This is a genomic window from Sphingomonas sp. dw_22, assembly GCF_018449795.1.
In the GTDB taxonomy this organism is placed as follows: Bacteria; Pseudomonadota; Alphaproteobacteria; order Sphingomonadales; family Sphingomonadaceae; genus Sphingomonas.
Genome location: NZ_JAAVVE010000029.1, coordinates 1 through 52105, shown reverse-complemented (window position 1 = coordinate 52105; position 52105 = coordinate 1). Strand labels below are relative to the sequence as shown.

At 65.9% G+C, this 52105-nt stretch carries 54 protein-coding genes and 1 riboswitch; of the genes, 18 read left to right on the top strand and 36 right to left on the bottom strand.

Annotation, left to right across the window (positions count from 1 at the left end; all coding sequences use genetic code 11):
* Positions 1-119: 119 nt before the first annotated feature.
* From HB724_RS13385 to HB724_RS13345, 9 genes are all read left to right on the top strand, one after another.
* Positions 120-3071 carry an autotransporter outer membrane beta-barrel domain-containing protein gene (locus HB724_RS13385; RefSeq protein WP_213981441.1) on the top strand — a complete coding sequence of 984 codons (2952 nt, stop codon included), beginning with the start codon at positions 120-122 and terminating at the stop codon, positions 3069-3071.
* Positions 3072-3092: 21 nt separating this feature from the next.
* Positions 3093-3455 (top strand): EF-hand domain-containing protein, encoded by a 363-nt coding sequence (locus HB724_RS13380; protein ID WP_213981440.1) that lies wholly within the window; start codon positions 3093-3095, stop codon positions 3453-3455.
* Positions 3456-3744: 289 nt separating this feature from the next.
* A complete protein-coding gene (locus HB724_RS13375) occupies positions 3745-4419 on the top strand; it encodes a sigma-70 family RNA polymerase sigma factor (protein ID WP_213981439.1) in 675 nt (224 codons plus the stop codon).
* A 9-nt stretch (positions 4420-4428) separates the two neighbouring features.
* Positions 4429-5388 carry a FecR domain-containing protein gene (locus tag HB724_RS13370; RefSeq protein WP_213981438.1) on the top strand — a complete coding sequence of 320 codons (960 nt, stop codon included), beginning with the start codon at positions 4429-4431 and terminating at the stop codon, positions 5386-5388.
* 79 nt (positions 5389-5467) lie between these two features.
* Complete coding sequence (locus HB724_RS13365; RefSeq protein WP_213981437.1) at positions 5468-8494, top strand: TonB-dependent receptor; 3027 nt, start codon at positions 5468-5470, stop codon at positions 8492-8494.
* 143 nt (positions 8495-8637) lie between these two features.
* Positions 8638-11295, top strand: a complete 2658-nt coding sequence (locus tag HB724_RS13360; protein ID WP_213981436.1) for a TonB-dependent receptor — start codon at positions 8638-8640, stop codon at positions 11293-11295.
* 185 nt (positions 11296-11480) lie between these two features.
* Positions 11481-12380, top strand: coding sequence for a glycerophosphodiester phosphodiesterase family protein (locus HB724_RS13355; RefSeq protein ID WP_213981435.1), 900 nt, complete (start codon positions 11481-11483; stop codon positions 12378-12380).
* A 29-nt stretch (positions 12381-12409) separates the two neighbouring features.
* Positions 12410-13975 carry an alkaline phosphatase D family protein gene (locus HB724_RS13350; RefSeq protein ID WP_213981434.1) on the top strand — a complete coding sequence of 522 codons (1566 nt, stop codon included), beginning with the start codon at positions 12410-12412 and terminating at the stop codon, positions 13973-13975.
* 14 nt (positions 13976-13989) lie between these two features.
* Positions 13990-15435, top strand: coding sequence for an alkaline phosphatase family protein (locus HB724_RS13345; protein WP_213981433.1), 1446 nt, complete (start codon positions 13990-13992; stop codon positions 15433-15435).
* 347 nt (positions 15436-15782) lie between these two features.
* Here HB724_RS13345 and guaA read toward each other — a convergent pair whose 3' ends face one another.
* From guaA to rpsL, 35 genes are all read right to left on the bottom strand, one after another.
* On the bottom strand, positions 15783-17342 hold the full coding sequence (gene guaA, locus HB724_RS13340) for a glutamine-hydrolyzing GMP synthase (protein WP_213981432.1): 1560 nt from the start codon (positions 17340-17342) through the stop codon (positions 15783-15785).
* Between the two features lie 36 nt (positions 17343-17378).
* Entirely contained in the window at positions 17379-17966 is a 588-nt protein-coding gene (locus tag HB724_RS13335) for a hypothetical protein (protein ID WP_213981431.1), read from the bottom strand.
* 17 nt (positions 17967-17983) lie between these two features.
* Positions 17984-20092: a prolyl oligopeptidase family serine peptidase gene (locus tag HB724_RS13330; RefSeq protein WP_213981430.1), complete on the bottom strand. Its 2109-nt coding sequence runs from the start codon at positions 20090-20092 to the stop codon at positions 17984-17986.
* 59 nt (positions 20093-20151) lie between these two features.
* The gene (locus HB724_RS20510; protein ID WP_256731507.1) at positions 20152-20277 is read right to left on the bottom strand and encodes a hypothetical protein; all 126 of its coding nucleotides are present in this window, start codon (positions 20275-20277) and stop codon (positions 20152-20154) included.
* 161 nt (positions 20278-20438) lie between these two features.
* Entirely contained in the window at positions 20439-20861 is a 423-nt protein-coding gene (gene rplQ / locus HB724_RS13325) for a 50S ribosomal protein L17 (RefSeq protein ID WP_213981429.1), read from the bottom strand.
* A gap of 217 nt (positions 20862-21078) precedes the next feature.
* Positions 21079-22146 (bottom strand): DNA-directed RNA polymerase subunit alpha, encoded by a 1068-nt coding sequence (locus HB724_RS13320; protein ID WP_213981428.1) that lies wholly within the window; start codon positions 22144-22146, stop codon positions 21079-21081.
* A 101-nt stretch (positions 22147-22247) separates the two neighbouring features.
* Entirely contained in the window at positions 22248-22637 is a 390-nt protein-coding gene (gene rpsK, locus HB724_RS13315; RefSeq protein WP_187729371.1) for a 30S ribosomal protein S11, read from the bottom strand.
* 14 nt (positions 22638-22651) lie between these two features.
* Positions 22652-23020, bottom strand: coding sequence for a 30S ribosomal protein S13 (gene rpsM, locus HB724_RS13310; protein ID WP_213981427.1), 369 nt, complete (start codon positions 23018-23020; stop codon positions 22652-22654).
* Between the two features lie 468 nt (positions 23021-23488).
* Entirely contained in the window at positions 23489-24142 is a 654-nt protein-coding gene (locus tag HB724_RS13305) for an adenylate kinase (RefSeq protein ID WP_213981426.1), read from the bottom strand.
* Between the two features lie 27 nt (positions 24143-24169).
* A complete protein-coding gene (gene secY / locus HB724_RS13300) occupies positions 24170-25531 on the bottom strand; it encodes a preprotein translocase subunit SecY (RefSeq protein ID WP_213981425.1) in 1362 nt (453 codons plus the stop codon).
* A 104-nt stretch (positions 25532-25635) separates the two neighbouring features.
* A complete protein-coding gene (gene rplO / locus HB724_RS13295) occupies positions 25636-26190 on the bottom strand; it encodes a 50S ribosomal protein L15 (protein WP_213981424.1) in 555 nt (184 codons plus the stop codon).
* A 99-nt stretch (positions 26191-26289) separates the two neighbouring features.
* Positions 26290-26466: a 50S ribosomal protein L30 gene (rpmD, locus tag HB724_RS13290; RefSeq protein ID WP_213981423.1), complete on the bottom strand. Its 177-nt coding sequence runs from the start codon at positions 26464-26466 to the stop codon at positions 26290-26292.
* Positions 26467-26471: 5 nt separating this feature from the next.
* Positions 26472-27203, bottom strand: coding sequence for a 30S ribosomal protein S5 (rpsE, locus tag HB724_RS13285; RefSeq protein ID WP_256731506.1), 732 nt, complete (start codon positions 27201-27203; stop codon positions 26472-26474).
* A 3-nt stretch (positions 27204-27206) separates the two neighbouring features.
* The gene (rplR, locus tag HB724_RS13280; RefSeq protein WP_213981443.1) at positions 27207-27566 is read right to left on the bottom strand and encodes a 50S ribosomal protein L18; all 360 of its coding nucleotides are present in this window, start codon (positions 27564-27566) and stop codon (positions 27207-27209) included.
* Entirely contained in the window at positions 27566-28099 is a 534-nt protein-coding gene (gene rplF, locus HB724_RS13275) for a 50S ribosomal protein L6 (RefSeq protein ID WP_213981422.1), read from the bottom strand. Before rplF ends, rplR begins: the two co-directional genes overlap by 1 nt.
* 1 nt (position 28100) lies before the next feature.
* Positions 28101-28496 carry a 30S ribosomal protein S8 gene (gene rpsH / locus HB724_RS13270; protein ID WP_213981421.1) on the bottom strand — a complete coding sequence of 132 codons (396 nt, stop codon included), beginning with the start codon at positions 28494-28496 and terminating at the stop codon, positions 28101-28103.
* 11 nt (positions 28497-28507) lie between these two features.
* The gene (gene rpsN / locus HB724_RS13265) at positions 28508-28813 is read right to left on the bottom strand and encodes a 30S ribosomal protein S14 (protein ID WP_213981420.1); all 306 of its coding nucleotides are present in this window, start codon (positions 28811-28813) and stop codon (positions 28508-28510) included.
* 19 nt (positions 28814-28832) lie between these two features.
* Entirely contained in the window at positions 28833-29417 is a 585-nt protein-coding gene (gene rplE, locus HB724_RS13260; RefSeq protein ID WP_213981419.1) for a 50S ribosomal protein L5, read from the bottom strand.
* Entirely contained in the window at positions 29410-29727 is a 318-nt protein-coding gene (gene rplX, locus HB724_RS13255) for a 50S ribosomal protein L24 (RefSeq protein ID WP_213981418.1), read from the bottom strand. Before rplX ends, rplE begins: the two co-directional genes overlap by 8 nt.
* Entirely contained in the window at positions 29727-30095 is a 369-nt protein-coding gene (gene rplN, locus HB724_RS13250) for a 50S ribosomal protein L14 (protein WP_213981417.1), read from the bottom strand. The genes rplX and rplN overlap by 1 nt, the downstream gene beginning before the upstream one ends.
* Positions 30096-30158: 63 nt before the next feature.
* Entirely contained in the window at positions 30159-30425 is a 267-nt protein-coding gene (gene rpsQ / locus HB724_RS13245) for a 30S ribosomal protein S17 (protein WP_213981416.1), read from the bottom strand.
* Positions 30426-30436: 11 nt separating this feature from the next.
* Positions 30437-30643, bottom strand: coding sequence for a 50S ribosomal protein L29 (rpmC, locus tag HB724_RS13240; RefSeq protein WP_213981415.1), 207 nt, complete (start codon positions 30641-30643; stop codon positions 30437-30439).
* 5 nt (positions 30644-30648) lie between these two features.
* Positions 30649-31080: a 50S ribosomal protein L16 gene (gene rplP, locus HB724_RS13235; RefSeq protein ID WP_213981414.1), complete on the bottom strand. Its 432-nt coding sequence runs from the start codon at positions 31078-31080 to the stop codon at positions 30649-30651.
* A gap of 16 nt (positions 31081-31096) precedes the next feature.
* Entirely contained in the window at positions 31097-31804 is a 708-nt protein-coding gene (gene rpsC / locus HB724_RS13230) for a 30S ribosomal protein S3 (protein ID WP_213981413.1), read from the bottom strand.
* Entirely contained in the window at positions 31804-32181 is a 378-nt protein-coding gene (gene rplV / locus HB724_RS13225; RefSeq protein ID WP_187729355.1) for a 50S ribosomal protein L22, read from the bottom strand. Before rplV ends, rpsC begins: the two co-directional genes overlap by 1 nt.
* Positions 32181-32456, bottom strand: coding sequence for a 30S ribosomal protein S19 (gene rpsS / locus HB724_RS13220; protein ID WP_029936458.1), 276 nt, complete (start codon positions 32454-32456; stop codon positions 32181-32183). The genes rplV and rpsS overlap by 1 nt, the downstream gene beginning before the upstream one ends.
* A gap of 5 nt (positions 32457-32461) precedes the next feature.
* Positions 32462-33313: a 50S ribosomal protein L2 gene (gene rplB, locus HB724_RS13215; RefSeq protein WP_213981412.1), complete on the bottom strand. Its 852-nt coding sequence runs from the start codon at positions 33311-33313 to the stop codon at positions 32462-32464.
* 4 nt (positions 33314-33317) lie between these two features.
* Entirely contained in the window at positions 33318-33632 is a 315-nt protein-coding gene (locus HB724_RS13210; RefSeq protein WP_213981411.1) for a 50S ribosomal protein L23, read from the bottom strand.
* The gene (rplD, locus tag HB724_RS13205; RefSeq protein WP_213981410.1) at positions 33625-34248 is read right to left on the bottom strand and encodes a 50S ribosomal protein L4; all 624 of its coding nucleotides are present in this window, start codon (positions 34246-34248) and stop codon (positions 33625-33627) included. The genes HB724_RS13210 and rplD overlap by 8 nt, the downstream gene beginning before the upstream one ends.
* Positions 34249-34250: 2 nt before the next feature.
* Positions 34251-35009 carry a 50S ribosomal protein L3 gene (rplC, locus tag HB724_RS13200; protein WP_213981409.1) on the bottom strand — a complete coding sequence of 253 codons (759 nt, stop codon included), beginning with the start codon at positions 35007-35009 and terminating at the stop codon, positions 34251-34253.
* 381 nt (positions 35010-35390) lie between these two features.
* Positions 35391-35702 carry a 30S ribosomal protein S10 gene (rpsJ, locus tag HB724_RS13195; protein ID WP_034161642.1) on the bottom strand — a complete coding sequence of 104 codons (312 nt, stop codon included), beginning with the start codon at positions 35700-35702 and terminating at the stop codon, positions 35391-35393.
* Positions 35703-35859: 157 nt separating this feature from the next.
* The gene (gene tuf / locus HB724_RS13190; RefSeq protein WP_213981408.1) at positions 35860-37053 is read right to left on the bottom strand and encodes an elongation factor Tu; all 1194 of its coding nucleotides are present in this window, start codon (positions 37051-37053) and stop codon (positions 35860-35862) included.
* Between the two features lie 78 nt (positions 37054-37131).
* Complete coding sequence (gene fusA, locus HB724_RS13185) at positions 37132-39207, bottom strand: elongation factor G (protein ID WP_213981407.1); 2076 nt, start codon at positions 39205-39207, stop codon at positions 37132-37134.
* Between the two features lie 96 nt (positions 39208-39303).
* Entirely contained in the window at positions 39304-39774 is a 471-nt protein-coding gene (gene rpsG / locus HB724_RS13180) for a 30S ribosomal protein S7 (RefSeq protein WP_213981406.1), read from the bottom strand.
* An 81-nt stretch (positions 39775-39855) separates the two neighbouring features.
* Positions 39856-40227 (bottom strand): 30S ribosomal protein S12, encoded by a 372-nt coding sequence (rpsL, locus tag HB724_RS13175; RefSeq protein ID WP_029936467.1) that lies wholly within the window; start codon positions 40225-40227, stop codon positions 39856-39858.
* Positions 40228-40610: 383 nt separating this feature from the next.
* On the opposite strand from rpsL, the gene HB724_RS13170 reads away from it, so the two are divergent.
* The 8 genes from HB724_RS13170 to HB724_RS13135 all read left to right on the top strand — a co-directional run bounded on the left by HB724_RS13170 (position 40611) and on the right by HB724_RS13135 (position 48665).
* The gene (locus HB724_RS13170; protein ID WP_213981405.1) at positions 40611-41042 is read left to right on the top strand and encodes a polymer-forming cytoskeletal protein; all 432 of its coding nucleotides are present in this window, start codon (positions 40611-40613) and stop codon (positions 41040-41042) included.
* Positions 41043-41098: 56 nt separating this feature from the next.
* Positions 41099-41292, top strand: a riboswitch (cobalamin riboswitch).
* 106 nt (positions 41293-41398) lie between these two features.
* On the top strand, positions 41399-43273 hold the full coding sequence (locus HB724_RS13165; RefSeq protein WP_213981404.1) for a TonB-dependent receptor: 1875 nt from the start codon (positions 41399-41401) through the stop codon (positions 43271-43273).
* Positions 43273-44094: an ABC transporter substrate-binding protein gene (locus tag HB724_RS13160; protein WP_213981403.1), complete on the top strand. Its 822-nt coding sequence runs from the start codon at positions 43273-43275 to the stop codon at positions 44092-44094. Before HB724_RS13165 ends, HB724_RS13160 begins: the two co-directional genes overlap by 1 nt.
* Positions 44091-45062 (top strand): iron chelate uptake ABC transporter family permease subunit, encoded by a 972-nt coding sequence (locus HB724_RS13155; RefSeq protein WP_213981402.1) that lies wholly within the window; start codon positions 44091-44093, stop codon positions 45060-45062. The genes HB724_RS13160 and HB724_RS13155 overlap by 4 nt, the downstream gene beginning before the upstream one ends.
* Positions 45053-45832, top strand: coding sequence for an ABC transporter ATP-binding protein (locus HB724_RS13150; RefSeq protein ID WP_213981401.1), 780 nt, complete (start codon positions 45053-45055; stop codon positions 45830-45832). Before HB724_RS13155 ends, HB724_RS13150 begins: the two co-directional genes overlap by 10 nt.
* A gap of 137 nt (positions 45833-45969) precedes the next feature.
* A complete protein-coding gene (locus tag HB724_RS13145; RefSeq protein ID WP_213981400.1) occupies positions 45970-46650 on the top strand; it encodes a hypothetical protein in 681 nt (226 codons plus the stop codon).
* A gap of 141 nt (positions 46651-46791) precedes the next feature.
* Entirely contained in the window at positions 46792-47742 is a 951-nt protein-coding gene (locus tag HB724_RS13140) for a polysaccharide deacetylase family protein (RefSeq protein WP_256731505.1), read from the top strand.
* Positions 47739-48665, top strand: a complete 927-nt coding sequence (locus HB724_RS13135) for a right-handed parallel beta-helix repeat-containing protein (RefSeq protein WP_213981399.1) — start codon at positions 47739-47741, stop codon at positions 48663-48665. The genes HB724_RS13140 and HB724_RS13135 overlap by 4 nt, the downstream gene beginning before the upstream one ends.
* A 106-nt stretch (positions 48666-48771) precedes the next feature.
* On the opposite strand, the gene HB724_RS13130 is transcribed toward HB724_RS13135, so the two are convergent.
* Positions 48772-50409: an alkaline phosphatase family protein gene (locus HB724_RS13130; RefSeq protein ID WP_213981398.1), complete on the bottom strand. Its 1638-nt coding sequence runs from the start codon at positions 50407-50409 to the stop codon at positions 48772-48774.
* Positions 50410-50507: 98 nt separating this feature from the next.
* On the opposite strand from HB724_RS13130, the gene HB724_RS13125 reads away from it, so the two are divergent.
* Positions 50508-52105: protein-disulfide reductase DsbD domain-containing protein (locus HB724_RS13125; protein WP_256731504.1), on the top strand; the 1598-nt coding region annotated here is incomplete at its 3' end.

The following is a 52105-nucleotide window of genomic DNA, read 5'->3' as shown; positions in this document are numbered from 1 at the left end:
TCCCCCTGGCCGGCGCGGGCCCCCGCGCGCCGGGGGGGGGCCCGCGCACTGTCCCCCGGGGGGGGCCTCTCGTCCCCCCGGGCCTAGCGCTGGACTTCGGCCTGGGCCGCCCGAACGTCGTGGGCGCGAGCGACCGGATCCAGGTCAATGGCGATCTCACGCTCGACGGCACGCTCAACGTGACCGATCTGGGCGGCTTCGGCGTCGGGGTCTATCGCCTGATCGACTATACCGGCACGCTGACCGACAACGGCCTGGCCATTGGCACGCTGCCGGAGAGCGCCAACGCCCAGCATATCCAGCTCCAGACCTCGGTCGGCGCGCAGGTCAATCTGGTCTATGACAATCTCGTGCCGGAAATTCAGTTCTGGGACGGCGGCAACACCATCGCCAACGGTGCGATCGAGGGCGGCTCGGGCACCTGGACCACCGGCAGCACCAACTGGACCGGCGCGGACGGCACCGTCAACGATAGCTGGGGCGGCCGCTTCGCCGTGTTCCAGGGAACCGCCGGCACCGTCACCGTCGACGGCGCGATCGACTTCACCGGCATGCAGTTCATGACCGATGGCTATGTGATCGCCGCCGGCACGGGCACGCTGAGCGCGGTCGATGCGCAGACCAACATCCGGGTCGATCCCGGCGTCACCGCGACGATCGGCGCGGCCATCGGCGGGCCGGGCGGGCTCGACAAGCTCGACACCGGCACGCTGATCCTGACCGGCGCGAACAGCTATGCCGGCACCACCACCGTCGCGGGCGGCACCTTGCGGGCCGGCGCGACGGGCGCGCTCCCGACCGGAACCGCAGTGGCGATCGCCGCGGGCGCGACACTCGACCTCGCGGCATCGCAGACCATTGCCAGCCTCGCCGGGGACGGCAGCGTCACCCTTACGGGCGGCGACCTCACCACCGGCGGCGGCAATGGCGACACACGCTTCGCCGGCGTCATCAGCGGCAGCGGCGGCCTTACCAAGACCGGCACCGGCATCTTCACGCTGGCCGGGGCGAACAGCTACACGGGCGCCACCGGCATCATCGCCGGAACGGTGCGCCTCGACGGCGGCACGATCGGCACCGGCGCGCTGACGGTCGCAAATGGCGCGACTTTCGACCTGAACGGCGGCGCCGCGACGGTGGGAACGCTGGACGGCGCGGGCAGCATCCTGCTCGGCAGCGGCACGCTGACGGCGGGCGGCACCGCCGACAGCAGCTTCGCCGGCGCCATCAGCGGCACCGGCAGCTTCGCCAAAGCGGGCACCAGCACGCTGACGCTGAGCGGCGCCAACACCCATTCGGGCGGCACGACCGTCTCGGGCGGCGTGCTGGCGGCAGGCGCGGCGAATGTGCTCGGCAGCGGCAGGCTTAGCGTCGCCGCGCCGGGCAGCGTTACGCTAAACAATTTCGCGCAGACGGTCGGCGGTCTCTCCGGCGACGGGGCGATCAATCTCGGCAGCGCGATCCTCACCGTGAACGAATCGGACGCGACCAGCTATGCCGGCGTCCTCTCCGGCACCGGCAGGCTCGTCAAGCAGGGCGGCGGCACGCTGACCCTGGGCGGGGCCAACACCTATACCGGCTCGACCACCATCACCGAGGGCATGCTGGTGGTGAACGGCTCGCTGGCGGGCTCGGTCTCGATCGGCGCCAACGGGCGGCTCGGCGGATCGGGCAGGATCGGATCGCTGAACGTCACCGGCACGGTGGCGCCCGGCAACTCCATCGGCACGCTCAACGTGGCCGGCAGCCTGACCCTGGGGAGCGGATCGACCTATCAGGTCGAGGTCTCATCCAACGGCACGTCCGACCTTATCGCCGCGACCGGCGCCGTCACCCTCCAGGGCGGCACCGTCTCGGTATTGGGCGGCGGGCAGACGAACTTCCTGCCGCTCACGACCTATACGATACTCACCGGCTCCTCGGTGACGGGCACCTTCGGCAGCGTGACCACCGATCTCGCCTTTCTTGCCCCGACTCTGGCCTACAGCGCCAGCAGCGTGCAGTTGCGCCTGCTCCGCAACGACGTCAGCCTGGATGCGGTCGCCCAGACCGGCAACCAGCGCGCCGTGGCGGCGGCGGTCGGGGCGCGGAGCTCGGGCGCGGTGTTCGACGCGGTCGTCGGCCTCAACGCCACCGACGCACGCGACGCGTTCGACCAGCTTTCGGGCGAAGTCCTTGTAGCCGGTTCGGCGGTGGCCGGGCGCGACGGCCATGATGCGGCGCGCGAGCTGATCGACCGCGTGGACGGCCCGCGGGGCCAGCGGCGAGCCGTCTGGCTGGCGGGCGATATCGGCCGGATCACGGTCGCCGCCGATGACGGCTATGCCCGGATCAAGTCCGATCGCCGGATCCTGGAGGGCGGCATCGAGTTCACCGGCGACCATCTGCGCGGCGGCGTTGCCTATCGCCATGCCAAGAACGACATCAGCCTCACGGCGCGCGCGAGCGATGCGGACCTGGTGACCAACTCGGCCTATGCCTATCTCGGCTATACCGCGGGCGGCTTCCGCCTCGCGGGCGGACTGGGCTATGCCGCGCATACCCTGTCGACCGACCGGCAGGTCGCTATCGGCAGCCTCTCCAATCGGTTGACCTCGGACGGCGACGGCCATTCCTATGTCGCGTTCGGCGAGCTCGCCTATCTCGCCCCGCTCGGCAATACGGTGCGCGTCGGGCCTTATCTCGGCGCGAGCGTCTCCTCGGTCACGTTCGACCGGGTGCAGGAATCGGGCGGCCCGGCCGCCCTTGTCGCCGGCAGGGACCAGGCGACCACCACGCTCGCCAGCTACGGCGCGCGCGGCACCGGCACCTTCGGCGGCGTCACGCTGTCGGCCGATATCGGCGCGCGCTCCTATCTCGACGATGCGGAGGGCCGGCGCACGTTCGGCTTCGTGGACGCGGACAATGTGTTCGAGGCCGGCGCGGCGCAGTTCGGCTCGACCACCCTCACCGGCCGGATCGACGCCTCGGTGATTTCCGGACGCCTGTTGTTCGGTCTGGGCCTGCGCGGCGAGACGGGCAGCGGCGCGTCGAGCTACGGCGTGCGGGCGAGCGCCGGCTTCCGTTTCTGAAAACCAAAGGAGAGTTGAGACATGAAGATCATCCAGTACAGCCTCGCTGCCGCAGCCCTGCTCGCTTCGAGCAACGCGCTCGCCCAGAAGGCGGGCCAGACGCGGGATCAGGCCCAGGCCGCCTCGGCCAAGAAGTTCAGGAATCTCGATGCCGACGGCAACGGCAAGGGAAGCCCGGCCGAACTGGCCGCGTTCATGACCAAGGCGGCGGAGAAGCGCGGCGAGACGATGGACCAGGCCAGGATCGACCGCCGCTTCAAGCGGCTCGACACCGATGGCGACGGCGCCGTCAGCGCCGCGGAATTGCTGGTCGAGGATCTCGCCAAGTTCGACAAGGCCGACGTCAACCACAACGGCGTGATCGACGCATCCGAAGCCCAATAGCCCCTGCCCTCGCACCGCTGCGGCTGGCTGCAGCGGTGCTCTTCGATGGAGACCGATAGCCTCGGCTCCGATGCAGGAGGAGACCGGTCATGATGTCGCCTTACTGGAGCGAGCCTGTCTCCGAAGCGACCTTTTTTGACGGCAACCCAGGTTGAGTACTCCTGAAGAGTGGAATCTGAACGGTTGAGGTCGTTCAGAACGCAAGTGGCATGGCTTTGGTTTCCGATCGTGGCACCTCCGCAAACGCAACCATCCTCTGGCGATCCCGCGGCACCTCCTGCCCATGCCAATGGATCCGGCCTTCTTCCTCGTCTCCCAGCGCTGTAATGCAATTGTCATCGAGTCCGTCTTTAGGAACGGACATCTCGCTTTCCTCGAATCGGTGAGCAACCTCCCACCGGAGAGCGAATGGGCGCATCGAATGGACAATGAGCGTGACAGCATCGCCGCATGGGTGGCCCGCGAGATCCTTCCCCACGAAGGCGCGGTACGCCGCTGGGCGACGCGGCGCTGGGGTTCGCTGATCGACGTCGATGATGTGATCCAGGAAGTCTATTGCCGCATCGCCGGGCTGGACTCCGTCACCCATATCGAAAACGGCCGCGCCTATGTCTTCAGGACCGTCCAGGCGGTGGTAATGGACAGTTTTCGCCGCGCCAAGGTCGCGAACACCAAGCCGATGACGGAAATCGACTGGTTCGACGTCGAAGATGATAGTCCGTTGGCGGACAGGAGAGTGGAAGCGATCCAGGAACTCGGCCGGGTGAACAATTTGCTGTCAGGATTGTCATTGACCGCCCGGCGCGTGATCGAATTGCGGCGCATTCACGGCCTTTCCCAGAAGGAAACGGCCCAACAGCTTGGGGTCAGTGAAAGTGTCGTGGAAAATCATGTCGTTCGCGGGATACGGCGCATATTGAAGACAATGGCCGATCAAGACGCTGGCGCCGAGGATTCGAGGTAGAAATAGTTGATGAGTCTCGATTCCACCGATGATCTCGAAGAACAGGCGGCCCGTTGGGCCGCACGTTCGGCCCATGGCGAGATGACAGTCGAGCGCAATGCCGAGCTTGAGGCCTGGCTGGCTGCCGACCGGCACCGCCGGGGCGCCTATCTGCGCGCGCGCGCCGGTCTCCACGCGCTGGAAGAAGCGGTGATCGAGCAGCACGCGCTGCACGCGCCCGTCAACGACAATCCTCCCGCGCCCTCAGGCTGGAATGCCAGGAAGGCAACGCGCTGGCTCCCGCGCCTTGCGATCGGCGGCGCGGCGATCGCGGCCTGCATGACCGGGCTGTGGGTGGTCGGCGTGCCGGTCCTTCCCGGCTCCGGCCCCGCCGGCGCACCTGCGCGCCACGAGATGGCCCTTGCGGACGGATCGGTGGTCACGCTCGGCGCCGGGAGCAGGGTCTCGGTCGCCATGGAAGCGGGCGTGCGCCGGATCACCCTGGAGAATGGCGAGGCCACCTTCCACGTCGCGAAGGATCGGGCGCGCCCCTTCATCGTGCGCTCAGGCGATGTCTATGCCCAGGCGACCGGCACGATCTACACGGTGCGCCGGCTGGGTGCTGTCGGAGGCGCGGTCAGCGTGGCCGAAGGCAGCGTGCTGGTCTGGGCGCGCGACGCCCAGGATCGGGCGGTCCTGCTCCATGCGGGCGGCAGCCTGTCGCTCGATCCCGGCGCCCGCGAACCGGCGGACGCCGCCCTGCCCCGCCCCGCGCATTTCTCCTTCGACAATATGTCGATCGCATCGGCGGCGGCGCGCTTCAATCAGGTCAACCGGACGAAGATCGTGCTCGGCGATCCGGCGCTGGGGAACACGCCGATCGTCGGCCGGTTCAAGACCGACGATCCGGAGCAATTCGCCCGCGCGGCCGCGGCGGTCACCGGCGCCCGCGTCACCCATCGCCAGGGCGATATTGTCATAGAGAAGTAGCACGGCTGCCCTAGTGGCATATCGCGCGATGCTTTCCTCCTTTCGACGGTTGGCCTCTGTCGCTGCGGCGGTTTCGACGATGCCGCTCCTCCCTGCGATGGCGCAGGAGCGGACCCGCGCCTTCGACGTGCCTGCCCAGCCGGCATCGAGCGGTATCCGGATGCTGGCCGAGCAGGCCGATATCCAGATCATCGTGGCCGGCAGCGCAGTCCAGGGACGCACCACCAATGCGGTCCGCGGCAGGCTCGACACCCGCGCCGCGCTCGATCGGCTGCTCCTGGGGAGCGGCCTGTTCGTCCGCTCGCTGGCGGGCGGGGTCGCGATACTCGATGCGGATGCCGCGCACGAAGCGGTGGAAGCCCGGCAGCCGATCGTGGTCACCGGCCGGCGCATCGCCCAGCCGGAACCGGCGTCCATCACGCCCAGCCGCACGACCTCGATGGAAGAGGCCGAGCGCCTGGGGCGAGTCACGGTCTATGACGCGCTGATGCGGGAGCCGGCGATCTCGGCGGGGATCGGGCTTTCCAGCGCCTTCGGTCAAAACTGGGATGCGGGCGTCGCCTCGGTTTCATTGCGCAACCTCGGCACCAACCGAAGCCTCACGCTGATCGACGGAAGGCGCCGCGTCTCGGGATCCGCCCGCTCCTCCGCCGTCGATATCAACATGATCCCGGCGGCGATGGTCGAGCGCGTCGAGATCGTCACCGGTGGCGCGGCGCCGATCTACGGCGCCGATGCGGTGACCGGCGCGATCAACATCATCACCAAACGCCATGTCGATGGGGTCGTCGGTTCGGCCACCAGCGGGATTTCCCAGCGCGGCGACGCCGATATCCAATCGATTTCGCTCGCGGCGGGCAGCGGGTTCGCCGGCGGGCGCGGCTCTCTGGCCATCGGCGGAACCTATTCGAAGATCGCGCCCCTGGTCTTCACCCAGCGCTACCGGACCTATGTCAACAGCATGGCCAATCCGGACAATGGCGGCGCCAATGACGGCATCCCGGATCGCGTGACCGTCCCCGATTTCAGGCAGATCTATTATGCCTATGAACCGAGCTTCTATTTCAACGGGAATTCCTACCTCGTCGAGAACGGCGCTCCGCGCATCGCCGGCTATGACAAGACCCTGTTCCCGGGAGAGTTCAGCTATGGCGACGGCGGCGACGGCAGGAACCTGCGCGACCAGGACCAGCTCAGGGGCGGCCTGGAGGCGTTCGCGCTGATCGCACGCGCCGACTACGCATTCTCGGATGCAATCGAATATGGCGCGAACCTCGATTATGGGCGGACCCGGTATGACGGGATCGCGGGCATCCCGCTCCATCGCGACGACAGCCGGCCGAACTGGTTCGACGGGGCCGGCGGCTCCGTCGCCTATCTGGACAATCCGTTCCTGCCCCCGGCCGTCCGGCAGTTCATGCGCGACAACGGACTGGCGAAGCTCGACATCGAGCGGACCTATGGCAACTTCCCGATCATGCGGGAGCTCCATGACCGCAAGAGCTTCACCCTGGGGCAAAGCCTGGGCGGCACGCTGGCCGGCGGGCTGAAATGGACGGCCTTCCATCAATATGGCCGCGCGACCGACGATGTCCGCACCACCAACATTCCCTATACATCGCACTGGGTTGCAGCGCGCGACGTGATCGCCGATCCGGTCACCGGCCAGCCAGTCTGCCGCGATCCCGCCGCGCGGGCGGCGGGCTGCGTTCCGCTCGACATATTCAGCCAGGAGCCGGCTTCGGAAGCCCTGAAAGCCTATGTCCTCGGCACGCGGCGGGAAAAGCGGACCAACACCCAGAGCGTCTTCGGAGCCGATATCACCGGCAAGGTATTTTCCCTGCCCCATGGCGATGCCGTGCTCACCCTGGGGATCGAGCATCGCAGGGAAACGCTGCGGACCCGCGACGACCCGCTTGCCAGGACCGAGCTGACCTTCGGCATCGCCGGATATGCGGTGCATCCCGATCTGGACGTGTCGTCCCAGGTGTCCGAAGCCTATGGCAAGCTGGTCCTTCCCCTGCTCGAGGATATTCCCTTCGCCCGCCACCTCGAAATCGAGGGCGCCTATCGCTATTCGGACTACAGCACGACCGGCGGCACCCATAGCTGGGAGGTCGGCGGCACCTGGTCGCCGGCCGACGGTATCCGCTTTCGCGCGACACGCTCGCGCACCGTCCGCACCCCGAATTTCGGCGAGCTCTACGAGGGGGTGATCGTCAGCGAGGTCGGCTCGATCAACGACCCTTGCGAGGCCGGCGACTATTATCAGAATGCGGCACGCTCGGCGAACTGCCGCGCGCTCGGCATCGTCACGCCGCTGGGCGACTTCAAGATGGGGCCGTTCATCACGACCGAAGGCAATCCCGACCTGAAGCCCGAGACGTCGGACAGCCTGACCCTGGGCATGGTCCTGCAGCCCCGGCTCCTGCCGGGCTTCAAGGCGACGGCCGACTATTGGGACATCGATATCAAGGACGCGATCATCCAGTATAGCGACACGACGATGATGAACCTCTGCGTCGATCTGCCCACGATCGACAACATATTCTGCCGGTCCATCGATCGCGATCCCGCCGACGGGCACGTCACCGCCATCCGCACCCGGCAGATCAACGCATCGAGGATGCGCGCGCGCGGCCTGGACTTCAGCGCCGCCTATGGCGCCCGGCTGGGAAGCGGCAATCTCCGCTTCAGCTTCAACGGAACCTATCTTCTGGAGCAACGCACCGAGACGACGCCGGGAGTCCCCGCGGGCAACATCAAATATGAAGGCGACTGGCAGCATCCCCGCTTTCGGGGAACGCTGCTGACCAGCTATGAGATCGGCGATTTCAACGTCAATCTCGATACCCGCTTCATCAGCGCCGGCCGTCTGGACGTGAACGCGAAATCTCCCGAGGCATATGACGACAACCATATCCCTCCGGTCGTTTACAACGATCTGTCCATCTATCTCAGCGTAAACAAGGAATTCGGGATCAGCTTCGGCGTGAACAACATCCTCGATACTCTGCCCCCATATGCCTATACCGTATATAAAAATGGCACGATATATGACAATATAGGCAGATTTTTTTACACGAAAATCAAGATGAATTTATAAGTCATGCCGATATATTTCAAATCTATTCTATGAAATAGAAATGAAATAAAATTGTCCTCGCAAATTAATATATTGCGTCGCGAAGGAAACCCTCCCGCATCGCGTCATGAAGCCGACAATCATCCAAACGGGGGCTTCTTCCGATGCGTTCTCCATATCTCCACGCCGCGGCTTCGGCCGCGGCCATTGCTACTGCGTTCCTGGTGCCTGTCGCCGCTCAGGCCCAGGTCTCCAACTCCGACAATCCCGTGCAGGAGGGCGATGCCCCCGGCGACCAGCAGGCCAGCGACATCGTCGTCACCGGCAGCACGCTGCGCAGCCAGGAAGCGGTCAGCAATCGCCGCGCCTCGCTGGGCGTGGTGGACACGCTGACGCAGGACGATACCGGCGACCTTGCCGACGAGACGCTGGCCGACGCGCTGATCCGCGTGCCGGGCGTCAGCTCGATGCAGACGCTCTATGGCGAGCAGGAAGCGGCCTATGTCTCGGTGCGCGGCATCTCGCCCGATCTCAACTTCACCTCGTTCGACGGCATGGCGATGTTCTCCAGCGCGAACGACGGCGACGGCATCCGCCGCGTCGACCTCAACCTGATCCCCACGCAGATCTCGCGCACCACCCAGGTCTACAAGACCTTCACCGCCGATCTGGATGCCGGCGCCATCGGCGGCGTCACCAACATCCAGCCGCGCAGCGCGCTCCACGGCAAGGACACCTTCTTCATCGACGCGCTCGCCAGCCTTCAGACGGGCAAGGGCAAATATGTCCCCGGCATCAACAGCCTGGGTCATTACAAGGACACGCCCTTTGGCGGCGGCGTGAAGGGACTATGGGCGCACAAGTTCGGCGCGAACGACCAGTTCGGCATCGTCCTCAGCGGCGTATACCGCCAGAAGGACTATGATTATACCAAGCGCAATCCCAACGGCCGCGTCTTCTATACGGACACCGGCGCGACGGCGAAGTCGGACCTGTCCAACTGGGACGGCAAGCAGCCCTTCCCCACCCTGATCCGCCCGATGGACTATACCCATTACACCCAGACCTTCGGCGGATCGGCCCAGTTCGAATATCGCCCGGCGAACGACCTGGAATTCTCGCTGCTCGGCTACAACTACAAGCAGATCGAGGATCAGACGCTCAACCAATTCTATGTCGAGAATTTCACCAATCTGGTCCGCACCGGCCCGCAGACCGCGACGTTCAAGATCGGCCGCACCCGGCCCAGCTATGATTACGACCGGTTCCAGAACGAGACCCGCGGCGCCATTCTCAAGTCGGTCAAGAGCTTCGGGGACGATTCCTCGCTGGAAGTGCGCACCGGCTATAACGAGAACAAGTTCTACAACAAAGATCTCGGGCTGATCTACGCCTATAGCCCGAAGAACGCCTATATCGACTTCGATATGAGCGGCCGGTCCAATCAGATCACGCTCGACAACAACGACGATCTCGCCAACATCGCCAATTACAACATGTCGGCCGCATCGGACCTGTTCGTCCACGCGAAGATGACCTCGTTCGAGAACAAGATCGACTTCAAGAAGAACTACTCGCACGACGCCACGGGCTTCGGCTTCGCGGTGGGCCTGGACGCGCGGCGCGTGACCGCCACGCGCGATTCCGCGACGACGACCTATACCTCGAACGCCAGCCCGCTGGGCTCGTTCGGAATCCATCCGGACATCAGCGCGTTCCTCTACCATTATCCGGTCATCTGGATCGACTATGCGGCCTTTGCCGATCAGGTGAAGCCGAACCTGGCGATCAACCAGAACTCCACCAGCAACGCGCAATATTCGGACGATTATTCCTACCGCGAACGCGTCTTCGCCGGCTATGCCTCGGTCACCTACGGGACGGAAAACACCCATGTCATCGCCGGCGTTCGCTACGACGATGTGAATTTCGACGCCGACTCCCCGCTCGCCGTGGCCAGCCGCTATGACGGCACTTTCCAGCGCTACGATGGCGGATACCGTCATTTCCTCCCGTCGGCGCTGGTCACCCACAATGTGACGCAGAACTTCCGGTTGAAGGGCGCCTATAGCCGCTCGCTCGGCCGCCCCGCCTTCGGCGACATCGCCCGGGCGGAATCGCGCAACAACCAGAACCTCACCATCTCGCGCGGCAACCCCGAGCTTCAGCCCCGCGTCTCCGACAATTTCGACGTGGCGGCCGAATATTATTTCGGCGGCAGCGGACTGATTTCGCTCAGCGGCTTTTACAAGAACATCAAGGACGACATCTACACGATGTCGGAAGAGCAGGATATCGACGGGGTCACCTACACCGTATCCACGCCGATGAACGCCTCCTCGTCCAAGATGCGCGGCCTCGAGTTCCAGGTGGTCAGCGATCGGATTCCGGGCCTCGGCTCCTTCGGAGACAAGCTGGGCGTCTCGGTGAACGCCACCCGCATGTGGGCGGACATGGATTATGTGAATGGCGGCAAGTTCGTCCATCTGGACGCGCTGCAATATCAGGCCGACTGGCTGGTGAACGGCTCGCTATTCTATCGCCTGCCGGGCAATGGCGAGTTCCGGGTCGCGTACAACTGGAAGAGCCGCAGCCCGATCTCGCTCGGCGCCAATCCGCTGACGACCTATTGGCTGGAAGCGCGGGGGCAGCTCGACGCCGCGCTGCGCTTCTCGCTGACGGACAAGTTCATCCTCAAGCTCCAGGCGAACGACATCCTCCAGGAGCCCGTGGCGCAGGGGTATCTCGATCCCTTTTCGATGCGCCGCTACGAGATGACCAGGAACCGGTCCTTCTCGGTGGATCTCATCTTCAAGATGTAGGCGGCTGCCGGGGAAGGACGCCCGGCGCCCTTCCCCGACGCAGGGGATGTCCCGATGCGCAAGGCGGTGCCGATCAGCGGCCGACCTGCCGGCGACACCGCCCTTCCCGCCGACCCCGCCGCGCTCGCACGCATCCGGGCCCGATGCGTTTCCAGCAGGACGTTGAGATGCAGAGATACCGGACCATGACGGGACACAAGCGCCGGCGCGCATCGGCCCTGCTCCTGTGCGTCGCAGCCTCCCTGGCAACGGCGGGGAGCGGAACGGCCGGCGCGGGCGAGCGGCAGCCGATCGTCGTCGCGCATCGCGGCGGCCCGGCGATGGCGCCGGAAAACACGCTTGCCGCGTTCGAGAACGCCGCCCGCCTCGGCGTGGGCATCCTGGAATTCGACATGAACCTGACGGCCGACGACCGGATCGTGCTGCACCACGACACGACGGTCAATCCGGCCCTCTGCAAGGCGGACCCGAGTTCGGGCGTGGCGGCAGGCCCCATCCGGCAATTGACCCTCCGCCAGACCCGGGCATTCGATTGCGGATCGTCGCGCTCGCCGGCCTATCCCGATCAGAAGCCGGCGCCGGGCGCCCGGATGCCGACGCTGGACCAATTCCTCCAGACGTTCCGTGGCCGCGACGTCCTGTTCTTCGGCGAGACGAAGATGCCGCGGCAGCCGGCCGGTGCGCCGATCGATCCGGTTCGTTTCGTCGCGCTGATCGAAGCGCGCGTGCGCCGCTACGGGCTGGAGGACAGGTTCATCCTGCAATCCTCGGACTATCGCACGCTCGATGCGATGCACGCGATCAATCCGCGCATCCGCACCTGCCTGTTGCGGGTCGACCGCTTCAAGCCGGATTTCATGGCCCTCGCCAAAGATCACCACGCCGCCTGCCTCGTGGCGCGCGCGCAGGACACCGATGCGGCGCAGGTCCGTCAGCTTCGCGCGACCGGGGTGATGGTGTTCGCCGATGTCGCGGACAGCGAGGCGCTCTGGCGCGACTATCTCGGCCTCGGCGTGGACGCCATCCTCACCAACGATCCCGCCGCACTCATCGCGTTCCTGAAGCGCGACGCGGCCGGTGAATGATTCCCCTCTCGACGGAAGGTTTCCCTCTCATGCATTTCGATCGTCGCACCCTGATGCTGGGCGCAGGCCAGCTAGTCCTCCTCGCTGGACTTTCGCCGCAGCGCCTGTGGGCGGCTGCTTCGCTGGGAGGCAATCCCTTCACGCTGGGCGTGGCCTCGGGCGATCCCTGGCCCGACGGCTTCGTCCTCTGGACCCGGCTGGCGCCCAAGCCGCTGGAACGCGGCAGCGGCATGCCGATGCAGGCCGTGCCCGTGCTCTGGGAAGTCGCGGAAGACGAGCGGTTCACCCGGATCGTCCAGTCGGGCGAGGCCGTCGCGCGACCCGAGCTGGGGCATAGCGTGCATGTCGAAGTCGCCGGGCTGCTGCCCGCACGGCCCTATTGGTACCGCTTCCAGGCGGGCGGCGAGATGAGCCCGGCGGGCAAGGTGCGCACCGCCCCGCTGGCCGGTGCGCCCGCCAATCGGCTGCGCATCGGCGTCGCCGGCTGCCAGCATTGGGAAGGCGGCTATTACACCGCCTATCGCCATCTCGCCGAAGAACCCGACCTCGATGCCGTCTTCCACTATGGCGACTATATCTACGAGCATTGGTCGCAACGCGTCTGCCCGCGCGTGGACGACAAGCCGGTCTGCGTGCGCGAGCATGTGGGGGACGAGATCTACTCGCTCGACGATTATCGCCGCCGCTATGCGCAATACAAGACCGACCCGGACCTGCAGGCCGCCCACCGCGCCGCCGCCTTCCTCTCCACCTTCGACGATCATGAGGTGGACAATAACTGGGCCGACAGCATCGACGAGCACGACACGCCGCCCGAGGCGTTCCTGCTGCGCCGCTTCGCCGCGATGCAGGCCTGGTATGAGAACATGCCGGTCCGCAAGAGCCAGTTCCCCAGATTCCAGGACATGATCGCCTATCGCCGGCTCGATTATGGCCGGCTGCTGCGCGTCCACCTGCTCGACACGCGCACCTATCGTTCCGACCAGCCGTGCGACGACGGCAAGAAGAAGCCCTGCCCGCCCGAAGCCCATGTCTCCCCGACGCTGATGGGCAGCAGGCAGGAAGCCTGGCTGGACGAAGGGCTGGGCAGCGATGCCGCCTGGAACCTGATCGCGCAGCAGGTGCTGGTCATGCCGTTCGACCGGCGCAAGCCTGGCGCGGCCGATCCCGATCTGGCAACCGACACCTGGGACGGCTATCGGCCGGCACGCGCGCGGCTGGTCGACTCCATCCGCCGCCACCGCCTGTCGAACGTCGTCATCGCGTCGGGCGACTATCACAAGCATTTCGCCGGGACGGTTCCGGTGCGCGAGGAAGCGCTCGACGGCGAGCAGGCCGCGGTGGAATTCCTCTCCACCTCGATCTCGACGGGCGGGAATGGCGGCCCGGTCGCCAATCTGGACACCATCCATGCCAATAATCCGCATGTGAAACTGTTCGCGGACCAGCGCGGTTATCAGCTCTTCGACATCACGCGCGAGCGCTGGAAGACCGATATCAAGGTGGTGGATCAGATCGAGCAGCAAGGCGGCAAGCTGAGCACGCTCGAAAGCTATGTGGTCACGCCCGACCGCGCCGCCCTGCACCGCGCCTGATCCGAAAGAGAAGCATGACCAACGCCCCCGCCTTCACGCGCCGCCGGCTGGTGAAAAGCGCCGCCCAGCTTGCCTCCTTCTCCGCCGCGGCGACGCTGATGCCGCCCAACGTGCAGAAGCTGCTGGCGCAAGGACCACGCCGCACCGGCTCGCTCAAGGACATCAAGCATGTCGTCATGCTGATGATGGAGAACCGCTCGTTCGACCATTATTTCGGCACCCTGGCCGGGGTGCGCGGCTTCGACGACCCGCATGCGCTCCCCCTCCCCAACGGCAGGAGCGTGTTCCACCAGCCGGACGCCGAGAACCCGAAGGGGTATATGCTTCCCTTCCATCTCGACACCTTCTCCACCAAGGCGCAGGCGCTGCCTTCGACCAGCCATGCCTGGGCGGTGCAGCATCGGGCGTGGAACGGCGGGAAGATGGACCAATGGTTGCCCGCCCACCGCAAGGCGGACGGCGCGCGCGGCCCCTATACGATGGGCTATTTCAAGCGCGAGGACATCCCGTTCCATTATGCGCTGGCGGAAGCCTTCACCATCTGCGACGCCTATCATTGCTCGGTGATGGGGCCGACGCGCCCCAATCGCTTCTATTGGCTCACCGGCATGATCGACGCCGACGGGCGCTATGGCGAACCGCAGATCAGCCAGAAGACGCCGCCCGAGGGCCTCAGGTGGAAGACCTATGCCGAGCGGCTGGAGGAAGCGAGCGTCAGCTGGAAAGTCTATCAGCATGCCGACAACGGCACCGGCTTCAACGTGCTGCGCCTGTTCCGCCAGTTCATGGATTCGCCACCGGGATCGCCGCTACGGGTGAAGGGCATGCCCTCGGCCACGGATGGGGAGTTCGAATATGACGCACTGCACGATCGCCTGCCGGCGGTGACGTGGCTCTGCCCCACCAACGAGGGCTCCGAGCATCCCAGCAGCTCGATGCCCGCCGCCGGGGCAGAGTTCATCGCCGCCAAGCTGGACGCGGTCGCCGCCAATCCCGACGTGTGGGCAAAGACCGTCTTCATCCTCAACTATGACGAGAATGACGGCCTGTTCGATCATGTCCCGCCGCCGGTGCCGCCCCAGGGCACGTCGGGGGAGTTCGTCGATGGCCTGCCAGTGGGCGGGGGCTTCCGCGTGCCGTGCATCATTGTCTCGCCCTGGACGGCGGGCGGCTGGGTGTGCAGCCAGCCGTTCGACCATACGTCGATCCTCCAGTTCCTGGAGCGCTTCACCGGCGTCCGCGAGCCCAATATCACCGACTGGCGGCGGCAGACGTTCGGCGACCTGACCAAGGCGTTCCGTTTCGGCGAGCCGACCGCCAGGCCGCCTGTCCTGCCCAGCACGAGCGGACTGCTGCACCACGCCCGCTACGCCGCCGCCACGCTTCCCGCGCCCCCCATCCCGGGCGCCGACCAGACCGCCCCCGTCCAGGAAAAGGGGGAACGCAAACGGACCGACTGACAGCTTCGGGAGCCCACATATGTCGCTCTGCCGGCCCGGTGGAACATGCATCAAAGCCCTCACCGCTCGTATCCAACAACTACAGGCCCGTTGGATCGACGTCTGCCTTCAAGCGCACTGCGCCATGTACGACTTTGACTGGCGCCCTAAGTCAAACGCATCAGGTCCGCCCACGACCATCCAGGACCACCCTTCATTCAATCCACGGAGCCACGAGAGTGACTGGGCCAGAGCAGTACCAATCAATATAGCTGCCTTCAGACCCGCGCGACTAGATCGCCAGCAGTTCGAAGGGAGTAGTCAGCCGCGCAAATCATTGTAAATCCGCCGAGAAACCACGCCTCCTCTCATTCCCACTCGATCGTGCCGGGCGGCTTCGAGGTATAGTCGTAGGTCACCCGGTTCACGCCGCGCACTTCGTTGACGATCCGCGTTGCGCAGCGCGCCAGGAAGTCGCCCGGGAACTGGAAGGCCACCGCGGTCATCCCGTCGGTCGAGGTCACCGCGCGCAGCGCCAGGACATAGTCATAGGTCCGCCCGTCGCCCATCACGCCCACCGTGCGTACCGGCAGCAGCACCGCGAAGGCCTGCCAGATCGCATCGTAGAGCCCGGCGTTGCGGATCTCCTCAAGGTAGATCGCATCCGCCTTGCGCAGGATGTCGCAGCGTTCCTTGGTGACTTCGCCCGGGATGCGGATCGCCAGGCCCGGCCCGGGGAACGGATGCCGGCCGACGAACGCATCGGGCAGGCCCAGCTCGCGGCCCAGCTCGCGCACTTCGTCCTTGAAGAGCTCGCGCAGCGGCTCGACCAGCTTCATGTCCATCCGCTCGGGCAGGCCGCCGACATTGTGGTGGCTCTTGATCGTCACCGAAGGCCCGCCGGTGAAGCTTACGCTCTCGATCACGTCGGGATAAAGCGTGCCCTGCGCCAGGAACTCGGCGCCGCCGATCTTCCTCGCCTCATCCTCGAACACGTCGATGAAGGTCTTGCCGATGAACTTCCGCTTGGCCTCGGGATCGGTCACCCCGGCGAGGCCGCTCAGGAACAGGGTCTCGGCGTCCACAGCGACAAGCGGGATATTGTAGCTGTTGCGGAACAGGCTGACGACCTGCTCGGCCTCGCCGCTGCGCATCAGGCCGTGATCGACGAAGACGCAGGTGAGCTGGTCGCCGATCGCCTCGTGGATCAACACCGCGGCCACCGCCGAATCGACGCCGCCCGAAAGCCCACAGATCACCCGGCCGCTGCCCACCTGCTTGCGGATCTCGGCGATCTTGGCGTTGCGGAACTCGGCCATCGACCACTCGCCCGACAGGCCGCAGACATGGCGCACGAAATTGGCGAGCAGCCTGGCGCCGTCGGGGGTGTGGACCACCTCCATGTGGAACTGGGTGGCGTAATAGCGGCGCGCATCGTCCGCGACGACGGCATAGGGCGAGCCGGGGCTGACCGCCACCGCGCGGAAGCCCGGCGCCAGTTCGGTCACCTTGTCGCCATGGCTCATCCACACCTGATGGCTCTCGCCCTCGTGCCAGACGCCGTCGAACAGCACGCAGCCGTCCTCGATCTCGATGAAGGCGCGGCCGAACTCGCCCGAATCGCCCAGGGTCACGGTGCCGCCGAGCTGGTGCATCATCACCTGCTGGCCATAGCAGATGCCCAGGATCGGGAGCCCCGAGTCGAAGATCGCCTGCGGCACCCGCGGGCTGCCCTCATCCAGCACCGATGCCGGCGATCCGGAGAGGATGATGCCCTTGGGCTTCATTCGCTCGAAAGCCTCGGCGGCGGTCGTGAAGGGCGCGATTTCGCTGTACACGCCCGCCTCGCGGACGCGGCGCGCGATGAGCTGGGTCACCTGGCTGCCGAAATCGACGATCAGGATGGATTCGCTGTGCTCGGTCGTCATGGGCGGGCGATAGTTAGCCCGCCCTGCCCTGTAAAGTCAGGCCGCGGGCTCCAGGCCCGGGATCGTCACATAAGGCTCGCTGCCGGCCTTCAGCGCGCAGCGGAAATCGAAGCTGCGCTTCGTCTCGTCGCGATAGCTTTCGGCCAGTTCGACATTGCCCTTCACCGTCCAGCTCTTGCCGTTCCAGACCGTGCTGGAGATGTTCGTCACGCGCGACAGGCGGGCGAAGCGCTGGGCGTCGGTCTCGGCAGCGACGGCGCAGCGATCGGCGGCAGCGTCGGGATCGTAGAGGCCATCATATTTGGCCGAGTCGGGCGCCGGCAGATCGGCGACCGGCGATCCTTCGGACGGCGGCGGCGGGGCGCTGCCTTCGTCACCCTCGATCGGCGGAGCCTCATAATCTTCCCGATAGGCTTCCTCGCGCTCGCGCTTCTTCTTCTCGCCCGAGGCGACGGCGGCGATCCCGCCGACGAACAGCGCGCCCAGGAGGAAGCCGGCGACGCCGTCACCGTCGCCGCGGTGATGATGGCGCGGGCCATGATAGCGCTGCGCCTGTGCCGGCACCGCCAGCGACAAGGCCGCGATCGAGGCCGCCGTTCCGCCGATCAACCGAAGAAATCCCATGATGCCCTCCCATTGCCCTACGAGGCGACGCTAGCCGATGCCGCCTGTCCGCCGGCTGAACCAGTTGCCTGCTTTATCTCCAGCCCGGTCCACTGGGCGGCGAACGACCAGATGTCGGCGGCTTCCTCGATGATCTTGTCGGTCGGCTTGCCGGAACCGTGGCCGGCGCGGGTCTCGATGCGAACGAGGTGTGGTTTGTCGCCGATGGCTGCCGCCTGGATCGCGGCGGCGTATTTGAAGGTGTGGCCCGGCACGACGCGGTCGTCGGTGTCGGCGGTGGTGGCCAGGATCGCCGGATAGTCCCGCCCGCCGTTGACGTTGTGATAGGGCGAATAGGTAAGCAGCACGCGGAAGTCCGCTTCCTGCGAGGGGTGGCCGTAATCGTCGACCCAGTAGCGGCCGGCGGTCCAGCGATCGAAGCGCAGCATGTCCATCACACCCACCGCCGGCAGCGCCGCAGCGAACAGGTCCGGCCGCTGGTTGACCACGGCGCCGACCAGCAGCCCGCCATTCGATCCGCCCTGGATCGCAAGCTGGCCGGGGCCGGTCACGCCCTCGCGGATCAGCGTCTCGCCAGCCGCGATGAAATCGTCGAAGCTGTTCTGCTTGTTCGCCAGCCGCCCGCCGTCATGCCACGCCTTGCCATATTCGCCGCCGCCGCGGATGTTGGCGAGGACGAACACCCCGCCCTGCTCCATCCAGGCGAGCCGCGAGGCGGAGAAGGCCGGCGTGTTCGAGATGTTGAACCCGCCATAGGCATAAAGGAGCGTCGGCGCCGGGCCGGTCACATCCTTGCGGCGGACGATGAACATCGGGACGCGGGTGCCGTCCTTCGAGGCGTAGAAGCGCTGCTCGACCTGATATTCGGCCGGATCGAACAGCAGCCTGGGCACTGCCCAGGGCGTGCTCTCGCCGGTGCGGACATCGTGGCGATAGATGGTGGTCGGCGCATTGAAGCTGGTGAAGGCAAAGAAGGTCTCGGGATCGTCCTGCCGCCCGCCGAAGCCCGAGGCGGTGCCGATGCCCGGCAGCGCCACCGGATCGAGCGGCGCGCCGTCGAGCGCGTAGCGGCGGATCTCGGTGCGGGCATCGACCAGATAGCTGGCGACCAGCGTCTCGCCGACGATCGCCGCGCCTTCCAGCGTCGCCTTGTCCTCGGGCACCAGCGGGTGCGCCTCGGGATGCTCGCCGATCACGTCCATCGTCACGATCCGCATCCGGGGCGCGTGGCTGTTCGTCGCCCAATAGAAGCGCGTGCCGTGATTGCCGGCGAGCGACCAGTGATGGTTGAGCCCGTGGATGACCGTCCGCGTCGGCCAGGCGGGATCGTTCAGATCGGCGAGCGTGATCTCATAGCGATCGTCGGTGCCTTCGCTGGTGGTGACGACCAGCCAGTGGCCGTCGTCGGTGACCTGCGGATAATGGCTGTGATTGGGCTCGGCCGGCGTCTCATAGACCAGGCGATCGGCCGATTGCGGGGTGCCGAGCCGGTGGAAATAGATCCGGTGGTTCTGGTTGAGCGCCTGGAACTTCGCTTCCTCGGCGACCTTGGGATAGCGCGAATAGAAGAAGCCGCTGCCGTCCTTCGCCCAGGATGCCGCGAGAGTGAACTTCATCCCCTCGACCACGTCGCCGGTGTCCTTGCCCGTGGCGACATCCAGTACCCTGGCGACGCGCCAGTCGCTGCCGCCGTCCTGGATCGAATAGAGCAGGTGTCGGCCATCGTCCGAAGGCGACCATTCGGCGAGCGCGGTCGCGCCGTCGGCCGACCAGCCATTGGGATCGATCAGCACCCGCCCCTCGCCGTCCAGCGTCTCGCGGACGAAGAGCACGGCCTGGTTCTGTAGCCCGGTGTTGTGCATGTAGAAATAGCGGTCGCCCGCCTTGTGCGGCACGCCGAAGCGCTCGTAATCGAAGAGCTGCTTGATGCGGGTGCGGAACCAGTCGCGGCCGGGGAGCGTCGCCAGATAGGCATGGGTGACGCGGTTCTGCGCCTCCACCCAGGCCGCGACCTCGGCATCATTGCGCACGTCGTTCTCGAGCCAGCGATAGGGATCCGCCACCGGCACCCCGAACTGTTCCTCGACCAGATCGATGCGGCGCGTCTCGGGATAAGCGATGGTCATGGCAGGACTCGTTCCGACGGATAAGGGGAACGCGCCTCCTACCAGTTGCGCCGCCCGGCTCAAGCGACGCCGATGCCGGTCGTCTGTACCGCGTAGAACAGCGCCGAGAGCGGCGCCAACGCCAGCAAGGCTGCCATCCATGACCCCAGCGACGAGGACGCATTGCGATGGGTATTCGACTTCATTTCCTGTCTCCGGCACCGGCCGGGCCGGTGCGAACTTCTTTGACGCGGAGATAGGTATTCGCCTCGCGGATTTCACCCATACCAAGGTTTGAGCGGGTGAAACAAAAAGAGCGACGGCGCCGTCCGGCACCGTCGCTCTTCCGCAACTCTTGTCGCCTGGATCAGGCGGCTTCGTCGAAATCCTCATCGCTCAGGACCGGACCGGAATCCTGGCCCTTGGCCGAGACGTCGCGGTCGACGAACTCGATGATCGCCATCGGCGAAGCGTCCGACGCGCGGATGCCGGCCTTGATGATGCGGGTATAGCCGCCGTTGCGATCGGCGTAGCGCGCGGCCAGCACGTCGAACAGCTTCACGAGCTGCGCATCGTCCAGCAGGCGGGCATGGGCCAGCCGGCGGTTCGACAGGCCGCCCTTCTTGGCGAGGGTGATGAGCTTCTCGACATAGGGGCGAAGCTCCTTCGCCTTGGCAACGGTCGTGGTGATCTGCTCATGCTTGATGAGCGCGGCCGACTGGTTGCGGAACAGGGCCGCACGATGGGCCGAAGTACGCTGCAGCTTACGGCCGCCGACACGATGACGCATGATATCTTCCTTCGTTCGTTAACGGGCCGTTCGACGGAACCCGAGACCAGGTGGGGACGGATGGCCCACCCTGAAATTTGACCGTCCGGTTGACTCATTTGACTCGCTGGAGGGGTCAAATTGTCTTCCGCCTTGTCTACGCAGCGACGCGGCAAAGCCGCGTCGTCGGTCGGGCTGATCGCCGAGCCGGCGAATAGCTTTCGCTATTCGCCTGCGATCAGCCCATGATCTCCTGCTCGAGCTTCTTGGCCATCTCTTCGATGTTCTCAGGCGGCCAGCCCGGGATTTCCATGCCGAGACGGAGACCCATCGACGACAGGACTTCCTTGATCTCGTTGAGCGACTTGCGACCGAAATTCGGCGTGCGCAGCATCTCGGCCTCGGTCTTCTGGACCAGATCGCCGATATAGATGATGTTGTCGTTCTTGAGGCAGTTGGCCGAGCGAACCGAGAGTTCGAGCTCGTCGACCTTCTTGAGCAGGTAGCGGTTGATCTGCGCGGTATCGCCGACGGCGCCGTCCGACGGCGCCGAGGGAACGGCCATGCCGACCGGAGCCGAGCGGGTGACCGCCGAATCGTCGAAGTGGACGAACAGCGCGAGCTGGTCCTGCAGGATGCGCGCGGCATAGGCCACGGCGTCCTCCGGGGTGATCGTGCCGTCGGTCTCGATCGACAGCGTGAGCTTGTCGTAATCGAGCTCCTGGCCGACGCGGGTGTTCTCGACCTTGTACGAGACCTGGCGAACCGGGCTGTACAGGGCATCGACCGGGATCAGACCGATCGGCGCATCGGCCGGGCGGTTCGACTGGGCGGGGACATAGCCCTTTCCGGTGTCGGCGGTCAGCTCCATGTTGAGCGTCGCGCCGTCGTCGAGGTGGCAGATCACCAGATCGGGGTTCATCACCTCGATATCGCCGGTGACGGCGATGTCGCCGGCCTTCACCTCGGCGGGGCCGGTGGCCGAGAGCTGGAGGCGCTTCGGCCCTTCGCCCTGCATGCGGATCGCGATCTGCTTCACGTTCAGGACGATGTCCGTCACGTCCTCACGGACGCCCGCGAGGCTCGAGAATTCGTGCAGCACGTTCTCGATCTTGATCGACGTGACCGCTGCGCCCTGGAGCGACGACAGCAGCACGCGACGCAGGGCATTGCCCAGCGTCAGACCGAAGCCACGCTCGAGCGGCTCGGCGACGAAGGTAAGCTTGCGCTTGGAATCGCCACCGGGCTTCTTCTCGAGGCCGTTGGGCTTCTTGAGTTCCTGCCAGTTCTTAGCGTTGACCGACACGGGCTTTCCTCATGTTGGGCAGGATGGGGCGTTCCTGCCGGGTAAATACTGCACCGGCCCCGGACCCGCACCCGGGTCCGCGGAGCCGGACAGGAGTGCAATCAGACGCGACGGCGCTTCGACGGACGAACGCCGTTGTGCGGGATCGGAGTCACGTCGCGGATCGACGTGATCTGGAAGCCGACCGCCTGCAGCGCGCGAAGCGCCGATTCGCGGCCCGAACCCGGACCCTTCACTTCCACCTCGAGCGTACGGACGCCGTGCTCGGCAGCCTTGCGGCCCGCATCCTCGGCGGCGACCTGGGCGGCATAGGGAGTCGACTTGCGCGAGCCCTTGAAGCCCATCATGCCGGCCGACGACCAGGAGATCGCGTTGCCCTGCGCATCGGTGATGGTGATCATCGTGTTGTTGAAGCTGGCGTTCACATGGGCGACGCCTGCGGTGATGTTCTTGCGTTCGCGCCGCTTGATGCGCTGCGGTTCACGTGCCATTTCTCAGCGCCCCCTTACTTCTTCTTGCCGGCGATGGGCTTGGCCTTGCCCTTGCGGGTGCGCGCATTGGTATGCGTGCGCTGGCCATGGACCGGAAGGCCCTTGCGATGACGGAGGCCGCGATAGCAGGCCAGATCCATCAGGCGCTTGATGTTCATCGCCACGGTGCGGCGAAGATCGCCCTCGACGGTGTAGCCCGCGTCGATGGTCTCGCGGATCTGCAGCACTTCCTGGTCCGACAGATCCTGCACGCGGCGCTCGGGCGTGATGCCCAGCTTCGTCGTGATTTCCTTGGCCTTGGCCGGGCCGATGCCGTGGATATACTGAAGCGCGATAACGACGCGCTTGTTGGTCGGGATGTTCACACCCGCAATACGTGCCATGGAATTTATTCTCCCAGCTCCACGGGACGTCGCATGGCAGCTCACGTCCCATCTCGTAGCGTTGCTCCGAAAATGCAGCGGCACGACAAGCGCTGGGTGCGCCGCCGTGACAACCGGTGTTTCGGAAGATGCGCGACATATGCATCCGCACGCGCCGAGTCAAGCGCCGCGGGCGATCAATCGCCGGAACAATCCTCATACACGATCGATGCGGTGAGGCCAAGCGGCGCGGATGCGGCATGACGTCAGCAATGGGACAGCTCCGCGCCGGGAGGATGCCGTGCCGGCCATCCCGCCTTCCGAGCTTACCGCACCGCATTCGGCGCAGGACGCAATACCCCTTCCCTTCCCGGTCCAGACCTTAGACGCCGGTCTCCGGCACCCTTGGGGCGCGGCGATGTGCCCGATGCATTTTCGAGAGTGAGCGCCGGGGCGGCGCCACTTGGCGCGCCGCCCCTCCGGGCGACTTTATTCCGCCCCGTCCAGTATCGCGTCGATCTGCCGGCCGACCTCGTCGATGTCGGCCATGCCGTCCACCGTGCGGACCAGGCCCTTGGCTTCGTAGAAGGGCAGGATCGGCGCGGTCTTGGCGCGATATTCGGCCATGCGGGTGCGCACCGTCTCGGCATTGTCGTCGGGCCGGCGCTTGAACTCGTGGCTGCCGCACACGTCGCAGGTGCCCGCGACCTTGGGCAGCTTGTAGCGATCGTGATAGCCCTCGCCGCATTTCGCGCAGGTGAAGCGGCCGGTGATACGATCGACCAGCGCGTCCTCGTCGACCACCAGCTCGACCACATAGTCGAGCTTGCGGCCGCGTTCGGCCAGCAGCGAATCGAGCGATTCGGCCTGGGCCTGGGTGCGCGGATAGCCGTCGAAGATCGCGCCCCGATCGGTATCGCCCTGATCGAGCCGCTCGCCGATGATGCCCGAGACGATATCGTCGGAAACGAGCTCGCCCGCCTCCATCACCGCCTTGGCCTTGAGGCCCGTCGGCGTGCCCGCCTTCACAGCGGCGCGCAGCATGTCGCCCGTCGAGAGCTGGACCATGCCCCGCTCCGTCTCAAGCCGACTGGCCTGCGTGCCCTTGCCTGCCCCCGGCGGACCCAACAGGATGATGTTCAAAATTGTCTCCCCAGTTTCGCTGCGCGTTTAGCGCATTCGTCCCTTCAGCTTCGCCTTCTTGATCAAGTCGCCATATTGGTGCGCCAGCAGATGCGACTGAATCTGCGTCACCGTGTCCATGGTTACGTTGACCACGATCAGAAGGCTAGTACCGCCCATCAGGAACGGAATGCCCATCGACAGCACGAGATATTCCGGCACCAGGCAGATGACGGTCAGGTACGCCGCGCCGACCACCGTGATGCGCGTCAGCACATAGTCGAAATAATTCTCGGTGTTCTTGCCCGGACGGATGCCGGGGATGAACCCGCCATAGCGCTTGAGATTGTCGGCAGTCTCCTCCGGATTGAACACCACGGCGGTGTAGAAGAAGGAGAAGAAGATGATGCCGGCCGCATAGAGCGCCATGTAGAGCGGCGAGCCGTGGCGCAGATAGGTGTTCAGCGAGATCACCAGATCGCCCCACCAGCTCTCGCCCACCGTCGCCTGGCCGGCGAACTGGGTGATCGTCAGCGGCAGCAGCAGCAGCGACGAGGCGAAGATCGGCGGGATCACGCCGGCGGTGTTGAGCTTGAGCGGCAGATGGCTGCGCTCGGCCTGGACGCCGCGCGCGGTCTGGCGCTTCGGATACTGGATCAGGATCCGACGCTGCGATCGCTCCATGAAGCAGATGAACAGCACCAGGATCGCGACGCCGACGATGATGAGGATCAGGCGCAGCGGATCGATCGTGCCGGTGCGGCCGCTCTCGAAGAGCTGGACCAGCGTGGTGGGCAGGCGGGCGACGATGCCGGCCATGATGATGAGGCTGATGCCGTTGCCGATGCCGCGGCTGGTGATCTGCTCGCCGATCCACATCAGGAACAGCGTGCCGCCGACCAGGCTGATGACCGCGCCGACGCGGAACATCAGGCCCGGCTCGATCACGGCCTGCAGGCCCTGCTGCGCGCCGAAGCTTTCCAGCCCCACCGCGATGAACCATCCCTGGACCGCGGTGAGCGCCACCGTGCCGTAACGGGTATATTGGTTCAGCCGCTTGCGGCCGCTCTCGCCTTCCTTCTTGATGGCGTTGAGCGTGGGGCTCAGCGAGGTCGCGAGCTGCACCACGATCGAGGCGGTGATATAGGGCATCACGCCCAGCGCCACGACCGACATGCGCTGGAGCGCGCCGCCGGTGAAATTGTTGAAGAAGTCCATCACGCCGCCCTGAGTCTGCTGGGCGAGCAGATTGAGCTGGGTGGGATCGACGCCGGGAAGCGGCACATAGCTCAGCATGCGGAAGACGATCAGCGCGCCGAGGGTGAACCACAGCCGCTTCTTGAGATCGGTCGCCTTCGAAAATTTCGCCAGACTGATGCTGGAGGCAAGTTGGTCGGCTGCGCTAGCCATCGATTACCATGTCCCGAAAATTGAAAAGGCGGCGGGGACCAAACCCTAGCCCCCGCCGCCCATATAGGTGCAATCCTGGGCTTGTCTAAGCCCCCTGGCCAGATTCAGCCCTTGGCCTTGGCGATCTTGTCCGCCTTGTCCGCATTGCGGGCGTTCTGAGCGACGCGATGCTTGGCCTTGTGCTTCTCGGCGGCGGGGACGATCTCGGGGATCTCCACCGAGCCGCCGGCCTTCTCGACCGCTTCCTTGGCGCTCTTCGACGCGCCGGCGACGTTGAAGCTCAGCTTCGCGGTCAGCTCGCCCTTGGCGAGCAGGCGGACGCCGTCCTTGCCGCCGCGGGTCAGGCCCGCCGCGTTCAGGGCTGTCTGGTCGATCACGGCCGAGGTATCGAGCTTGCCCGCATCGACGGCCTTCTGGATCGCGCCCAGGTTCACCTCGGCATAATCCTTGGCGAAGATATTGTTGAAGCCACGCTTCGGCAGACGCATGTGGAGCGGCATCTGGCCGCCCTCGAAGCCGGCGATCGAGACGCCTTCGCGGCTCTTCTGGCCCTTCTGGCCGCGGCCCGAAGTCTTGCCCTTGCCCGAGCCGATGCCGCGTCCGACGCGCATGCGGCGGTGGCGGGCGCCTTCGTTGTCGTTGAGTTCGTTGAGCTTCATGTCGTGCACTCGCTTTCGCTTTTGTCGCGCTGGATAAAACCGGAAAGGGGGCGCTTAGCCCCCTCCCCTTTGTATGTCACCTGGATTCGGTGGAAGGGCTCAGCCCTGCACCTCGACCATGTGCTGCACCTTGCGGATCATGCCGCGAACTTCGGGAGTGTCCTCCAGCTCGCTGACCCGGTGCATCTTGTTCAGGCCCAGGCCGATCAGCGTCGCGCGCTGGTCGCCGGTGCGGCGGATCGGAGAACCGATCTGCTTGATCTTGATCTTCGCCATGTCGTTCACTCCGCGATCGCGGCCGCATCCGCCTCGGCGGTCTGCGAACCACCGCGGCCGAGCAGGTCGGCGATCTTCTTGCCGCGCCGCTGAGCGACCGACTTCGGCGAAGTCTGCTCGTTCAGCGCCTCGAAGGTGGCGCGGATCATGTTGTAGGGGTTCGACGTGCCGACCGACTTGGTCACGACGTCCGCCACGCCCAGCGATTCGAAGATGGCGCGCATCGGGCCACCCGCGATGATGCCGGTGCCGGCCGGAGCCGTGCGGACCGTCACGCGGCCTGCGCCGAAGTGACCGTTGCCGTCGTGATGCAGCGTGCGGCCTTCCTTGAGCGGGATGCGGACCATCGCCTTCTTGGCAGCCGCGGTCGCCTTCGAGATGGCTTCCGGCACTTCGCGCGCCTTGCCATGGCCGAAGCCGACACGGCCCTTGCCGTCGCCCACGACGACCAGCGCCGCGAAGCCGAAGCGCTTGCCGCCCTTCACCGTCTTCGAGACGCGGTTGATATGGACCAGCTTCTCGATCAGCTCCTCGCCGCCGTCGTCGCTGCCGGGACCGCCACGGCCGCGATTGTCGCGACCACCGCGATTGTCACGGCCGCCACGGTTCTGACCGCCGCCGCCCGGGCCGCCACGGCCACGGCCGCCACGCGGGCCACGGCTCTGCTGCTCGGGAGCCGGCTGACCGGCGTCCTGCGCCTCGACCGGTGCGTCGGTCGTGTTGATTTCATCGGCCATTATTTAGAACTCCAATCCGCTCTCACGCGCGGCATCCGCCAGCGCCTTGACGCGACCATGGTAGAGGAAGCCGCCGCGATCGAAGACGACCTGCGTGACACCGGCGGCCTTGGCGGCCTCGGCAACGCGCTTGCCGACATCCTGCGCGGCCTCGACGGTCGCGCCGGTCTTGCCGCGCACGTCCTTGTCGAGGGTGGAGGCTGCCGCGACGGTCTTGCCCTCGGCATCGTCGATCACCTGGGCATAGATATGCTTGCCCGAACGATGGATCGACAGACGCGGACGACCACCGCCACGCGCGCGAAGCGCGGTGCGGTTGCGGCGACGACGCTTCTCGAAAAGCGAGAGACCCTTGGTGCTGATCACTTCTTCTTCCCTTCCTTACGGAAGATGAACTCGCCGTCGTACTTGATGCCCTTGCCCTTATAGGGCTCCGGCTTGCGCCAACGACGAATCTCCGCGGCCACCTGGCCGACCTTCTGCTTGTCGATGCCCGAGATCTCGACCGTGGTCTGATCCGGCGTCTTGATCTCGATCCCCTCGGGGATGTCGAAATTGACGTCGTGCGAATAGCCGAGCTGGAGCTTGAGCACCTTGCCCTGCGACGCCGCGCGATAGCCGACGCCGGTGATGAGCAGCTTCTTGGTGAAGCCCTCGGTCACGCCGGTGATCAGGTTCTGCACCATGGTCCGCTGCATGCCCCAGAAGGCACGCGCAGCCTTGGTCTCGTTGGCCGGCTGCACCGAGATGCCGCCGTCCTCGAGCGTGTAGCTGATCTCGCTGCGCAGCGGGAGCGAAAGGGCGCCCTTGGGGCCCTTCACGTTCAGGATGCCGCCGTCGATCGTCGCGGTCACGCCGCTCGGAATCGATACGGGCTTCTTGCCGATGCGGCTCATATCAGAAGACCTCCGCGAGCACTTCGCCGCCGACATTCTGCTCGCGCGCTTCCGCGTCGGACAGAACGCCGCGAGGCGTCGAGACGATCGTGATGCCCAGGCCGTTGCGGATCCGGGGAAGCTCCTGCGAACCCGAATAGACGCGGCGGCCCGGCTTCGAGACGCGCGCGACGTGCTTGATCGCCGGCTGGCCCTCGAAATACTTCAGCTCGATGCGGATGCCGGCCGCAGGGCCCATCTGCTCTTCGCTATAGCCACGGATATAGCCTTCGCGCTGGAGCACATCGAGAACGCGGGCACGCAACTTCGAAGCGGGCGTGAGGACGGAGTCCTTGCGCGCACGCTGGCCGTTGCGGATGCGGGTGAGCATATCACCCAGGGGATCGGTCACTGCCATTGTCGTGATCCTTACCAGCTCGACTTCGTGAGACCCGGGATCAGGCCCTTGTTGGCCAGATCGCGCAGCATCACACGAGCGAGACGGAACTTGCGGTAATAGGCGCGCGGACGGCCGGTGAGCTCGCAACGATTGCGAATGCGGGTCGGGTTACCGTTCCGCGGGATCTCAGCCATCTTCAGACGCGCGATGAGACGCTCGGTATCGTCGATGCTCTCATCGTTCGCGATCGCCTTCAGCTTCGCATACTTGCCTGCATACTTCTTCGTAAGCAGCTTGCGACGCTCGTTCTTGTTGATCGAACTCAGTTTCGCCATGACTTAAGTTCTTCCTTCCTTACGCCGCCTGCTTCGCTTCGCCGTCCGCCTCGATGGGGAACGGGAAGCCGAAGAGACGGAGAAGCTCGCGAGCCTCGTCGTCGGTCTTTGCGGTGGTGGTCACAATGATGTCCATGCCGCGCACCTTGTCGATGCGGTCATAGTTGATCTCGGGGAACACGATCTGTTCCTTGATGCCGCAGGCATAGTTGCCGCGACCGTCGAAGGACTTCGGGTTCAGCCCGCGAAAATCGCGAACGCGGGGGAGCGCGATGGTCACGAAACGATCGAGGAACTCGTACATGCGCTCGCGGCGAAGGGTGACCTTGCAACCGATCGGCATGCCCTCGCGCAGCTTGAACTGCGCGATCGACTTCTTCGCCTTGGTGACGACAGGCTTCTGGCCGGCGATCAGCTCCATTTCCTGGGCTGCCTGCTCGACCTTCTTCTTGTCCTGGGTGGCTTCGCCAACGCCCATGTTCAGCGTGATCTTGTCGATCCGCGGAACTTCCATCACGTTCTTGTAGCCGAACTTCTCGGTCATCGCCTTGGCGATTTCCGTGTCGTACTTCGACTTCATGCGCGGGATATAATTATCAGCCATTGATGACCTCCCCGGTCTTGACGGCGACGCGAACCTTCTTGCCGTCGCGCTCCTCGAAGCGGACGCGGGTCGCCTTGCCGTCCTTGGTCACGTGCGCGACCTTGGAGACGTGCAGCGGCGCTTCCGAGCGCTCAAGGCCACCCTGCGGGTTTTCCTGGCTCGGCTTCTTGTGGCGCACCGCCACGTTCACGCCGGAGACGACGACCTTGTCGACCTTCGGCAGCGACTGGACGACCTCGCCGGTCTTGCCCTTGTCCTTGCCGGACAGGACGACGACCTGGTCACCCTTCTTGATCTTGGCGGCAGCCATCACAGCACCTCCGGCGCGAGCGAGATGATCTTCATAAAGCCCTTGTTGCGCAGCTCGCGCACCACCGGCCCGAAGATACGAGTGCCGATCGGCTCCTCGTTCTTGTTGACCAGCACGGCGGCGTTGCCGTCGAAACGGATCACCGAGCCGTCGGCGCGGCGAATGTCCTTGGCGGTCCGCACGATGACGGCGCGATGAACATCGCCCTTCTTCACGCGGCCGCGGGGCGCGGCTTCCTTGATGCTGACGACGATGACGTCGCCCACGCCGGCGAAGCGACGCTTCGAGCCGCCCAGCACCTTGATGCACTGCACCCGCTTCGCGCCGCTGTTGTCAGCGACGTCGAGATTGGACTGCATCTGGATCATCGATCCGGTTCCTTCTCGTTCGGCCTACCGGGACCAAATTGCCCGGCGGTTCCAGTTAAAAGTTCAGGCTTCCGCCTTCGCCGGCGTCGCGTGGGTGTTCACCCGCTCGATCACCTTCCAGGTCTTCAGCTTGGAGATCGGCGCAGTCTCTTCGATGCGCACGGTCTCGCCGGCCTTGTACTCATTGCCCTCGTCATGGGCGTGATACTTCTTCGAGCGACGGATGATCTTGCCGTAGAGCGGGTGCTTCACCTTACGCTCCACGAGCACGACGACCGTCTTGTCGCCCTTGTCGGAAACCACGTTCCCGGTCAGCACGCGCTTCGGCATGGTCTCGTTCCTTACTTCGCAGCCGAGCGCGAGCGCTCGTTCTGCAGCGTCTTGATGCGGGCGATGTCGCGACGGACCTCACGCACGCGGCTCGGCTTCTCGAGCTGGCTCGTGGCGGCCTGGAAACGCAGGTTGAACGCCTCGCGCTTCAGGTTGCCGAGCTGCTCGCTGAGCTGGTCCTCGGTCTTCGTCCGCAGGTCTTCGATCTTCTTTGCCATGACCCTTAACCTTCCAGGTGCGTGGTGTCGCCGAGGCGGGCCACGACCTTGACCTTGATCGGCAGCTTCATCGCGGCGCGCTCGAACGCCTCCGCGGCGATCGGGCCGGGAACGCCGTCCAGCTCGAACAGGATGCGGCCGGGCTTGACGCGGGCCGCCCAATATTCCGGCGAACCCTTGCCCGAGCCCATGCGAACTTCGGCCGGCTTCGACGAGATCGGCACATCCGGGAAGATGCGGATCCAGAGGCGGCCCTGGCGCTTGATGTGACGCGTGATCGCGCGGCGGGCCGCTTCGATCTGGCGGGCGGTGATCCGCTCCGGCTCCATCGCCTTCAGGCCGTAAGACCCGAAGTTCAGCGTGGTGCCACCCTTGGCGTCGCCATGGATGCGGCCCTTGAAGGCCTTGCGGAACTTGGTGCGCTTCGGTTGCAGCATTTCTCTGTCCTAACCCTTAGCGGCGTTCGTCGCGCGCCGGGCGAACGCCCGTCGTCTGCGACTCCATGTTGAGGCGATCGGTCGCCATCGGATCATGGCCGAGGATCTCGCCCTTGAAGATCCAGACCTTGACGCCACACACGCCATAGGCGGTGTGGGCCTCGGCCGAGGCATGATCGATGTTCGCGCGCAGCGTGTGCAGCGGAACGCGGCCTTCGCGATACCATTCCGACCGGGCGATCTCGGCGCCGCCGAGACGGCCGCCGCAATTGATCCGGATGCCCTCCGCACCGAGACGCATGGCCGACTGCACCGCGCGCTTCATGGCGCGGCGGAAGGCGATGCGGCGCTCGAGCTGGTCGGCGATGCCCTGGGCGACGAGCTTGGCGTCGACTTCCGGCTTGCGGATCTCGACGATGTTCAGGCTCACGTCCGAGCTGGTCATCGCGCCGAGCGTCTTGCGCAGCTTCTCGATGTCCGTGCCCTTCTTGCCGATGATGACACCGGGGCGCGCGGCATAGATGGAGATGCGGCACAGCTTGGCCGGACGCTCGATCACCACCTTCGAGATCGCGGCCTGGGGCAGCGTCTTGATGATGTACTGGCGGATCTTGAGATCCTCCAGCAGAAGGCGGCCATAATCGGCGCCCTCGGCGAACCAGCGGCTGTCCCAGGTGCGGTTGATCTGGAGACGCAGACCGATCGGGTTGCTCTTGTGACCCATTATGCTTCTTCCTGCTCGCGGACGACGATGCGAAGACGGCTGAACGGCTTCAGGATGCGGGTGGACTTGCCACGGCCGCGGGTCGCGAAGCGCTTCATCGTGATCGACTTGCCGACCGACGCCTCGGCGACGACGAGCGCGTCGACATCGAGGTTGTGGTTGTTCTCGGCGTTGGCGATGGCCGAGGCCAGCACCTTGCGCGCGTCCACAGCCATCGCCTTCTTCGAGAAGGCGAGGATGTTCATCGCGTCGCCGGCCTTCTTGCCGCGGATCAGGCCCGCGACGAGATTGAGCTTCTGCGCCGAACCGCGGATCTGCGTGCCGACCGAGAGAGCCTCGTTATCGGCGACGCGGCGGGGAGCCTTATCCTTCGACATCAGCGCTTACCCTTCTTGTCGGCGGCGTGGCCGGGGAAGAAGCGGGTGGGCGCGAACTCGCCCAGCTTCATGCCGACCATGTCCTCGTTGACCGACACCGGCACGAACTTGCGGCCGTTGTAGACGCTGAAGGTCAGGCCGACGAAATCCGGCAGGATCGTCGAGCGGCGCGACCAGGTCTTGATCGGCGCGCGCGCATTGGTTTCCTGCGCGGTCTGCGCCTTCTTGAGCAGATGGAGGTCCACGAACGGACCCTTCCAGACGGAGCGAGCCATGGCGGTTAGCCCTTCTTCTTGGCGTGGCGCGAACGGATAATCATCTTGTCCGTCGCCTTGTTGTGGCGGGTGCGCGCACCCTTGGTCGGCTTGCCCCACGGGGTGACCGGATGACGGCCGCCCGAGGTCCGGCCTTCACCACCACCATGCGGGTGGTCGACCGGGTTCTTGGCGACGCCGCGGGTCAGCGGACGCTTGCCCAGCCAGCGATTGCGGCCGGCCTTGCCGAGGTTGGTGTTCTGGTTGTCCGGGTTGGACACCGCACCGACCGTCGCCATGCAATTCGAGTGGATGTAGCGCTGTTCGCCCGAGTTCAGGCGAACGATCACCATGCCGCGATCGCGACCAACGACCTGCACATAGGTGCCGGCCGAACGGGCGATCTGGCCGCCCTTGCCCGGCTTCATCTCCACATTGTGGACGATGGTGCCGACCGGCATCGAGCCCAGCTCCATGGCGTTGCCCGGCTTCACGTCGGTCTTCTTCGACGCGATCACCTTGTCGCCGACAGCGAGGCGCTGCGGCGCGATGATGTACGCGACGTTGGCCTTGCCCTCGGGCGTGTCGCCATAGTTGACGAGCGCGATGAACGCGGTGCGGTTGGGATCATATTCGATCCGCTCGACCGTGCCCTCGACGTCCCACAGACGGCGCTTGAAATCGACGATGCGATAGCGCTGCTTGTGGCCGCCGGCGATGCCGCGCGACGTGACATGGCCCTTGTTGTTGCGGCCGCCGGTCTTCGTCTTGCCTTCGGTCAGCGCCTTGACCGGACGACCCTTGAACAGGCCCGAACGGTCGATAAGGATCAGGCCGCGGCGGGCCGGAGACGTCGGATTATAATGCTTGAGTGCCATCGCCTCAGATTCCCGTCGTCACGTCGATCTGGTCGCCGTCGGCGAGCGTCACGATCGCTTTCTTCATGTCCGAGCGCTTGTAGGGGGCGCCCTTCCACTTCTTGGTCTTGCCCTTCTGGACGATCGTGTTGACGCCGGTGACCTTGACCGAGAACAGCGCTTCGACGGCGGCCTTGATCTCGGGCTTGGTGGCGTCGCCGGCGACCTTGAACACAACGGCGTTGTGCTCCGAGACGAGCGTCGACTTTTCGGTGATGTGCGGCGCGACGATCACGTCATAATGACGGTTGTCGACGGCCTTGATGGGCTTCTTAGCCATTGAAGCGCGCCTCCAGCTTCTCGACGGCAGCGCGGGTCAGGACCAGCGTGTCGTGCTTCAGGATGTCATAGACGTTGGCGCCGATGGCCGGCAGCACGTTGATCTTGTGCAGGTTGCCGGCGGCCAGCGCGAAGCTGTTCTCGACGGTGTCGCCGTCGATCACCAGGGTCTTGCCCAGGCCCAGCTTCTCGAAGCTGCCCTTGAGCGCCTTGGTCTTGGCGCCGTCGACCGTCAGATTGTCCAGGACGATCAGCGAGCCCGCCTTGGCATGGCTGCTGAGAGCCATCTTGAGGCCGAGCGCGCGGATCTTCTTGTTCAGCGACGGATTGAAGTCGCGGACGCGGGCGCCGTGCGCCTTGCCGCCGCCGACGAAGACGGGAGCGCGGCGATCGCCGTGACGGGCCGTGCCGCCGCCCTTCTGGCGGCCGAACTTCTTGCCCGTGCGGGCGACATCGGCACGCTCGCGGGTGCCGCGAGCGGTCTCGCGGCGCTTCTCGAGCTGCCAGGTGACGACGCGGTGCAGGATGTCGGCGCGCGGCTCGACGGCGAAGATCGCGTCGTTGAGCTCGATGTCGCCGCCAGCCTTGGCGTCGAGGGTCTGTACCTTGACCTTCACGTTCAGCCCTCCTGGCCTTCGGTCGCCTCGACCGCGGCAACGTCCTCGGCGGGCGTCTCTGCGGGGGCGGTGTCGTTGTTGTTGGCGACCTGCTTCAGGCCGGCCGGGAACGGCGCGTCGGCGTGGCGCGCGACCTTCACCGCGTCCTTGACGAACAGCCAGCCACCCTTCGAGCCGGGCACGGAGCCCTTCACGAAGATCAGGCCGCGCTCGACGTCGGTGCCGACGATCTCGAGATTCTGCTGGGTGCGGAACTTGTCACCCATATGGCCGGCCATCTTCTTGTTCTTGAAGACCTTGCCCGGATCCTGGCGCTGACCGGTCGAGCCGAGCGAACGGTGCGAGACCGAGACGCCGTGGGTGGCGCGCAGACCGCCGAAGCCCCAACGCTTCATGCCGCCCGCAAAGCCCTTGCCCTGGGTCTTGCCCTGGATATCGACATACTGGCCGGCGACATAATGGTCGGCCGAAATCTCGGCACCAACTTCGAGCAGGCCGTCCGCATCGACTCGGAACTCGGCGAGAACCGCCTTGGGCTCCACCTCGGCCTTGCCGAACTGGCCGCGCTGTGGCTTGGCGACATTCTTGCTCTTCGCCGTGCCGGCGCCGAGCTGGACGGCCGTGTAGCCGTCACGATCCTTCTCGCGGACGGAGACGACCTGAACGCCTTCGAGCGCCAGGACGGTGACCGGCACGTGGCGGCCGTCGTCCTGGAACAGGCGGGTCATCCCCAGTTTCTTCGCGATCACGCCAGTGCGCATGATCCAATGCTCCCATACAGAGGCACCCTCGGGACCATTCCCTCGGGTGCGTGCCTCAGCCCAAAATATGATGCGAGCCCCCGTCTGGGCTGAATTCCCGCCCGAGAGCGGAAACGACGGGGGACGCAGGCCCGGTTCTCCGTGAGGAGGCCGGCGGTATCCCTATCTCGTAGAGCCTGTGGCTCAATTCCCTTGCGTTGGATCGGGATGATCCGGTCGAGGGACGATGCGAATCCGTTCAAACGGGAATCGCGAATCTCATGTGGAGGCGGGCCAATACGTCAGCTTCGCTTCCTTGTCTACCCTTCCATGCAGCCATTGGTCGCAAGATGGGAGGGAGACGAAAAATCCCCGCCTTCGCGGGGATTTCAGCAAACCGGCTTACGCCAGCTTGATCTCGACATCGACGCCGGCCGCGAGGTCCAGCTTCATCAGCGCGTCGACCGTCTGCGGGGTCGGCTGCACGATATCCAGCATACGCTTGTAGGTGCGGACTTCGAACTGCTCGCGCGACTTCTTGTCGATGTGCGGACCACGGTTGACCGTGAACTTCTCGATCCGCGTCGGCAACGGGATCGGACCACGGATGAGAGCGCCGGTACGTCGGGCGGTGTCGGCGATGTCGCCGGTCGCCTGATCGAGCACGCGATGATCGAACGCCTTCAGGCGAATGCGGATATTCTGCGTTTCCATGGTCCTGCCGATGCGAAAGAGCGGACCTCGTTGCCGAGGTTCTTGCTGTTAAACCTAAAACCGAAGGGCGGGCCATTACAGCTGCCCTCATAAAAAAGCAACCGCCCGACACCCCTTTTTCTTCGGGGTGCCGAGCGGCCTGGCTTTTTACTTCAGCTTACTTGTCGATGCCGCTGACGACGCCGGCGCCGACGGTGCGGCCGCCCTCGCGGATCGTGAAGCGCTGGCCGACGTCCATGGCGATCGGCGCGATGAGCTTGATGCCCAGCGCGACGTTGTCGCCCGGCATAACCATCTCGGTGCCCTCGGGCAGCTCGACGGTGCCCGTCACGTCGGTCGTGCGGAAGTAGAACTGCGGACGATAGTTGGCGAAGAACGGCGTGTGACGGCCACCCTCTTCCTTCGACAGCACGTACACTTCCGACTGGAAGTCGGTGTGCGGCTTGATCGAGCCCGGCTTGCAGAGAACCTGGCCACGCTCGACTTCGTCGCGAGCGACGCCGCGGATCAGCGCGCCGACGTTGTCGCCGGCCTGGCCCTGGTCGAGCAGCTTGCGGAACATCTCGACGCCGGTGACCGTGGTCTTGCGGACGGTCGGGTGGATGCCGACGATCTCGACTTCCTCGCCAACCTTGACGATGCCGGTCTCGACGCGGCCGGTGACGACCGTGCCGCGACCCGAGATCGAGAACACGTCTTCGATCGGCATCATGAACGGCTTGTCGAGCGGACGCTCGGGCTGCGGGATGTACTCGTCGACAGCCTTCATCAGCTCAAGGACCGCGTCCTTGCCGAACTTGTCGTTCGAACCGCTGAGCGCGCAGGTCGCCGAACCCTTGATGATGGGAATGTCGTCGCCCGGGAACTCGTACGAGCTGAGCAGCTCGCGGATTTCCAGCTCGACCAGCTCGAGGATTTCCTCGTCGTCGACCAGATCGACCTTGTTCATGAACACGACCATCGCCGGCACGCCGACCTGGCGGGCGAGCAGGATGTGCTCGCGGGTCTGCGGCATCGGGCCGTCGGTGGCGGACACGACCAGGATCGCGCCGTCCATCTGGGCGGCACCGGTGATCATGTTCTTCACATAGTCGGCGTGACCCGGGCAATCGACGTGCGCATAGTGGCGGTTCGTCGTCTCATACTCGACGTGCGCGGTCGAGATGGTGATGCCGCGCTCGCGCTCTTCGGGAGCCTTGTCGATGTTCGCGAAGTCCACGGCGACGCCGCCGCTGGTCTCTGCCAGAACCTTCGTGATGGCGGCCGTCAGCGACGTCTTGCCATGGTCGACGTGACCGATGGTGCCGATGTTGAGGTGCGGCTTGGTCCGCTCGAATTTTGCCTTCGCCATTGTTTCCTACCTTCTAGATCAATTTCGCGGCCGGTCAGGGCGCCACGCGAACGCGGCCCCTTAGCGACTCATTTCGGATTACGCCAGCTTCGCCTTCACTTCGTCGGCCACGTTCTGCGGCACTTCGTCGTAATGCGAGAACTGCATGCTGTACTGCGCGCGGCCCTGGGTGAACGAGCGGAGCTGATTCACATAGCCGAACATGTTCGCCAGCGGCACCATGGCCTCGACCGTCTGCGCATTGCCGCGCGTATCGGTGCCCTGGATCTGGCCGCGACGGCTGTTCATGTCGCCGATGACGTCGCCCAGATATTCCTCCGGAGTGACGACCTCGACCTTCATGATCGGCTCGAGCAGTTTGATGCCGGCCTTCTGGGCCGCTTCGCGCATCGCACCGCGGGCGCAGATTTCGAACGCCAGCGCCGACGAGTCGACGTCATGATACTTGCCGTCGATCAGGTGGACTTCGAAGTCGATGATCGGGAAGCCGATCAGCGAGCCCGTTTCCGCCGTCTCGCGCATGCCCTTCTCGACCGAGGGGATATATTCCTTGGGAATATTGCCGCCCTTGATCTCGTCGAAGAACTGGTAGCCCGAGCCACGCTCGCCGGGGATGACCTTGACCTTCACTTCGCCGAACTGGCCCGAGCCGCCCGACTGCTTCTTGTGGGTGTAGGTCAGCTCGACCGGCTTGGCGAGATATTCGCGATACGCCACCTGCGGCGCACCGACATTCGCCTCGACCTTGAACTCGCGCTTCATGCGATCGACCAGGATCTCGAGATGGAGCTCGCCCATGCCCTTGATGATGGTCTGGCCGCTCTCGGCGTCCGAAGACACGCGGAACGACGGATCCTCGCGCGCCAGGCGATTGAGCGCGACGCCCATCTTCTCCTGGTCGGCCTTGGTCTTCGGCTCCACCGACAGCTCGATCACGGGCTCGGGGAATTCCATCCGCTCGAGGATAATCGGCGCGTTGGCGGCGCACAGCGTGTCGCCGGTCGTCGTGTCCTTCAGGCCCGCGAGAGCGACGATGTCGCCGGCATAGGCCTCCTGGATGTCCTCGCGGCTGTTCGCATGCATCAGCAGCATGCGGCCGACCTTTTCCTTCTTGTCCTTCACCGAATTGGTGACGGTCGAAGCCGATTCGAGCTTGCCCGAATAGATGCGCGCGAAGGTCAGCGTGCCGACGAACGGATCGTTCATGATCTTGAACGCCAGCGCCGCGAACGGAGCCTCGTCCGAAGACGGACGCTCGTCCGGCGTCTCGCCGTCGAGCTTGACGCCCTTGATGGCGGGAACGTCGAGCGGGCTCGGCAGATAGTCGACCACGGCGTCGAGCAGGGGCTGCACGCCCTTGTTCTTGAACGCCGAACCGCACAGCACGGGGACGAACGAGAAGTTCAGCGTGCCCTTGCGGATCAGCTTCTTGAGGTCGGCCGAGCTCGGCTCGTTGCCCTCGAGATACGCCTCCATCAGGGCGTCGTCCTGCTCGACGGCCATTTCGATCAACTCGGAACGAGCAGTCGCCGCGGCGTCCTTCAGGTCGTCGGGGATCTCGGTGATCTCGAACTTCGCGCCCAGCGACTCCTCGAGCCAGATGATCGCGTTGTTGTTGACCAGATCGACCAGGCCCTTGAAGCCGCCCTCGATGCCGATCGGGAGATAGAGGACAAGCGGACGGGCGCCGAGACGATCCTTGATCATCTCCACGCAGCGCTCGAAATTGGCGCCGGTGCGATCGAGCTTGTTGACGAAGCACATGCGCGGCACGTGATACTTCTCGGCCTGGCGCCAGACGGTCTCGGACTGCGGCTCCACGCCGGCAACGCCGTCGAAGCACGCGACCGCGCCATCGAGCACGCGCAGCGAACGCTCGACCTCGATGGTGAAGTCGACGTGGCCGGGGGTGTCGATGATGTTGATGCGGTGATCGTTCCAGAAGCACGTCGTGGCGGCCGACGTGATCGTGATCCCGCGCTCCTGCTCCTGCTCCATCCAGTCCATCGTCGCCGTGCCTTCATGCACTTCGCCGATCTTGTAGGACTTGCCGGTGTAATAGAGGATGCGCTCGGTCGTGGTCGTCTTGCCGGCATCGATGTGGGCCATGATGCCGATGTTGCGATACATCGAGAGCGGATGGCTGCGGGCCATGGTCGGTGCTTCCTTAGCGATGCGGGGAGCCGCTTTGGGCGGCTCCCCAGGATATAGGTACTGAAATTACCGGCGCCAGCCTTGCCGGCGCCAGCCTTACCAGCGGTAGTGGCTGAACGCGCGGTTCGCTTCCGCCATGCGGTGCGTGTCTTCGCGCTTCTTCACGGCGTTGCCGCGATTGTTCGCCGCATCCATCAGCTCGCCCGAGAGGCGGGCCGACATGGTGTGCTCGCTGCGATTGCGGGCCGAGGTGATCAGCCAGCGGATCGCCAGCGCCTGGGCACGCTCCGGACGGACTTCGACCGGAACCTGATAGGTCGCACCGCCGACGCGGCGGCTGCGGACCTCGATGCCCGGCTTGATGTTGTTCAGCGCATCGTGGAACACGCCGAGCGGCTCGCGCTTGGCGCGCTGCTCGACGGTTTCGAGCGCCGAATAGACGATGCCCTCGGCCACGGACTTCTTGCCGTCCAGCATGACCGAATTCATGAACTTGGTGAGAACCTCATCCCCGTAAACAGGATCAGGCAGGATTTCCCGCTTTTCGGGACGACGACGACGAGCCATTGGATCTTCCTTCTAAACTTCAGCCATTCGAGGGTCGGCATTTCGCGGTCCGACTTGCGTCGGTTGGCAAAGCCGGCCGGCTTACTTCGGACGCTTAGCGCCGTACTTGGAACGCGACTGGCGGCGATCCTTCACACCCTGCGTATCGAGCACGCCGCGCAGGACGTGGTAGCGAACGCCGGGAAGATCGCGAACACGGCCGCCGCGGATGAGCACAACCGAGTGCTCCTGCAGATTGTGGCCTTCGCCCGGAATATAGCTGATGACTTCGCGCTGGTTGGTCAGGCGGACCTTGGCCACCTTGCGGAGCGCCGAGTTCGGCTTCTTCGGGGTCGTGGTATAGACACGAGTGCAAACGCCGCGCTTCTGCGGGTTCTGCTCCATCGCAGGAACCTTCGACTTGGCCTTCTGCGGTTCGCGGCCCTTGCGGACCAGCTGGTTAATCGTCGGCATGAAGCCCTTCACCTTTTCGTTACCGGAATTTTCCGGCGGTTACTTTGCTGGAGCCCAGACTCTTTACGAAATCAAATCTCTACAGAATACGAAAAGGCCCCGGGTGTCTGCGACCCCCCGGGCCATTGCGTCTCCAGCAACGTTCAGCTCTTTGTTCCACAGGCGTTTGCGGCCGGAGACCGGCCCGTCGTGGAACGGGGCGCCTATAGCGTTGCGCCGCCGCCCGGTCAACCGCCCGGCGGCAGGGCGTTTCCCGACCTGGAGCGGGCGTCCCGGCCCTGCCCCCATATAGCATGGCGGCACCGCTTTTTCGAGTCCGCCCGGCGCCCGCGCCGTGCTAATCGGCGGCAGGGATTCGGGACAGCCGATCGGGGAGCGCAACCATGTTCAACGGCAATCGCAACCGTGCCGCGACGGCATCGCAATCGGGTGCCACGGGCAAGCGCGGCATGTTCTCGGTATTCGGCGCCGACGTGGCCGTCAGCGGCAACGTCACCGCCACGGCCGACCTGCATATCGACGGGCGAATCGAAGGCGATGTGGCGTGCGGCAACCTGGTGCAGGGCGCCGAGAGCCGGATCCTCGGCAACGTCACCGCCGAGACGGCGCGGATCGCCGGTACGATCGAAGGCGCGGTGCGGGCGAAGCAGCTCACCGTCGAGCGCAGCGCGCGGATCATCGGCGACGTCGAATATCAGACGATCACGATCGAGCTGGGCGGCCATGTCGAAGGCCGGATGAAGCATCTCGCCGTGGCCGATTCGGCCGCCGGTGCCCCCCGCGCGATTCCTGCTGCGAACGAGCGAGCGGCTTAGACATAGCCCTTTCCGCCCTGAAGCCCCGGGGGTTGCCGCGCTGCGGCAATCGGCGCTAGGGCAGGCGCGTGACGGGTGTCCCCTGCCAGGGGGATGAAAAAGGGAACTCGGTTGAAGCCCGAGGCTGCCCCCGCAACTGTAACCGGATAGCCGGCGTGCCACGATGCCACTGGGGCCTGTGCCTCGGGAAGGCGGCACGTCCGGCGGCGACCCGGGAGCCAGGAGACCTGCCCGCCACAGTCGATTCCTTCGCGCGGGCGGGGTGCACCGGGCGGACGGGGGGATTCCCCCGCGCGAGCGACACCGGGTCGCCGCGCCAATTCCGGCAAGGCGATCCTTCGAAAGGGTGTCTTGCAATGCAGAAGTTCAAGTATCTCCTGATCGCATCGGCGGCGCTGCTGCCACCTGCGATCGCCCACGCGCAGACCGACGACCAGATCATCGTCGCCGACGAAAGGGTCGATCGCGACATCGTCGTGGTCGCCAGCGGCGTGCCGCAGCCGCTCGACGAAGTCTCACGCTCGGTCACCGTGTTCCAGCGGGCCGAGATCGAGCAGCGCCAGACGATGGTGCTCTCCGACCTGCTCGCCACCGTCCCAGGCGTCACCGTGTCGCGCAACGGCGGGCTGGGCACGCTCACCAGCGTCCGCATCCGCGGCGCCGAGGCGGAGCAGACGCTGGTTCTGATCGACGGCGTGCGGGTCAACGACCCCTCCTCGCCCGGCGGCGGCTTCGACTTCGCCAACCTGCTCGCGGGCTCGGCCGAGCGCGTCGAGGTGCTGCGCGGGCCGAACTCGGTGGTCTGGGGCAGCCAGGCGATCGGCGGCGTCGTCAACGTCGTCACGCGCGACGGCAGCCAGGGGCTGAGCTTTCGCGGCAATGCCGAGGGCGGATCGTTCGGCACGTTCAGCGGCACCGCCGGCGTCTCGGCGGGCAATGACCGCCTCTCGGGCGCGCTGACGGCGGGCTACACCACCACCGACGGCATCTCGGCCGCTGCCTCGGGCACCGAGCCCGACGGCTATCGCCAGTTCGGCGCGACCGGCCAGCTGAGCGTCAGGATCGTCGACAATGTCTCGCTCGACCTGCGCGGCTATTATGCCGACAGCAAGGCCGATCTCGACGGCTTCCCCGCGCCCGACTACATCCTCGCCGACGACGCCGAATACGCAAAGGCGCAGGAACTGTACGGCTATGCCGGGCTGAAGGCAGACCTGTTCGGCGGCAGGTTCCACAACCGGCTGGCCTTCACCATCGCCGACATCAATCGCGACAATTACGATCCTGCGTTCGGCGCCGAGCCCAGCTTCTTCGGCCGGGGGCGCAGCGAGCGCTATGAATATCAGGGCGATGCCGAACTGGCGCAGGGCTATCGCGCGGTATTCGGCGCCGAGCATGAGAACAGCCGCTATTTCGACGGGAGCCTCCGCGAATCGACCGGCATCACCAGCTTCTATGGCGAGCTGATCGCGAACCCGGTCTCCTGGGCGAGCCTCAACGCCGGCATCCGCCACGACGACCATCGCGATTTCGGCGGCCACACCAGCTTCGGCGCCAGCGCGGCGATCGAGCCGATCGCGGGGACGCGCCTCCACGCCAGCTATGGCGAGGGCTTCAAGGCGCCGACGCTCTACCAGCTCTTCAGCTTCTACGGCTACGACAAGCTGCGACCCGAGACCGCCAAAAGCTATGAACTGGGCGCCGAGCAGCGCATCCTGCCCGGCGTGACCGCCAAGGCGACCTGGTTCCACCGCGACACCGACAACCAGATCGATTTCGACCTGGGCACGTCCAAATATCTGAACGTCGCCAGGGCGCGCGCCGAGGGCGTCGAACTGGAGCTGGTCGCCACCCCTGTCACCGGACTGTCGCTGCGCGGCGCCTATACGCACGCGGATGCGGAGAACCGTTCGCCCGGCGCCAATTTCGGCAACGACCTCGCCCGCCGTCCCCAGGACGCCGGCAGCATCTCGGCGGATTACCGCTTCGGCTTCGGCCTGAGCCTGGGCGGCACAGTGCTGGTGGTAGGCGACAGCTTCGACGATGCGGGCAATTTCACGCGGCTGGAGGGCTATACGCTCGCCGGCATCCGCGCGGCCTATCCGGTCACCGATCGGATCGAAGTCTATGGCCGCGTCGAGAATTTGTTCGACGAAAAATACCAGACCGTCTCGGGCTATGGCACGATGGGCCGCGCGGCCTATGGCGGCATGCGGCTCAAGTTCGATTGATGCGCGGTGCCGCGCTCCTCTGCCTGATGGCCGCGGGATGCGCGGCGCCTCCGTCGCAGGGCGGCGGGGGCATCGTATCGATGAACCCCTGCGCCGACGCGGTGCTGATCGAGCTGGTGCCGCCCGCGCGCATCGCCTCGATCAGCCATTATTCGCAGGATCCGATGGCGACTTCGATCCCGCTCGACACCGCCCGCCGCTTCCACGCCAATCGCGGGACGGCCGAGGAGATCATCGCGATGCAGCCCGATCTGGTGGTCGCCAGCAGCTTCACCGCGCCCTCGACGCGCGAGGCGTTCGCCCGCGCGGGGCTGAAGACGCTCTATCTCGACATGCCGATGACGATCGAGCGCAGCAAGGCGCAGGTGACCGAGCTCGCCGCCGCCGTGGGCGCGGTCGAGGGCGGCAAGGCGATCAATGCGCGGATCGACCGGGCGCTCGCGGCGACGGCATGGCCGGGTGCCAAGACCCCTGCCCTGCTGTGGATCGGCGGCAATCTCGTCTCGGGCAGCGGCACGTTGCTCGATGACATGCTGACCCGCACCGGCTTCTCGAACCACGCCGCGCATTACGGCCTCAAATTCACCGGCTATCTGCCGATCGAGCATGTCGTCGCCGATCCGCCGCGGGTGATGCTCGTCCCAGATGAAGTCGGCCGCGACCAGTCCTCGCGCGCCAACCAGCTCCGCACCGAGGCGCTTCGCCATATCGGCAGCAAGGTGACCCAAGCCGCCTTCCCGCGCGCGCTGGTCAATTGCGGCGGACCCGTTATCCCCAGGGCGATGGCGCGCCTCGCCCAGATCCGCCGGAGCATCAAGTGAACCGCGCCCTTCTCCTCTCCGGCCTCACCCTGCTCGTCGCCTTGCTGTTCGCGGGATCGCTGATGGCGGGCAAGGTGTGGGTGCCGTTCGATGCCTGGTTCTCCAACGATCCGCGCTGGTGGATCATCGCCGAGCTGCGCCTGCCGCGCGCGATACTGGGCCTCGCGATCGGCGCGGGGCTGGGGCTCACCGGCGCGGTGCTGCAGGGCTATCTGCGCAATCCGCTCGCCGATCCGGCGGTGGTGGGCGTCTCCTCCAGCGCGGCGCTGGGCGCGGTCGCGTCGATCGTGCTGCTGTCCGCCAGCGCGCCCTTGATGATCTTCGGCGCGGCGATGGTCGCGGCGGCGGGTTCGATGCTGCTGCTGGTCGGCCTCGCCTGGCGGGCCGAAAGCGCGGTGACCTTCGTCCTGGCCGGCACCGTGCTCGCCAGTCTGGCGGCGGCGCTCACCGCCTTCCTGATCTCGGTCGCGCCCAACCCGTTCGCGGTCGCCGAGATCATCGACTGGATCATGGGGGCGCTCACCGATCGCAGCTTTGCCGAGGCGAAGCTGGCGGTGCCCTTCATCGCGCTCGGCTGCGTGATCCTGCTCTTCACCGCGCGCGCGCTCGACGCGCTGACCTTGGGCGAGGATGCCGCGCGCTCGCTGGGACTCAAGCTCCAGCGCACCCAGTTGCTGATCGTGCTGGGCACCGGGCTGACGGTGGGCGCCGGCGTCGCGGTGACCGGGGTGGTCGGCTTCGTCGGGCTGATCGTGCCGCATCTGATGCGCCCGCTCACCGGGGCGCGGCCCTCCGCGCTGCTGGTGCCGAGCGCGCTCGGCGGCGCGGCGCTGGTGCTCGCGGCCGACAGCCTGGTGCGGCTCGGCCCCGGCGCGACCGAGATCCGGCTGGGCGTCGCGATGGCGATGCTGGGCACGCCCTTCTTCTTTTTCCTCCTTCTCCGGATGCGGCGGTCGGCATGGATCTGAGCTTCACCGATCTCGCCGTCAGCCTGGGCAATCGCCGCGTGCTGCAGGGCATCGGCGCAACCTTCCGGCCCGGCCGGGTGACCGCCATCCTCGGCCCCAACGGATCGGGCAAGTCGACGCTGGTCAAGACGCTCGCCGGGCTGATCGATCCCGATGCCGGCAAAGTGCGGCTCGGCTCCCGCCTGCTCGGCCGCATGGATCCCGGCGAGCGCGCCCGCACGATCGGCTATTTGCCGCAGGATCCGATGGTGCATTGGGATCTGCGCGTCGAGGATGTCGTCGCGCTCGGCCGCCTGCCCCACCGTGCGCCCTTTGCCGGCATGTCGGCGGCGGACCATGCGGCGGTTGCCGCCGCGCTGACCGCGACCGAGACGCAGGGCTTTGCCGGCCGCACCGTCACCCAGCTTTCGGGCGGCGAGCGCGCCCGGGTGCTGCTCGCGCGGGTGCTGGCCGGACAGCCGCAATGGCTGCTGGCGGACGAGCCGCTCGCCAGCCTCGATCCGGTGCATCAGCTTACCCTGCTGGAACAGCTCCGCCTGCTCGCGAGCCGGGGCATGGGCGTGGTGATCGTGCTTCACGATCTCGTTCAGGCCGCCCGCGCCGCCGACGACGTGCTGCTGATGAAGGACGGCAGGATCGTCGCCTTCGGCCCCGCCAACGAGGCGCTGGCGCACCAGCCTTTGCGAGAAGCCTTCGGCGTCGAGGTGATGGTGATCGGCGACGATAGCGGCCGCCTGCTCCCCGTGCCGATCGGACGGACACCGGACTGAACCGACCGCGATCGGGCTAATTCGGCTTTCGGTCGGTGGGGAATCCCTGTACCTTGAAGCCAATGACGGGATGAACATGATTCATTCCACAAAAGACGGGCCGCGTTGATCTTTCGAACAACGGAAGGACCGAAATCATGGCGTTACCGACTATACCCGGATGTCTCCAATCGGCGGCCGGAACGGACGAATCCCGGGCGGCTTCGGATCTCCGGGCGGTGTTGCTCAACCCGGCGAAGCAGGACGGCGGAGTCAGGTCCGCCACCGATCGCGCGACGGAAATCAACAATCTGTCCTCGAAGAATGCGACCTTCACGCAAAATTTTCTGCGCCTGTCCAACTGGGCGAGCCAGGGCGCCACGGGAGAATTCAGGGATTATTCCTATTGCACGTTCCAGTCGGAGGCCGACCAGTTCTTCAAGGGGGTGTTCGAGGAGGCGAGGGTCACCGCCAGTGCCGTGTTCTCCCGGACCGACCTGTTTCACGGCCATGTCCTGTGGCATAAGACGGACGGGTTGATCGTGGTGTTTCACGCCAAGGAATATCCGAACGACCTCGAAACGTCCAAGTCCGGCAACGGGCGCGTGGCGGACCCGATATCGGCCAGCTTCGACAAGTACGACGCGAATTATGGCAAGAGGAACATCCGCTATAGTTTCAGGTCGCATACCATCGCCATCGTGACGCAGGGCCTGACGAACGACATCGGACAACAGACCCTGGATCAGACCTATGGCGGCAGCGCCGCGGCGCTTTTCGACCTCAACTATTTTCCGAACGAGTGCACGGGGACCAACGACAAGGTCTTCATCGCCTAGGCACGCGACCAGACCAGTCACGCGACCGAGAGCAGGCGAAACGCCGTATCGGAAGAGCAACACGCACGTCATCATGGCACTTATGGCGCTCCGTCGCGGCAGCGTCTATTGGCCGTGTAGAGAAGGTCATAGGAGACGGTCTTGAGCCGATTGATCGGGATGCTGGCGCGACTGCTGCCGGTACTGCTGCTGTTCACTGCCCTTCCCGCCCAGGCGCAGGAGAAGCGCATCGCGCTGACCTTCGACGACGTGCCGCGCAGCCGCGGCCCCTTCCTCGCCCCCGAGGAGCGCACCGAGAAGCTGATCGCGGCGCTGCAGGAGGCCGGCGTCAAACAGGCCGCCTTCTTCGTCAATCCCGGCCATATCGGCACCGGCGACGGCGTGAACGGCGTCGCGCATATCGAAGCCTATGTCCGCGCCGGCCATGTGATCGGCGATCACAGCTTCACCCATCCGCACCTCTCGGCGCTGAGCGTCGCAGCCTATACCGCCGAGATCGACAAGGCCGAGGCGTGGCTGAAGGGCCGGCCCGGCTATCGCCCCTGGTTCCGCTATCCGTTCCTGGACGAGGGCGGCACCGACAAGGCGAAGCGCGACGCGATCCGCGCGGTGCTGAAGGCGCGGGGGTTGCAGGACGGCTATGTCACCGCCTCGGGCTCCGACTGGAACACCGAGGACCAGCTGATCGCGGCGAAAAAGGCCGGCAAGGCGATCGACATGGAGGCGCTGCGCAAATTCTACATCGCGACGCATCTGGAGGCCGCCGACTTCGCCGACGCGCTGATGGTCAAGACGATCGGCCGCTCGCCGATCCATGTCATGCTGATGCACGAGACCGATCTGGCCGCTTTGTTCCTGCCCGATCTGGTCAAGGCGCTGCGGGCGGACGGCTGGGAGATCGTCCCCGCCGACGAAGCCTATGCCGATCCGATCCACAGCGCCCAGCCCGACACGCCCTCGGCCGACGGCACGCTCGCCGAGCTGCTGGCACGAGAGAAGCATGTCGATCCACCCTATGCCGATCCGCGCGGCAATCTGACCTTCGTCAACCGGCTGTTCGCCGAGCGCGTGCTGCACGAGTCGACGCGGTGAAGGGGCTCCTGCTGCTGGCCGCCCTCGCCTCTCCCGCCGCCGCGCAGGAACGCGCGCCGTTCACGGTCGCCGAGACCGGCCGGGGCTATGCCCATCTCGACGATGCCGTGACGGCGATCCGCGACGGGACCGCGACGATCCTGATCGCGCCGGGCACCTATCACGACTGCACCGTCCAGACCGGCGGCAGGATCACCTACAAGGCCGTCCAGCCTGGCACCGCGATCTTCGAGGGCGAGACCTGCGAGGGCAAGGCGGCGTTCGTGCTGCGCGGGCGCGGATCGGTGGTGGACGGGATCGTCTTCCGCGGCATGCGGGTAAGCGACGGCAACGGCGCCGGAATCCGCATCGAGATGGGCGACCTGACCGTCAGCAATTCCATGTTCCTAGATAGCCAGGAAGGCATCCTTGGCGGCGGACACGAGACGGTGCGCAGCATAACGATCGACCGCTCGACCTTCGCCGGGCTCGGCCAGTGCGACGAGACGGTCGATTGCAGCCATTCGATCTATCTCGGGCTGAACGGCCAGGTGACGATCACCAATTCGCGCTTCGAGCGCGGCACCGGCGGCCATTACGTCAAGCTGCGCGCGCCGCGCGTCACGATCACCGGCAACAGCTTCGACGACAGCAAGGGTCGCAAGACCAACTACATGATCGACCTGTCCGAGGGCGGCACCGGGCTGATCGCGCGGAACACCTTCGTCCAGGGCAAGGGCAAGGAGAATTATTCCGGGCTGATCGTGGTGGCGGCGGAGGGGCGAACCTATTCGGCCGTGGGGCTGCGCGTGGAGGACAATGTCGCGACGATGGCGCCGGGCGCGCCGGGGAATCCGGCATTCGTGGCGGATCTGTCGGGCAGCGAGATCGTGCTGGCGAACAACCGGCTCGGACCGGGCATCCGGGCTTTCGAGCGGCGTTAGCTCCCTCTCCCCATCGGGGAGAGGGCTGGGGAGAGGGGCCTATCGATAGCGCACCGCACTTGCCCCTCTCCTCGACCCTCTCCCCGGAGGGGAGAGGGAGATTAGATTATTTGCACGTATCTCCCGCGCCGGCATCCAGATCGAGGCAGCGGCCGTCGATCGCCACCGGCACGGGCACATGGATCAGCCCGGCGAGCGTCGGGGCGATGTCCACCGTCTCCACCGACAACGGCTGCTCGAAGCCGGTCATGCCCTTCTGCCAGAACAGGATCGGCACGCGGCGGTCATAGTCCCAGAAGCTGCCATGCGTCGCCACCGAGCCCCGGGTCGGATCGGCGATCGGCGTGACGCGCGGCTTGAGCGCCGCGACCAGATCGCCCGAATGCTGCGGATCGAAGGACGCGCGGGCGCGCTCCAGCAGCGTCCAGGTCTCGGGCGGCGTAGTAGCCGGCGCGGTCGCCATGATCTGGGCGCGGGTGAAGATCGCCTGCACCTGCGGATGCGCCGAATAGCGCTTGATGACTTCCGCCTGCACGGCGTCATGCTGCGCCTTGGTGAGCTTGGGATCGATATAGATGTCGCCGGCCGCGCTGCCGCCGAGCACTCGCCCGGTCAGGCCCATCTTCGCGCCGATATCCTTGCCCATCGCGAACGGATTGAGCGCCGGATCGATGCGCTCGGCCATCGGCGCGGCATGCTCGCGGTTGCGCTCGGGCAGGTCGTGGCCGCCATGATCGGCGGTGAGCACCACCGCATAGTCCACGCCGGTCTTGTCGAGCACCGCGAACAGCCGGCCCAGCGTCTGGTCGAGCGAGAAGAGCTGCAGGCACATCTCGCTGCCTTCGGTGCCATAGGTGTGGCCGACATAATCCGTCGCCGAGGCGCCCAGGATCAGCAGGTCGGTATGCGCGCCCTGGCCCAGCTTCATGTCGGTGGCGATGCCGGCGCCGAGCGCGAGGATCGCGTCGTCGAACTCGGGCGAGGCGCGGAACTGCCCGGAACTGCCCGCCGGACGCGCGAAGCGGCCATCACCCACCGTCTTGCCGGCACCCAGCGGGATCGCCCGGCTGCGCGCCTGGCAGAAGGCGGGGAGGTTCAGCGGCTCCTGCGCCTCGGCGATGCGGGCGGCGGTGCTCGCGTTCATCCGCGTGACCATCGCCGGTTCGGCGCGGCCGGCATAGGAAACGAACGCCTTGCCGTTCCACCACCAAAGCTCATCGACCTTGTGGCCGCCCATCATCACCGCCGCGCGATCCTTGCCCGCGACGGAAACGACGCGGGACTGCGGATCGGCGAGCTTCATCCACTCGCCCAAGGTCGGCACCTTCAGATGCTTGTCGGAGACGGTGTAGTTGCTCGAATCGCTGCCGGGGACGCTCTCGTCCTCGGCGCAATAGACGGTCTTGTCGGTGCGGGCGGTGTTGAAGTCGGTCCAGTCGTTGGCGATGATGCCCGTGCGCGAGGGATGATCGCCGGTCAGGATCGTCGAATGGCCGGGGCAGGTCTCGGTCGCGGCGTGGCTCTGATAGCCCGCGGGAAACACCGCGCCCGACATCAGCCGCGCGAACCCTTGCGTGAACTGGGCGCGATATTCGGCGAAGAGATCGGCCGAGAACTGGTCGACCGAGATCACCACCACCAGCTTGGGCGGGGTGCGGGGCGCGGTGGGCGCAGCTTCCTGCGCGGACGACGGAACGGCGGCGAACAGGGCGATTGCAGCGGCGAAAGTGGACGCGAACTTCATGGGAGCCGGCTCCGGCGCGAGGAAAGAATGCACCCAGCTATTGTCCATCGACGCAAGCTGGGCAAGGACGGGCCATGGCCTTGCTTCGTTTCGCTTTGATGTCGATTCTCCTCGCGCTGAGCATTGCCCCGGCGGCGGCGCAACCGATCGGCCCGGGTCCGCATGTCCATACCGAGCTGATCGCCGAGACCGGCTCCCCCGCCGCGGGCAGCGAAATCACCCTCGCCTTCGTCTCCACGCCCGACAAGGGCTGGCACGCCTATTGGGAGAATCCGGGCGACGCAGGGCTGCCGGCCAGGGCGACCTGGACGCTGCCGCAAGGCGCCGCCGCCGGGCCGCTGCGCTATCCGGTGCCCCAGCGCCTGCTGATCGCCGGGCTGATGAACTATGTCTATGAGGGGCAGTTCGTCCGGCTGGCGACGCTGAAGATCCCGGCCGGCGCACGCGGCACGCTGCCGGTCAAGGTGAACCTCGACTATCTGGTCTGCACCGATTCGCTGTGCGTGCCCGAAAAGGTCGATCTCGCCACCACGCTGACGATCGGCGACGGTGCCGTTTCGCCCGAACGCCGCGCCGATTTCGACAAATGGCGCGCGGCGCTGCCCAGGCCGCTCGGCACCCCGGCGACCTATCAGGTCGAGAACGGCCGCATCCGTATCGCCGTGCCCTATCCCGCCGGCGCAGCCGCCGGGGACGGCTATTTCTATCCGCTCACCACCGACACGATCGATTATGCCGCGCAGCAGAAAGTGACGCGCGACGGCGACCGGATCGTGATCGAGACCGCCGCCAAGGGCAGTCCGGGCGCGATCGACGGCGTGCTCGCGCTCGGCGATCAGGGTTTCATCGTCCATGCGGCGCCCGGCACGGTCGCGCCCGCATCGGCCGCGGCGCCGAGCGGATCGGTCTGGCTCTCCGCGCTGCTCGCCTTTGCCGGCGCGGTGCTGGGCGGGCTGATCCTCAACATCATGCCGTGCGTCTTCCCGATCCTGAGCCTCAAGGCGCTGAGCCTCGCCAAGGCCAATCACGGCGAGGGCAATCCGCGCGGTGAGGCGCTGGCCTATACCGCCGGCGTGGTTGCGGTGTGCCTGGCGCTGGGCGGCATATTGCTGGCGGTGCGCGCGGGCGGCGCGACCGTCGGCTGGGCGTTCCAGCTCCAGGATCCGCGCGTGATCCTGGTCCTGCTGCTGCTCGTCACGGCGATCGCGCTCAACCTGGCCGGGCTGTTCGAGATCAATGCGCCGGGCTTCATCAATCGCGCCGCGTCGAAGGGCACCGGCGGCGCCTTCGCCACCGGCGCGCTGGCGGCATTCATCGCGACGCCCTGCACCGGCCCGTTCATGGCCTCGGCGCTCGGCGCGGCGCTGATCCTGCCCTGGCCGGCCGCGCTGGCGATCTTCGGCGGGCTCGGGCTCGGCATCGCCCTGCCCTTCCTGCTGCTCGGCTTCGTCCCCGCCTTCCGCCGGATGCTGCCGAAGCCCGGCGCGTGGATGGCGACGCTCAGGCGCATCCTCTCGGTGCCGATGTTCCTGACCGCGCTGGCGCTCGCCTGGGTGCTGGGGCGGCAGGCGGGCGTCGACGGCATGACGATCTGGCTCGCGCCCCCCCTGCTCGCGGCGTTTGGCCTGTGGTGGTGGGGTTGCTGGCCAAGCCCGGCCCCCCCCCCCCCCCCGCCCCCCCCCGGCCGGGTGCGCCC

Excerpts from the sequence above, each read along its gene's own strand:
- secY (WP_213981425.1), bottom strand. The coding sequence starts at position 25,531 with ATGGCTAGCGCAGCCGACCAACTTGCCTCCAGCATCAGTCTGGCGAAA.
- HB724_RS13170 (WP_213981405.1), top strand. The coding sequence starts at position 40,611 with ATGTTCAACGGCAATCGCAACCGTGCCGCGACGGCATCGCAATCGGGT.
- HB724_RS20510 (WP_256731507.1), bottom strand. The coding sequence starts at position 20,277 with ATGAAGTCGAATACCCATCGCAATGCGTCCTCGTCGCTGGGGTCATGG.
- rpmD (WP_213981423.1), bottom strand. The coding sequence starts at position 26,466 with ATGGCGAAGATCAAGATCAAGCAGATCGGTTCTCCGATCCGCCGCACC.
- rplE (WP_213981419.1), bottom strand. The coding sequence starts at position 29,417 with ATGGCTGATAATTATATCCCGCGCATGAAGTCGAAGTACGACACGGAA.
- HB724_RS13210 (WP_213981411.1), bottom strand. The coding sequence starts at position 33,632 with ATGGCTAAGAAGCCCATCAAGGCCGTCGACAACCGTCATTATGACGTG.
- rplQ (WP_213981429.1), bottom strand. The coding sequence starts at position 20,861 with ATGCGTCATCGTGTCGGCGGCCGTAAGCTGCAGCGTACTTCGGCCCAT.
- rpsN (WP_213981420.1), bottom strand. The coding sequence starts at position 28,813 with ATGGCGAAACTGAGTTCGATCAACAAGAACGAGCGTCGCAAGCTGCTT.
- fusA (WP_213981407.1), bottom strand. The coding sequence starts at position 39,207 with ATGGCCCGCAGCCATCCGCTCTCGATGTATCGCAACATCGGCATCATG.
- rpsQ (WP_213981416.1), bottom strand. The coding sequence starts at position 30,425 with ATGCCGAAGCGCGTGCTGACCGGGAACGTGGTTTCCGACAAGGGCGAC.
- rpsE (WP_256731506.1), bottom strand. The coding sequence starts at position 27,203 with ATGGCCGATGAAATCAACACGACCGACGCACCGGTCGAGGCGCAGGAC.
- rplF (WP_213981422.1), bottom strand. The coding sequence starts at position 28,099 with ATGAGCCGCATCGGCAAGAAGCCCGTATCGATTCCGAGCGGCGTGACC.
- HB724_RS13355 (WP_213981435.1), top strand. The coding sequence starts at position 11,481 with ATGACGGGACACAAGCGCCGGCGCGCATCGGCCCTGCTCCTGTGCGTC.
- HB724_RS13350 (WP_213981434.1), top strand. The coding sequence starts at position 12,410 with ATGCATTTCGATCGTCGCACCCTGATGCTGGGCGCAGGCCAGCTAGTC.
- rpsJ (WP_034161642.1), bottom strand. The coding sequence starts at position 35,702 with ATGGAAACGCAGAATATCCGCATTCGCCTGAAGGCGTTCGATCATCGC.
- rplO (WP_213981424.1), bottom strand. The coding sequence starts at position 26,190 with ATGAAGCTCAACGAACTCAACGACAACGAAGGCGCCCGCCACCGCCGC.
- guaA (WP_213981432.1), bottom strand. The coding sequence starts at position 17,342 with ATGACGACCGAGCACAGCGAATCCATCCTGATCGTCGATTTCGGCAGC.
- HB724_RS13165 (WP_213981404.1), top strand. The coding sequence starts at position 41,399 with ATGCAGAAGTTCAAGTATCTCCTGATCGCATCGGCGGCGCTGCTGCCA.
- rplP (WP_213981414.1), bottom strand. The coding sequence starts at position 31,080 with ATGCTGCAACCGAAGCGCACCAAGTTCCGCAAGGCCTTCAAGGGCCGC.
- HB724_RS13375 (WP_213981439.1), top strand. The coding sequence starts at position 3,745 with ATGGATCCGGCCTTCTTCCTCGTCTCCCAGCGCTGTAATGCAATTGTC.
- HB724_RS13150 (WP_213981401.1), top strand. The coding sequence starts at position 45,053 with ATGGATCTGAGCTTCACCGATCTCGCCGTCAGCCTGGGCAATCGCCGC.
- HB724_RS13330 (WP_213981430.1), bottom strand. The coding sequence starts at position 20,092 with ATGACCATCGCTTATCCCGAGACGCGCCGCATCGATCTGGTCGAGGAA.
- HB724_RS13365 (WP_213981437.1), top strand. The coding sequence starts at position 5,468 with ATGCCGCTCCTCCCTGCGATGGCGCAGGAGCGGACCCGCGCCTTCGAC.
- tuf (WP_213981408.1), bottom strand. The coding sequence starts at position 37,053 with ATGGCGAAGGCAAAATTCGAGCGGACCAAGCCGCACCTCAACATCGGC.
- rplX (WP_213981418.1), bottom strand. The coding sequence starts at position 29,727 with ATGGCTGCCGCCAAGATCAAGAAGGGTGACCAGGTCGTCGTCCTGTCC.
- HB724_RS13335 (WP_213981431.1), bottom strand. The coding sequence starts at position 17,966 with ATGGGATTTCTTCGGTTGATCGGCGGAACGGCGGCCTCGATCGCGGCC.
- rpsH (WP_213981421.1), bottom strand. The coding sequence starts at position 28,496 with ATGGCAGTGACCGATCCCCTGGGTGATATGCTCACCCGCATCCGCAAC.
- rplV (WP_187729355.1), bottom strand. The coding sequence starts at position 32,181 with ATGTCGAAGGATAAGGCTCCCCGCCGCGTCGCCGATAACGAGGCTCTC.
- rplN (WP_213981417.1), bottom strand. The coding sequence starts at position 30,095 with ATGATCCAGATGCAGTCCAATCTCGACGTCGCTGACAACAGCGGCGCG.
- rpsK (WP_187729371.1), bottom strand. The coding sequence starts at position 22,637 with ATGGCACGTGAACCGCAGCGCATCAAGCGGCGCGAACGCAAGAACATC.
- HB724_RS13370 (WP_213981438.1), top strand. The coding sequence starts at position 4,429 with ATGAGTCTCGATTCCACCGATGATCTCGAAGAACAGGCGGCCCGTTGG.
- HB724_RS13160 (WP_213981403.1), top strand. The coding sequence starts at position 43,273 with ATGCGCGGTGCCGCGCTCCTCTGCCTGATGGCCGCGGGATGCGCGGCG.
- HB724_RS13130 (WP_213981398.1), bottom strand. The coding sequence starts at position 50,409 with ATGAAGTTCGCGTCCACTTTCGCCGCTGCAATCGCCCTGTTCGCCGCC.
- rplC (WP_213981409.1), bottom strand. The coding sequence starts at position 35,009 with ATGCGCACTGGCGTGATCGCGAAGAAACTGGGGATGACCCGCCTGTTC.
- rpsM (WP_213981427.1), bottom strand. The coding sequence starts at position 23,020 with ATGGCACGTATTGCGGGTGTGAACATCCCGACCAACAAGCGCGTCGTT.
- HB724_RS13360 (WP_213981436.1), top strand. The coding sequence starts at position 8,638 with ATGCGTTCTCCATATCTCCACGCCGCGGCTTCGGCCGCGGCCATTGCT.
- HB724_RS13380 (WP_213981440.1), top strand. The coding sequence starts at position 3,093 with ATGAAGATCATCCAGTACAGCCTCGCTGCCGCAGCCCTGCTCGCTTCG.
- HB724_RS13145 (WP_213981400.1), top strand. The coding sequence starts at position 45,970 with ATGGCGTTACCGACTATACCCGGATGTCTCCAATCGGCGGCCGGAACG.
- rpsS (WP_029936458.1), bottom strand. The coding sequence starts at position 32,456 with ATGGCTCGCTCCGTCTGGAAGGGTCCGTTCGTGGACCTCCATCTGCTC.
- rpsG (WP_213981406.1), bottom strand. The coding sequence starts at position 39,774 with ATGGCTCGTCGTCGTCGTCCCGAAAAGCGGGAAATCCTGCCTGATCCT.
- rpsL (WP_029936467.1), bottom strand. The coding sequence starts at position 40,227 with ATGCCGACGATTAACCAGCTGGTCCGCAAGGGCCGCGAACCGCAGAAG.
- HB724_RS13345 (WP_213981433.1), top strand. The coding sequence starts at position 13,990 with ATGACCAACGCCCCCGCCTTCACGCGCCGCCGGCTGGTGAAAAGCGCC.
- rplB (WP_213981412.1), bottom strand. The coding sequence starts at position 33,313 with ATGGCACTCAAGCATTATAATCCGACGTCTCCGGCCCGCCGCGGCCTG.
- rpmC (WP_213981415.1), bottom strand. The coding sequence starts at position 30,643 with ATGGCAAAGAAGATCGAAGACCTGCGGACGAAGACCGAGGACCAGCTC.
- rpsC (WP_213981413.1), bottom strand. The coding sequence starts at position 31,804 with ATGGGTCACAAGAGCAACCCGATCGGTCTGCGTCTCCAGATCAACCGC.